This is a genomic window from Sorangium sp. So ce1014 (assembly GCF_051521505.1).
Classification (GTDB): domain Bacteria; phylum Myxococcota_A; class Polyangia; order Polyangiales; family Polyangiaceae; genus Sorangium.
Genome location: NZ_CP150356.1, coordinates 230686 through 286724, shown reverse-complemented (window position 1 = coordinate 286724; position 56039 = coordinate 230686). Strand labels below are relative to the sequence as shown.

Annotated in this window: 54 protein-coding genes; 22 read left to right on the top strand and 32 right to left on the bottom strand. The window is 70.6% G+C overall.

The features are described 5' to 3' along the window. The first annotated feature begins 38 nt into the window (after nucleotides 1–38). From WME75_RS01125 to WME75_RS01105, 5 genes are all read left to right on the top strand, one after another. On the top strand, nucleotides 39–719 hold the full coding sequence (locus tag WME75_RS01125) for a (2Fe-2S)-binding protein (RefSeq protein ID WP_437485531.1): 681 nt from the start codon (nucleotides 39–41) through the stop codon (nucleotides 717–719). A 3-nt stretch (nucleotides 720–722) separates the two neighbouring features. Further along, on the top strand, nucleotides 723–1727 hold the full coding sequence (locus WME75_RS01120; RefSeq protein ID WP_437485529.1) for an FAD binding domain-containing protein: 1005 nt from the start codon (nucleotides 723–725) through the stop codon (nucleotides 1725–1727). Further along, nucleotides 1724–3916, top strand: a complete 2193-nt coding sequence (locus WME75_RS01115) for a xanthine dehydrogenase family protein molybdopterin-binding subunit (protein ID WP_437485527.1) — start codon at nucleotides 1724–1726, stop codon at nucleotides 3914–3916. The genes WME75_RS01120 and WME75_RS01115 overlap by 4 nt, the downstream gene beginning before the upstream one ends. 86 nt (nucleotides 3917–4002) lie before the next feature. Continuing rightward, nucleotides 4003–5187 carry an XdhC family protein gene (locus WME75_RS01110; protein ID WP_437485525.1) on the top strand — a complete coding sequence of 395 codons (1185 nt, stop codon included), beginning with the start codon at nucleotides 4003–4005 and terminating at the stop codon, nucleotides 5185–5187. A 163-nt stretch (nucleotides 5188–5350) separates the two neighbouring features. Continuing rightward, nucleotides 5351–6325, top strand: a complete 975-nt coding sequence (locus WME75_RS01105; RefSeq protein WP_437485524.1) for a hypothetical protein — start codon at nucleotides 5351–5353, stop codon at nucleotides 6323–6325. A 198-nt stretch (nucleotides 6326–6523) separates the two neighbouring features. Here the strand turns inward: WME75_RS01105 and WME75_RS01100 are convergent, their stop codons facing one another. Next, nucleotides 6524–6772, bottom strand: a complete 249-nt coding sequence (locus tag WME75_RS01100) for a hypothetical protein (RefSeq protein ID WP_437485522.1) — start codon at nucleotides 6770–6772, stop codon at nucleotides 6524–6526. 151 nt (nucleotides 6773–6923) lie between these two features. Here WME75_RS01100 and WME75_RS01095 point away from each other — a divergent pair, with 151 nt between their 5' ends. Further along, nucleotides 6924–7259, top strand: a complete 336-nt coding sequence (locus WME75_RS01095) for a hypothetical protein (RefSeq protein WP_437485520.1) — start codon at nucleotides 6924–6926, stop codon at nucleotides 7257–7259. Here WME75_RS01095 and WME75_RS01090 read toward each other — a convergent pair. Further along, nucleotides 7208–7846 carry a peroxiredoxin gene (locus tag WME75_RS01090; RefSeq protein ID WP_437485518.1) on the bottom strand — a complete coding sequence of 213 codons (639 nt, stop codon included), beginning with the start codon at nucleotides 7844–7846 and terminating at the stop codon, nucleotides 7208–7210. The two genes, WME75_RS01095 and WME75_RS01090, sit on opposite strands and share 52 nt — an antisense overlap. A gap of 202 nt (nucleotides 7847–8048) precedes the next feature. Beyond that, complete coding sequence (locus WME75_RS01085) at nucleotides 8049–9392, bottom strand: S41 family peptidase (RefSeq protein WP_437485516.1); 1344 nt, start codon at nucleotides 9390–9392, stop codon at nucleotides 8049–8051. A gap of 320 nt (nucleotides 9393–9712) precedes the next feature. Between WME75_RS01085 and WME75_RS01080 the strand changes: the two genes are divergently transcribed. Both WME75_RS01080 and WME75_RS01075 read left to right on the top strand, forming a co-directional pair. Beyond that, nucleotides 9713–9844 carry a hypothetical protein gene (locus tag WME75_RS01080; RefSeq protein ID WP_437485514.1) on the top strand — a complete coding sequence of 44 codons (132 nt, stop codon included), beginning with the start codon at nucleotides 9713–9715 and terminating at the stop codon, nucleotides 9842–9844. 815 nt (nucleotides 9845–10659) lie between these two features. Continuing rightward, complete coding sequence (locus tag WME75_RS01075) at nucleotides 10660–11631, top strand: SGNH/GDSL hydrolase family protein (RefSeq protein ID WP_437485512.1); 972 nt, start codon at nucleotides 10660–10662, stop codon at nucleotides 11629–11631. A 670-nt stretch (nucleotides 11632–12301) separates the two neighbouring features. Here WME75_RS01075 and WME75_RS01070 read toward each other — a convergent pair. The 12 genes from WME75_RS01070 to WME75_RS01015 all read right to left on the bottom strand — a co-directional run bounded on the left by WME75_RS01070 (nucleotide 12302) and on the right by WME75_RS01015 (nucleotide 20712). After that, the gene (locus WME75_RS01070; RefSeq protein WP_437485511.1) at nucleotides 12302–12865 is read right to left on the bottom strand and encodes a hypothetical protein; all 564 of its coding nucleotides are present in this window, start codon (nucleotides 12863–12865) and stop codon (nucleotides 12302–12304) included. Then, entirely contained in the window at nucleotides 12862–13041 is a 180-nt protein-coding gene (locus WME75_RS01065) for a hypothetical protein (RefSeq protein WP_437485509.1), read from the bottom strand. Before WME75_RS01065 ends, WME75_RS01070 begins: the two co-directional genes overlap by 4 nt. Before the next feature lie 506 nt (nucleotides 13042–13547). Next, entirely contained in the window at nucleotides 13548–13877 is a 330-nt protein-coding gene (locus WME75_RS01060; RefSeq protein WP_437485507.1) for a hypothetical protein, read from the bottom strand. Next, a complete protein-coding gene (locus WME75_RS01055; protein WP_437485505.1) occupies nucleotides 13826–14152 on the bottom strand; it encodes a hypothetical protein in 327 nt (108 codons plus the stop codon). The genes WME75_RS01060 and WME75_RS01055 overlap by 52 nt, the downstream gene beginning before the upstream one ends. A gap of 137 nt (nucleotides 14153–14289) precedes the next feature. After that, a complete protein-coding gene (locus tag WME75_RS01050) occupies nucleotides 14290–14829 on the bottom strand; it encodes a hypothetical protein (RefSeq protein WP_437485503.1) in 540 nt (179 codons plus the stop codon). Next, nucleotides 14826–15605, bottom strand: a complete 780-nt coding sequence (locus WME75_RS01045) for a hypothetical protein (protein ID WP_437485501.1) — start codon at nucleotides 15603–15605, stop codon at nucleotides 14826–14828. Before WME75_RS01045 ends, WME75_RS01050 begins: the two co-directional genes overlap by 4 nt. Further along, nucleotides 15602–16042, bottom strand: a complete 441-nt coding sequence (locus WME75_RS01040; RefSeq protein ID WP_437485499.1) for a hypothetical protein — start codon at nucleotides 16040–16042, stop codon at nucleotides 15602–15604. The genes WME75_RS01045 and WME75_RS01040 overlap by 4 nt, the downstream gene beginning before the upstream one ends. 535 nt (nucleotides 16043–16577) lie before the next feature. Beyond that, on the bottom strand, nucleotides 16578–16721 hold the full coding sequence (locus WME75_RS01035) for a helix-turn-helix domain-containing protein (RefSeq protein ID WP_437485497.1): 144 nt from the start codon (nucleotides 16719–16721) through the stop codon (nucleotides 16578–16580). A 25-nt stretch (nucleotides 16722–16746) separates the two neighbouring features. After that, complete coding sequence (locus WME75_RS01030; protein ID WP_437485495.1) at nucleotides 16747–18021, bottom strand: AAA family ATPase; 1275 nt, start codon at nucleotides 18019–18021, stop codon at nucleotides 16747–16749. Further along, entirely contained in the window at nucleotides 18018–18884 is an 867-nt protein-coding gene (locus WME75_RS01025; RefSeq protein ID WP_437485493.1) for a tetratricopeptide repeat protein, read from the bottom strand. The genes WME75_RS01030 and WME75_RS01025 overlap by 4 nt, the downstream gene beginning before the upstream one ends. After that, nucleotides 18881–19405 (bottom strand): hypothetical protein, encoded by a 525-nt coding sequence (locus tag WME75_RS01020; RefSeq protein WP_437485491.1) that lies wholly within the window; start codon nucleotides 19403–19405, stop codon nucleotides 18881–18883. Before WME75_RS01020 ends, WME75_RS01025 begins: the two co-directional genes overlap by 4 nt. 212 nt (nucleotides 19406–19617) lie before the next feature. Continuing rightward, nucleotides 19618–20712: an AAA family ATPase gene (locus WME75_RS01015; RefSeq protein ID WP_437485489.1), complete on the bottom strand. Its 1095-nt coding sequence runs from the start codon at nucleotides 20710–20712 to the stop codon at nucleotides 19618–19620. Between the two features lie 932 nt (nucleotides 20713–21644). Between WME75_RS01015 and WME75_RS01010 the strand changes: the two genes are divergently transcribed. Then, nucleotides 21645–22064: a hypothetical protein gene (locus WME75_RS01010; protein WP_437485487.1), complete on the top strand. Its 420-nt coding sequence runs from the start codon at nucleotides 21645–21647 to the stop codon at nucleotides 22062–22064. Nucleotides 22065–22073: 9 nt separating this feature from the next. Here WME75_RS01010 and WME75_RS01005 read toward each other — a convergent pair whose 3' ends face one another. The 4 genes from WME75_RS01005 to WME75_RS00990 form a co-directional block, all read right to left on the bottom strand. After that, nucleotides 22074–23054, bottom strand: a complete 981-nt coding sequence (locus tag WME75_RS01005; RefSeq protein WP_437485485.1) for an HTTM domain-containing protein — start codon at nucleotides 23052–23054, stop codon at nucleotides 22074–22076. Nucleotides 23055–23065: 11 nt separating this feature from the next. Beyond that, the gene (locus WME75_RS01000) at nucleotides 23066–23602 is read right to left on the bottom strand and encodes a hypothetical protein (RefSeq protein WP_437485483.1); all 537 of its coding nucleotides are present in this window, start codon (nucleotides 23600–23602) and stop codon (nucleotides 23066–23068) included. A 143-nt stretch (nucleotides 23603–23745) separates the two neighbouring features. Continuing rightward, nucleotides 23746–24051 (bottom strand): hypothetical protein, encoded by a 306-nt coding sequence (locus tag WME75_RS00995; protein WP_437485481.1) that lies wholly within the window; start codon nucleotides 24049–24051, stop codon nucleotides 23746–23748. 677 nt (nucleotides 24052–24728) lie between these two features. Continuing rightward, on the bottom strand, nucleotides 24729–25403 hold the full coding sequence (locus tag WME75_RS00990) for a glutathione S-transferase family protein (protein WP_437485479.1): 675 nt from the start codon (nucleotides 25401–25403) through the stop codon (nucleotides 24729–24731). A 65-nt stretch (nucleotides 25404–25468) separates the two neighbouring features. On the opposite strand from WME75_RS00990, the gene WME75_RS00985 reads away from it, so the two are divergent. Further along, on the top strand, nucleotides 25469–26284 hold the full coding sequence (locus tag WME75_RS00985; RefSeq protein WP_437485477.1) for an AraC family transcriptional regulator: 816 nt from the start codon (nucleotides 25469–25471) through the stop codon (nucleotides 26282–26284). Nucleotides 26285–26294: 10 nt separating this feature from the next. On the opposite strand, the gene WME75_RS00980 is transcribed toward WME75_RS00985, so the two are convergent. The 6 genes from WME75_RS00980 to WME75_RS00955 all read right to left on the bottom strand — a co-directional run bounded on the left by WME75_RS00980 (nucleotide 26295) and on the right by WME75_RS00955 (nucleotide 33489). Beyond that, nucleotides 26295–27854 carry a S28 family serine protease gene (locus tag WME75_RS00980; protein WP_437485475.1) on the bottom strand — a complete coding sequence of 520 codons (1560 nt, stop codon included), beginning with the start codon at nucleotides 27852–27854 and terminating at the stop codon, nucleotides 26295–26297. Between the two features lie 285 nt (nucleotides 27855–28139). Further along, nucleotides 28140–29492: an LLM class flavin-dependent oxidoreductase gene (locus WME75_RS00975; RefSeq protein WP_437485473.1), complete on the bottom strand. Its 1353-nt coding sequence runs from the start codon at nucleotides 29490–29492 to the stop codon at nucleotides 28140–28142. Further along, nucleotides 29489–30277, bottom strand: coding sequence for an ABC transporter ATP-binding protein (locus WME75_RS00970; RefSeq protein ID WP_437485471.1), 789 nt, complete (start codon nucleotides 30275–30277; stop codon nucleotides 29489–29491). Before WME75_RS00970 ends, WME75_RS00975 begins: the two co-directional genes overlap by 4 nt. Next, a complete protein-coding gene (locus tag WME75_RS00965; protein ID WP_437485469.1) occupies nucleotides 30253–31197 on the bottom strand; it encodes an ABC transporter permease in 945 nt (314 codons plus the stop codon). Before WME75_RS00965 ends, WME75_RS00970 begins: the two co-directional genes overlap by 25 nt. Beyond that, nucleotides 31194–32312 (bottom strand): ABC transporter substrate-binding protein, encoded by a 1119-nt coding sequence (locus WME75_RS00960; RefSeq protein ID WP_437485467.1) that lies wholly within the window; start codon nucleotides 32310–32312, stop codon nucleotides 31194–31196. The genes WME75_RS00965 and WME75_RS00960 overlap by 4 nt, the downstream gene beginning before the upstream one ends. Nucleotides 32313–32520: 208 nt before the next feature. Next, on the bottom strand, nucleotides 32521–33489 hold the full coding sequence (locus tag WME75_RS00955; protein ID WP_437485465.1) for a LysR family transcriptional regulator: 969 nt from the start codon (nucleotides 33487–33489) through the stop codon (nucleotides 32521–32523). Between the two features lie 195 nt (nucleotides 33490–33684). Between WME75_RS00955 and WME75_RS00950 the strand changes: the two genes are divergently transcribed. The 4 genes from WME75_RS00950 (at nucleotide 33685) to WME75_RS00935 (ending at nucleotide 38943) form a co-directional block, all read left to right on the top strand. Next, on the top strand, nucleotides 33685–34485 hold the full coding sequence (locus WME75_RS00950; protein ID WP_437485463.1) for a dioxygenase family protein: 801 nt from the start codon (nucleotides 33685–33687) through the stop codon (nucleotides 34483–34485). Between the two features lie 21 nt (nucleotides 34486–34506). Then, on the top strand, nucleotides 34507–35163 hold the full coding sequence (locus WME75_RS00945) for a YceI family protein (RefSeq protein WP_437485461.1): 657 nt from the start codon (nucleotides 34507–34509) through the stop codon (nucleotides 35161–35163). A 198-nt stretch (nucleotides 35164–35361) separates the two neighbouring features. Then, nucleotides 35362–37092, top strand: coding sequence for a glycoside hydrolase family 43 protein (locus WME75_RS00940; RefSeq protein ID WP_437485459.1), 1731 nt, complete (start codon nucleotides 35362–35364; stop codon nucleotides 37090–37092). A 282-nt stretch (nucleotides 37093–37374) separates the two neighbouring features. Then, nucleotides 37375–38943 carry a PAS domain-containing protein gene (locus WME75_RS00935; protein ID WP_437485457.1) on the top strand — a complete coding sequence of 523 codons (1569 nt, stop codon included), beginning with the start codon at nucleotides 37375–37377 and terminating at the stop codon, nucleotides 38941–38943. Nucleotides 38944–39003: 60 nt separating this feature from the next. Here WME75_RS00935 and WME75_RS00930 read toward each other — a convergent pair whose 3' ends face one another. Further along, the gene (locus tag WME75_RS00930) at nucleotides 39004–40356 is read right to left on the bottom strand and encodes a serine hydrolase domain-containing protein (RefSeq protein ID WP_437485455.1); all 1353 of its coding nucleotides are present in this window, start codon (nucleotides 40354–40356) and stop codon (nucleotides 39004–39006) included. Between the two features lie 286 nt (nucleotides 40357–40642). Continuing rightward, nucleotides 40643–41953, bottom strand: coding sequence for a serine hydrolase domain-containing protein (locus tag WME75_RS00925; protein WP_437485453.1), 1311 nt, complete (start codon nucleotides 41951–41953; stop codon nucleotides 40643–40645). 211 nt (nucleotides 41954–42164) lie between these two features. Between WME75_RS00925 and WME75_RS00920 the strand changes: the two genes are divergently transcribed. The 3 genes from WME75_RS00920 (at nucleotide 42165) to WME75_RS00910 (ending at nucleotide 43664) form a co-directional block, all read left to right on the top strand. Continuing rightward, on the top strand, nucleotides 42165–42347 hold the full coding sequence (locus tag WME75_RS00920) for a hypothetical protein (RefSeq protein ID WP_437485451.1): 183 nt from the start codon (nucleotides 42165–42167) through the stop codon (nucleotides 42345–42347). Between the two features lie 279 nt (nucleotides 42348–42626). Further along, nucleotides 42627–43190 carry a hypothetical protein gene (locus tag WME75_RS00915; RefSeq protein WP_437485449.1) on the top strand — a complete coding sequence of 188 codons (564 nt, stop codon included), beginning with the start codon at nucleotides 42627–42629 and terminating at the stop codon, nucleotides 43188–43190. A 78-nt stretch (nucleotides 43191–43268) separates the two neighbouring features. Beyond that, nucleotides 43269–43664: a type II toxin-antitoxin system PemK/MazF family toxin gene (locus WME75_RS00910; protein ID WP_437485447.1), complete on the top strand. Its 396-nt coding sequence runs from the start codon at nucleotides 43269–43271 to the stop codon at nucleotides 43662–43664. A 152-nt stretch (nucleotides 43665–43816) separates the two neighbouring features. Here WME75_RS00910 and WME75_RS00905 read toward each other — a convergent pair whose 3' ends face one another. Together WME75_RS00905 and WME75_RS00900 are read right to left on the bottom strand one after the other, a co-directional pair. Then, entirely contained in the window at nucleotides 43817–44869 is a 1053-nt protein-coding gene (locus WME75_RS00905; protein WP_437485445.1) for a protein-glutamine glutaminase family protein, read from the bottom strand. A gap of 290 nt (nucleotides 44870–45159) precedes the next feature. Then, entirely contained in the window at nucleotides 45160–46002 is an 843-nt protein-coding gene (locus tag WME75_RS00900) for a dienelactone hydrolase family protein (protein WP_437485443.1), read from the bottom strand. A 256-nt stretch (nucleotides 46003–46258) separates the two neighbouring features. Between WME75_RS00900 and WME75_RS00895 the strand changes: the two genes are divergently transcribed. Continuing rightward, a complete protein-coding gene (locus WME75_RS00895; RefSeq protein WP_437485442.1) occupies nucleotides 46259–47587 on the top strand; it encodes an amidohydrolase in 1329 nt (442 codons plus the stop codon). 289 nt (nucleotides 47588–47876) lie between these two features. On the opposite strand, the gene WME75_RS00890 is transcribed toward WME75_RS00895, so the two are convergent. Continuing rightward, the gene (locus WME75_RS00890) at nucleotides 47877–48791 is read right to left on the bottom strand and encodes a hypothetical protein (RefSeq protein WP_437485440.1); all 915 of its coding nucleotides are present in this window, start codon (nucleotides 48789–48791) and stop codon (nucleotides 47877–47879) included. A 684-nt stretch (nucleotides 48792–49475) separates the two neighbouring features. Between WME75_RS00890 and tnpB the strand changes: the two genes are divergently transcribed. Continuing rightward, on the top strand, nucleotides 49476–49706 hold the full coding sequence (gene tnpB, locus WME75_RS00885; protein ID WP_437485438.1) for an IS66 family insertion sequence element accessory protein TnpB: 231 nt from the start codon (nucleotides 49476–49478) through the stop codon (nucleotides 49704–49706). Here the strand turns inward: tnpB and WME75_RS00880 are convergent. After that, a complete protein-coding gene (locus tag WME75_RS00880; RefSeq protein ID WP_437485436.1) occupies nucleotides 49667–50353 on the bottom strand; it encodes a TetR/AcrR family transcriptional regulator in 687 nt (228 codons plus the stop codon). The two genes, tnpB and WME75_RS00880, sit on opposite strands and share 40 nt — an antisense overlap. A gap of 120 nt (nucleotides 50354–50473) precedes the next feature. Here WME75_RS00880 and WME75_RS00875 point away from each other — a divergent pair, with 120 nt between their 5' ends. Together WME75_RS00875 and WME75_RS00870 are read left to right on the top strand one after the other, a co-directional pair. Then, the gene (locus WME75_RS00875; protein WP_437485434.1) at nucleotides 50474–51247 is read left to right on the top strand and encodes an SDR family NAD(P)-dependent oxidoreductase; all 774 of its coding nucleotides are present in this window, start codon (nucleotides 50474–50476) and stop codon (nucleotides 51245–51247) included. A gap of 258 nt (nucleotides 51248–51505) precedes the next feature. Further along, nucleotides 51506–54925 (top strand): AgmX/PglI C-terminal domain-containing protein, encoded by a 3420-nt coding sequence (locus WME75_RS00870; RefSeq protein ID WP_437485432.1) that lies wholly within the window; start codon nucleotides 51506–51508, stop codon nucleotides 54923–54925. Between the two features lie 11 nt (nucleotides 54926–54936). Here WME75_RS00870 and WME75_RS00865 read toward each other — a convergent pair whose 3' ends face one another. Beyond that, nucleotides 54937–55122, bottom strand: coding sequence for a hypothetical protein (locus tag WME75_RS00865; RefSeq protein WP_437485430.1), 186 nt, complete (start codon nucleotides 55120–55122; stop codon nucleotides 54937–54939). Between the two features lie 209 nt (nucleotides 55123–55331). Between WME75_RS00865 and WME75_RS00860 the strand changes: the two genes are divergently transcribed. Continuing rightward, nucleotides 55332–56009 carry a 2-hydroxychromene-2-carboxylate isomerase gene (locus tag WME75_RS00860; RefSeq protein ID WP_437485428.1) on the top strand — a complete coding sequence of 226 codons (678 nt, stop codon included), beginning with the start codon at nucleotides 55332–55334 and terminating at the stop codon, nucleotides 56007–56009. The last annotated feature ends 30 nt before the right edge of the window (nucleotides 56010–56039 follow it).

The window sequence follows — 56039 nt, the reverse complement described above, 5'->3', positions numbered from 1 at the left end:
GGCCGGGGTATCTGGGCGCCTGTCGCGAGGAGATCACCATGCAGGACAAGACGAGTCGACCATCGCCCCTTCGTGGAGGCCGATCGAAGCAGGAGACCGCCGGCGAGCTGAACACCGGCGGCGGGCTGCTGGCGGCCCACCTCCTCACCCGACGTCAGTTCACCGCGGGATCCATCGCGGTGGCCAGCGGGCTGTCGGCGCTCGGGAGCGCCTGCACGGGATGCGACACGCCGGCGAGGAGCGCGGACACATCCGTCCGGCTCCTCGTCAACGGCACGAGGGCCGAGGTCGACATCGACCTGCGCTCGTCTCTGCTGGATGTGCTCCGCGAGCAGCTGCAGTTGACCGGCGCCAAGAAGGGCTGCGACCACGGTCAGTGCGGAGCGTGCACCGTGCACCTCGACGGCCGTCGTGTCGCGTCCTGCCTCACCCCCGCCGTGCAGGCCGACGGCCGGGAGATCACGACGATCGAGGGGCTATCGCCGGAGGGCGGGCCGCTGCATCCCATGCAGCAGGCCTTCATCGATCAGGACGCGCTCCAGTGCGGATATTGCACGCCCGGCCAGATCATGGCGGCGGTGGCCTGTGTCCGCGAGGGCAACGCCGGGTCCGCGGAGCAGATACGAGAGTACATGAGCGGCAACCTGTGTCGATGCGGCGCTTATGCCGGCATCCTCGCTGCGATCCAGCAAGCCGCGCCGGAGATCGGAGGGACCTGAGCCATGCAAAGCTTCACGTACATACGGCCGTCGACGCCGGCGGAGGCGATCGCGGCCATGGCCGGCGGCGGCCCCGGAGCCCGGTTCCTGGCGGGAGGGACCACGCTCTACGATCTCATGAAGCTGGGCGTCGAGGGTCCTCTCAGGGTGATCGACATCACCCGCCTCGACGCGCTCGCGCGCTTCGACACCTCCGGCCCGCACGAGCTCGTCTTCGGGGCGCTGGCCCGGATGAGCGATGTGGCCGCCGATCGCCGGCTGAAGGAGGACTACCCCGCGCTGTCGGAGGCGATGTGGAAGGCCGCCTCGCAGCAGCTGCGCAACATGGCGCGGGTGGGCGGCAATCTGCTGCAGCGGACCCGTTGCGCCTATTTCCGTGGTGGAGAGCCGTTTGCCTGCAACAAGCGGGAGCCCGGCAGCGGATGCGCGGCGCGGGATGGCATGGATCGCGGCAATGCGCTCCTCGGCGCGAGCGACGCCTGCGCCGCGGTGTATCCGGGGGACTGGGCCGTCGCGCTCGTGGCGTTCGACGCGGTGGTGGACACGCTGAGCCCGCGCGGCGAGCGCTCCATTCCCCTGGCGGAGCTGCATCGGGAGCCGGGCTCCACGCCGGAGGTCGAGACGACGCTGGCCCCTGACGAGCTGATCGTACGCATTCGCGTGCCGAGGTCCGAGGCGGGCCGCGGGTCGACCTATCACAAGATACGCGACCGCGAATCCTACGCGTTCGCGCTCACGTCGGCGGCCGTCGCCGTCCGGCTCAGCGCCGGCGTGGTCGCTGAAGCGCGGGTCGCCCTCGGCGGCGTCGCGACCCGGCCCTGGCGGTCGCCGGAGGCCGAGAACGTATTGCTCGGTCAGCCGCTCACCGAGGACGTCGCGCAGAGCGCTGGCCAGGCCGCGTTCGCGGCCGCGAGCCCGGGCGTCCACAACGCCTTCAAGGTCGAGCTGGGGGCGCAAACGATCACGGACGCGTTGATGATCGCACGACAGAGGGCAGAACAGCCATGAGCCATCCGGATATCCCCAGGGTCGACGCGCGCGAGAAGGTGCGCGGCGCGACCCAGTATACCGCCGATCACGCCCTCCCCGGGCTCGCCCACGGGATGCTGGCGGTGGCGACGATCGGCCGCGGTCGCCTCCTGAGCCTCGATACGGACGCCGCCCGCCGCGTCCCTGGCGTGCGGCTGGTCCTGACGCACCTCGACACGGTGGGCCTGCAGTCGGCCGGGTTCCTGCTCGGCGGCGGCTACGGTTTTCAGAGCCTGCAGCCCCTGCTCGGCGCGGCGATCGCCTACCGCGGCCAGCCGATCGCGCTTGTGGTGGCCGATACGCTCGAGGCGGCGAGGGAGGCCGCGGCGCTCGTCCGCGCCACGTATGAGCAGGGCGCCATCAGCGTGACGCTCGACGCGCCGGGCGCGGAGATCCTCGCGCAAGCGGACTCCCCGTTGCCGAAGCCCGCCTTCGCGGATCGGGTCGCCGGCGACGCGGACGGCGCCCTGTCGACGGCCGCGACGCGCGTGGACGCGACGTTTCAAGGCCCTCCCCAGCACCAGAACCCGATGGAGCTCCTGGCCACCGTGGCGGAGTGGTCGCGGGGGGAGCTCACGATCCGCGAATCGACGCAGAACGCCGAGGCGCTCAGGCACGGCCTGGCCAAGGTGTTCGGGCTGGCTCCGGACAGGATCAGGGTGCTCTCGCCCACGGCCGGCGGCGGCTTCGGTCAGAGAAACTCGTTGCAGGCACACACAGCGCTCGTCGCGCTGGCGGCTCGCGAGCTCGGCCGTCCGGTCAAGCTGGTGGTCCCCAGGGCGCAGATCTTCAACAATGCGAGCTTCCGCCCCGCCAGCCGCCATACGGTGCGGCTCGGGGCCGATGCATCGGGGCGCATGGTGGCCGCCGTGCACGAGATTGACCACCAGACCTCGCGCCATGACCTCTTCCCGCTGTCCTACGCGGATCTGACCGCGCGCCTGTACGGCATCGCGAATTTCCGCGGCCGCGAGCGCCTTGTCCGCAACGACATCCAGACGCCGGGCTTCGCGCGCGCCCCGTTCGAGCACATCGCCGCGTGCGCCTTCGAGACCGCCGTCGACGAGCTGGCGTATGCGCTCGGCCGTGATCCGGTCGCGTTCCGCGTCGCCAACGACGCAGCGACAGACCCGCTGACCGGCCGGCCGTTCTCGTCCCGGCACGTCGTGGCGTGCCTCGAGAGGGGCGCCGAGCGGTTTGGCTGGGAGAGGAGAACGCAGGCGCCGGGCTCGATGCGCCTGGCCGACGGCACGCTCGTCGGGTGGGGCGTCGCGCTCGGGGCGTACAAGGCGGCGACCGCGCCGGCCATCGCGATGCTGCGTGTGACCGATGCGGGCGAGATCTTCGTGAGCGTCGGCGGGCACGAGATGGGCCAGGGGATCCGCACGGCCATCGCCTCCACGGTCGCGGTGGATCTCGGCGTTCCGGCCGAGGCGGTGAACATCCTCGTCGGGAACACGGGCAGCGTGCCCCAGCACCTCACCGCGGGCTCGTGGGGGGCCGCCACGGCCCTGCCCGCGGTGCACCAGGCAGCCTTGAACATGCTGCGGGAGCTCGGGCGACTGGCAGGCGACGGACCGGCCCACCGCACCTTCCAGCAGATCCTGCGTGACGCCGGCAGGTCGCACGTCGATGTCGAGGCGCGCCACCATGCGCCCGGCCAGCCCGACGCGATCTTCGACCGTGTCGCCCAGGGGCTCCCCGCGGCCGCCGGCCCGGCCTATCCCGACTTTGTCTCCATGAGCTTTTGCGCCCAGTTCGTCGAGGTGCGGATCGAGCCACGCACCCGGCGGATCCGCGTGCCACGCGTGGTGAGCGTCGTCGACTGTGGCCGGGTCGTCAGCCCCCGCACGGCGCGCAGCCAGGTGCTCGGCGGCGTGGTCTGGGGGATCGGCGCGGCGCTGCGCGAGGTGAGCGAGGTGGACCCCCGGTACGGCGGGTTCGTGAACGCCGACCTCGCGGAGTACGTGATCCCCGTCAACGCGGACATCGGGACGATCGAGGCGGAGTTCATCGACGAGCCGGACCCGCTCATCAACAGCATGGGCGTCAAGGGTCTTGGCGAGGTGGTGATGGTCGGCGTGGCGCCCGCGATCGTCAACGCCATCCATCACGCGACCGGGCGCCGCCTCCGCCACTTGCCGGTCCGGGTCGAGGACGTGCTGTAACCCCGCGGCGATGGCTCGGCGTCGAGGGCGCACGGCGCCACGCGCGAGGTCCGAACGTCGATTCGAATCCATGGGAGAGACCCCCGATGAACGAAGCACAAGCCGTCATCTCGCTGTGGTCGGAGGCCGTTCGCGACGGCAAGGATGCGGTGCTGGCCACGGTGGTGCGCGTGGAGGGCTCGGCCTATCGACGCCCCGGCGCGCGCATGCTGCTCGTCGAGGACGGGCGCCGCGTCGGCTCGGTGAGCGGCGGCTGCCTGGAGGGCGACGTGGCGCGCAAGGCGTGGTGGTTGACCGGCAATGGGAGCCCCGCCCTCGTCCGATACAGCACGCGCGAGGAGGAGGAGGGTGAACGCCCCTATGACCTGGGCTGCGAGGGGGTGATTCACGTGCTGCTCGAGCGGTTGCGCCACGAGGAGGAGCCGGTCGAGCCGATCCATTTCCTTGCCTCGTGCGTGACGCGCCGGCGCGCGGGGGTGCTCGCCACCGTGATCGGCTCGCTCGACCCCTCGCGGGCGCGCGTCGGGGACCGCGTGACCCTCGATGCGGACGGCCACCTCGGCGGCCGGTTGCCCGACGCCGCGCTGGCGCGAAGCATCGCCGCGCGCGCCGCGGACTGCCTGCGGCGAGGAGCCTCCGAACAGGTGGCGTTCGGGGGCGCGCGCGTGCGGGTCGACGTCTTCCTCGAGGTGGTGCGCCCGCCGCGCTCTCTCGTCGTATTCGGCGGCGGCCACGACGCGGTTCCGCTCGTGCGTCTCGCCAAGGAGCTCGGGTGGCACGTGACCGTAGCGGACGCTCGGGCCCATTACGCCCGCCGGGATCGTTTCCCCGTCGCCGACGAGGTGGTGGTCACAGACCGCGCGTCCCCGCTCGCCAACCTCGTTATCGCGCCCGGAACAGCCTGCGTGGTCATGACGCACAGCGTGACGCAGGACCGGGCGCTCCTGCGAGCTCTCTCCACGGTTCCTGTCGCCTATCTTGGCCTGCTGGGACCGCGGCGCCGTGCGGAGCGCCTGCTGGCCGAGAGCGGCGCGCCCACGTTCGCGTGCGCAGGCGGTCTGCACAGCCCCATCGGCCTCGACCTCGGGGGCGAGACGCCGGAGGAGATCGCCCTGGCCATCCTTGCGGAGGCGCAAGCGTGCCTGTCTCGTCGCGAGGGCCGCAGCCTCCGTGACCGTCCCGGCGGATCGATCCACCTGCCCGCGGCGCCCCTCCAGGGAGGTTCCCGCGGTCGAGCCGCGGCGGCGCCGGCGCTGGTGCCTGAGGGGTAGACTTCATGTCCTGCCACACGGCCGCGCCGGAGTTGGGCGGCCGGGGACCACGGAAAGCGCGCCGATGTGCTACGGTCGGCGGCCTGTGCGTGGCCGGGACTCCTTCTCTCTGCTCGCTGCGTTCCTCCTCCACGCGGGAGGCGTCGTCGCTGCTCGCGCGCTCGTGCCGCAGGTCATCGACGAGCGCGCGCGGGCCGGCGCGGGCGAGGAGGTCGAGCCGCTCGTGTCGCTGGACATCGACGTGCTGCCAGACCAGCCCAGGGCGCCGGACGATCTGCCGATCGAGCCGCCCCAGGGCCTCGCGCGGACGAAGAGCACCGACCCCGGCTCTCGTCGCGCCGCGCCGCGAGCGCGCCCGGCGGCGCCGCCCGAGGCGGATTCCGCGCAAGCGTCGAGCGCCGAACCGGCGGCCCGCGAGAGCGCGCCTCCGGACGCGTACGACGCGCCTCCCCTCGCCGCCGCCCCACCTGGCCTCGACGGCGTGCCAGTCTGGACATTGCCAGGTGTCCTGCCCGTGAAGCCACCGGCGAGGTCCATCGCCCCCAGACGCCCCCTCGCCCCCGGGCGCCCCGTCCCGCCGCGCTCCGCTCGGAGCGACGCAGACCAGGGCGGGCGAGCGCCCGTGCCGGTCTTTCCCGCCGCGGGCACGCTCGCCTCGGCCGTCGCGGAGGAGGTGTCGTCCTCCGTCGCGCCGGACGTCGCCGACAGCTCGTTCGAGCTCACCTTGAACGCGAAGGGCCAGCTTGTCTCGGTGCGCTTCCTCGGGGCAAACGCGGGGAACGGCGAGGACTGGCGGCTCATTGCACAGGCGGTGTTGAAGCGCTTCTCCGGGCAGGCGCTGTCGATGAACGGCGATTTCGTGGCCGGGAGCAGGGTCACCGTCCACGTGAGCAGCCGGGTCGTCATGCCCGACGGGACGGGGCATGGGACGCCGGCGCCGATGTGGAAGCATGACGGCGGCAAGCCGATCGTCCGCGAAGACTCGCGGGATGACCGCTTCAGGTCGCCTCATCTCGCGCCGGCGCCTGACGAGAAGAAATTCTCGCTGATGTTTCGGATCGATCAGGCGAACATCGGCGCGCAGCGCCGGAGGGTCGTCAGCACGCGGATCGAGGCCGTGCCTGTCGCGCTGCCATGACGCGCCGGAGAGCGAGCGAGGGCCAGCCGCGCTCGCCGAAGCGCCGAGCGCGGTCGCGAGGCTCCCCTGGATCAGGGTGGAGCGGGGCAGGAGGCGAAGCAGCGAGGACCGGTGACGAGCGAGGCTCGGTCAGCGGGCGGAGCGCCGGTGCAAAGGCCGCCGTGCACCACGAAGCAGGGCAACCAGATGGAACGAGCATCAATGTATTGAATAATCGTCTCTTGCAAAATCGAAGAACAGCATACCCGGCGTCGCGAGGAACGAGTGCCTATCTTGCCCCGTAGCTCGCCGCCAGCTCGCGAGGCTGATGATCGTATCACCGTTGTCCCTGCTGAAGCGGTCCACGACCACGTTGTAATCGCTCTTGAAGCAAGGGTCCTCCGCGCCGCCCGCATAGACCAGGATCGATCCCCTGTCGAGGCGCGGCGTGTAGAGGACGTTGCCCACGATCTTAAACGCGTCTCGCCGCAACGGAGACCATGACGTCGTGGCTGGACGTCAGTCCGTGCGCGACGGCGCCATTCGCCCGCGCCTTTCGTGGGCGCGGAGCCCGGACCGACCGGCAGGTCGCTCCGCGGCGCGTCGCGCGTCCTCGGTCATGCGTTCCAGTGGACGGAGCTCCGCCTTCGCGCTCCAGGAGCGGTCTCACCCGGACCGGAGCGACCTCGGGCTCCGCCTGCGGCTCAGCCTCAACAGAGGGTCGTGCCTCGCCGTGAACCTGAACAAGGGGAGTGACTACTTTGGCAGGACGGTGAACCTGGCCGCGAAGCTCCGGGGGTTCGCGGGGGCCGGGCAGATCCCGTTCCCCGCGTCGTTCCGGGACGACCCGCGGGCGAGGCAGGCGCTGGAGGGCGGGGCTTCACTGAGCCCCGCCGCGCCGCCTCAGCGGTTCGGCTGCGGGGTCAGGCGAAGGTACGGGCGGACGGCGTTGTAGCCCTTGGGGAACTTCTGCTTGAGGACCTCGGGGTCCTGGAGCGAGGGGACGATCACCACCTCATCGCCGTCCTTCCAGTTCGCGGGCGTCGCCACGGAGTGGCTGTCCGTGAGCTGGAGCGAGTCGATGAGGCGCAGGATCTCATCGAAGTTGCGCCCGGTGCTCGCCGGGTACGTGAACGTCGCGCGGATCTTCTTGTTCGGATCGATGAGGAACACCGAGCGGACCGTGAGCGTGTCGCTCGCCTGCGGGTGGATCATCCCGTAAAGGCCCGACACCTTCCGGTCCACGTCGGCGAGGATCGGATAGTTCAGCTTCGTGCGCTGCGTCTCCTCGATATCGACAGACCAGCGCTTGTGCGAGTCGACGTCGTCGACGCTGAGGGCGATGGGCTTGACGCCGCGCTTGTCGAACTCCGCCTTGAGGTGCGCGACCGCGCCGAGCTCGGTCGTGCAGACCGGGGTGAAATCCTTCGGGTGCGAGAACAGGATCACCCACGAGCTCCCGGCCCACTCGTGGAACCGGATCTTCCCGTGCGTGGACTCTTGCTCGAAATCAGGCGCGATGCTTCCGAGTTGCAGGCTCATACAGTGTCCCTCCTTGGCCGCGGCGCTACGTCCGCTATGACGGAGGAATCTCCGCCAAGCCGCTCAACGTGTCAAGCCGGTCGCTGCGGTCTTTTGCGCTGGCGCCTCGCCGGCGGCTGGCCGGCCTGCCGGGCGGCGCCGGCCCGGCAGGCCGCCGGGCTTTGGTTCCACGCGCGGGAAGTCCCGTGAGGACGAGAGGGCCTCAGAGCGCGCCGACCTCGCGCCGGAAGCCGTCCCAGGGGATCTCGCGCGGCGGTGCGGCGCGTCGCTCGCCTGCCTCGCCTGCCTCGCCCGCCTCGCCCGGCTCCGCCGGGGTCGAGCACGCGCCGTGCTCCAGCAGGTGCAGGGCCTCGGCGAGGCACGTCTCGGCCGTGTCGCCGAGCTCGGCGTCGAGCGTCTCGTGGGCGGCGCAGTCGGGGGCGAAGCCTTCGTAGAAATCCCCCTCGTCCTTCGCGTTGAGCACCCGGAACGAGATCGGGTGCAGGCTCTTGTCGCAGTAGGTCCACCCGTGCATGCCGACGGGCTTGCCGTGCGTCGTCGAGCCGACGATCTGGACGTCCATGTAGGCGCGCAGGCTGTTGATCAGCGTCTCGCTCGCCGAGGCCGTCGCGCCGGTGGTGATGACGACAAGCCGGGACAGGGGGAGCGCCGGCTGGTCGAGGTCCTCGAACAAAGCCCGCTTGTCCCAGTCGACGTGCCGGTCGTTATGCGCCATGACGTCGAGCAGCGCGCCGCTCTCCGCAGGCCGGTGGATCAGGCTCGCGAGGTGCCTCTCGACGGCGAGGCGCCCGCCGCCGTTGTAGCGCAGATCGAGGACGAGCTCGTCGATCTCGCTGTCCCTGAACATCGCGAAGGCGGCGTCGAGCTCCTTTGTGGTGGGCTCGATGAAGGTGGTGAGCACGAGGTAACCGACCGTCGCGGCTCCCGCCTTCAGGATCCGCGGGTTCAGCACCGTGGTCATGGGATACACCGCCTTCCGGACAGCGACCGTGAAGACCTCGGCGCCCGCGCGCTCGATCGTCAGCGAGACATCGACGCCCTCCTCGTCGGGGCCCGTCACCTCTGCCCAGAGATCGTCGCTCGCCACCTGCTCGACATCGATCTTGTTGATGGCCAGCACCCTGTCGCCCCGCCGCAGGCCCGCCGCCCCCGCGGGCGAGGCCGGATGGACGAGCGCGAGCCGGAGGTTGCCCTCCAGGTCGAAGCTCCACCGGACGCCGAGCCCGAGGGTCTGCCCCTCCTCGAAATAGGCCTCGTATTCGCTCGTGGGCGCGATGTAGCTCCAGCGGTCTCGCGACGTGTCGACGAGATCCTCGAGCAGCGCCTCGGGCGAGGGGTAAGCCCGGTGGTCCACGTCCGGCACGCGGTCGTACCAGAGATAGGCGTCCTTCATCAGATCGAACAGGAACCGGTTCTGCCCCTCCGTCGAGCAGTCGTCCGCCTTGGGCTCCGACGGGTCATCCGACGCGGTGCAGCCTCCGGTCAAGGCGGCCGCCAGCGCGAGGGTGCATGTGGAGAGGACCGCGACAAGCTTCGAAGCGACCATGCCCCGCAGCACATCACGGAAGGGAAAGGGCGGGCAACGCCGATCGGAGGCGGGGGCGCGGCCCGCCCCGGATTGCGGAGGTTCGTCCCTGGTGCGGCGGAGGGATTTCCGGGCCGGCCGGCTCCCGGCGAGGGGGTCCTCCGCGCGGGGAGCCTACCGTGGACGGGGAGCCAGGGACGAGCTTGGGGAACAAATTTGAGGTGGCGAACCATCGCGATCCGTCGTTTCCATTAGGATTTCGGAAGGGTGTGGCGACGGATCGCCCCCCTCGGGCGGCATGGACCCAACCGGCGAGCCTGGGGCCTGGGGAACTCGCCCCGATGAACCGTTCGCTTCGATCCGCCGTTGTCGCCTCGCTTGCCGAGGCCCTGACCCGCGCGGTCGCGGTCGGCGACGAGGCGGTGGCCCGGGTCGTTCACGAGACGATCGGTCGGCTGCTCGGACTGCCGTGACACGCGAGCGGCTCCGATCCGAAGCGCGCGCACTGACCTTCGGCACACACCCACGATGCCGTCGCCGCTCGACGAGCAGGCGGCCGACAAGCCTACGCTGGAAGCGGAGCGGCGGGCAGCGATCGAGTCTGCCCCCCGGTGACCGCCGCACGAAACGGTGTTCGCGCAACGGCAACGCGCGCCGCGCCTGGTCTGCGCCGGGATGGAGCGCGCCAGATAGCGCTTCGGCGCCGCCGTGACCTCGTACCCACGGCACCTCGGTGTGGGCGACGACGTCCGCGCGACCTTCCGCCGAGATGATCGAGGTCGCGCGGATGGACCTGTCGTCGTTTAACAATGTGACGCTGCAAGTTGCCGAGATACACAGCTAGACGAACTGCTGCCCGACGCCTGGGCGAGCTCGCTGCTCCGAGCGCCGGCGACGCCGACGCGACCTGAACCACGCGCGCTCTGGTCGGCGACACAGGTGGAGGCCACGTCACCGGGCCCTCTTTCAGGACCGCCTGTGCCCGCGCCGAGTCGTGGGCCGACGCCGCCCCCCGCCCAACATCGTCGACCCCGGCGAGAGCCGCGAGGGGCCGTGCCCATGGCGAGGGTCGGGTGGTTACGGTGTAACCGCCGTTCGCGCTCGGGCGCCGCGTGGCCGCGAAGAGCGCCGCCGTCCAGACGCACTTCCCCTCGCGAGAAAATCGTTCAACGACAACGGCCTCTTCGATAAGCTGCGCTTCACAATCGCGGTGGAGCCGCGATCGTGTTATGCGCAGCAGATGCTCGTACACCGCCTAAAATTTTCTTCTTCCGCCGTCCTCGCGTGTGTGGTGCTGCTCGTCGCAGCGTGCAGTGACGGCGCCGACTCGCCTGGCACGACGACGGACGGAACCGCGAGCACGGCCAGCGCCGGGACCACGAGCGGCAGCGGGACAGCGGCCGGCTCGCCCGGCAGTTCCGGCTCGAGCGCGACCAGCGGGGGCGCGGCGAACGCCGGTGCAGGAGGCACCGGCGGCACCGGGGGCGCCGGCGGAGCGGGCTCGGGTGGCATGGGCGGCGGATCCGACGGTGTCGGAGGTACCGCGGGTGACGGAGGTGCCGCAGGGGGCAGCGCCGGCGCGGGCGGCGGCCCGGCATTCCAGCCCTGCCCGGCGAGCGGCTCCTGTAAGATCATGCCCTTCGGCGATTCAATCACGCAGGGTTTCAACGTCGCCGGCGGCTACCGCGCCCCGCTGTTCCACCTCGCGCTCGAAGCGAACCGCGACATCACCTTCGTCGGTTCCGCCAATGATTACAGCGTGCCCATGGTGGACGGAGTGACGTTCCCGAGGAACCACGAGGGTCACGGCGGCTGGACGATCGAGGGCAACAACGGCATCGCGCAGCTCGTGGGCACCAGCATTCCGAATTACAAGCCCAACATCATTACGTTGATGATCGGAACGAACGACATCAACGGTAACATCAACCTTGCGGACGCACCGAATCGCCTGGGCAAGCTGCTCGACTCGATTTTCATGCGTGATCCGAACATCCTCGTGGTGCTCGCGCAGATCGTGCCGTCGAGAACGGACGCCACGAACAACGCCATCAAGGCCTACAACGCGGCCATGCCCGACCTGGTTTCGACGCGCGTCAGCAAGGGGCAGCACATCGTGCTGGTGGACATGTACACAGCGTTCACCAACGACACCAACTACAAGCAGTCCCTCTTCGCCGACAATCTCCACCCGAACCAGGCGGGGTATAACCGCATGGCCGATGTTTGGTTCCAGGCGTTGAGTCCGTACCTCCGCTGAAATCGAAAGGCGAACGCCACCAACGCACGAGCAGATTCGCGGCGCACGCCGTTCGAGCCGAAATTGAGGAGCTCGCGGCGTAACCCCGGCTATTGGTTCGCCCCGGCGCAATCACCTCGCCTGGTATCGAAAACGAATGGCAGCACGACGCGGCTTCCGCTCGGCGAGCCGACCGATGTTCCAGCACGCTGTCCCAACCGAGGGCCACCGCACTGGAAAAGCATCGTTCTGCGCCGCAAGGCGCCCGGTGACGCCGCATAGCGTCTCGCGACGCGCCTCCCGGGCCAGACCAACGCCCGGACGGACACGGCACTCTCGCTGTCGGGGTTCGAGCTGCACGACGTCGCCCGGGCGCGGCCGTTCCGCGGGCGGGCGGCTCCGCGACCGAGCTCGGCGAGGTGTAAACGGCGGCCGCGCCCGCGTGACGAGCACGGCGATCGCGCCGAGCTCGCGCTCTTCGAGCTCGCCCAGGTCGCCCGCCAGCGATGTGACCGCTGCTACCTGGAGGAGATGATCCCCTGGCCCAGGTGCAAGCCGCCCGAGCTCCCTCGCGGCGAGTACCGCCACGGCCCCGCCGCCGCGGAGGGCGCGCCGCCAAGCTCGTCTCGAACTACTCTACGGCGAAGCGCACGAGCTCGGCCACGTGGACCGCGGTCGCCCGGGGGAGTAGTTACGGGTCCACCCAAGTCCACTTGGGCGAGAAGAGGCACATGTAGATCGTCGCCTCGCCCATCCACACCGCATCCATGTCCACATCCGGCACCACCTCGTTCCCGAGCTCCGACGGGATCGGCTCGTAGCCGGGGTACGTGGCCTCGATCTCTTCTGCAACCGCCGCCGGTATCTCGTCGGGCTCGCCCGTATCGTGGATCCCATAATAAGGCCCGAGGAGGCTCACGTGGAAGCTGAGCGAAGCCCTGCTGTTGGGCGAGGGAACGGGCTCCAAGTCCTTGCGGCGATAGATGCGAGCCGAGTACGCCGGCTCGCCCCCGTCCCCGAACAAGCTGAGCGACTCGTCTTGAAGGCCGTATCGGTCCCCCAGTCGGCGGATCATCGCTTTCCACGTCGGGTACTCCGCTCGCCCGCGGTTTGCGGCTTCCACCAGTCGGCGGTGCTCCACCGTGTCCTCGTAGACGGGCTCGCCCGGAGGCACATAGATGCGCTGGATTTTCTGCACGCCCCGCGGATAGAAGCGGTAGATCATGTCGAGCAGCTCGGAGCGAGTTGTCTTCATGGATTCGTTACCGAGGCGCCGAGCCCCTTATACTTCAACTTAAACGCGGCGTCCGTCTGGATGGCGAAGCTTTTGCAAAAGATCCCCGGCGGGAGGTTGTAGTCCATGAGCTGTCCGACCTCCTCCGTGATCTCTTCGCTGAGTTCGGCTGCACGGAGTGGATCGATTTTCCCCATCAACTCAGTCCGGAGCGGCAAGCGCCGCCGCGTCTGCGTCACCCGTTCCCTCACCGACGTGGAGCGCATGCGGCTCCGCGCCGCCCTCCGCAACTTGCGCGGCCTGTACGGCTCGTGGTCCTGCCTCGACGAGAACATGGGCATGCGGGCCCGCACGCTCCGAGCGATCGTCGCGGGCAAGTACGCCGGGTCCCCCGGCACCGCCATGCGCGCCGCACGCGCGGCTGGAACCACCATCGAGAGCCTTCTCGGCCGCCCCGTCGCCGCTGACCGCTGCCCCCACTGCGGGGCCCGTCGGGGGCCCCATGATCTGGCGGGGCCCGCACGTTGGCCCCGCTCGCGTTCTGAACATCGCCGAGATCGCCGCGCAGGAGCCGTTCATCCGCAGCGTCTTGCGCGGCCTCGGCGTGCCCGCCGTCGATGTTGTAGCCGGCCATGGTGATCCGTAGAATTTGTCGATCCGAGCGGCCCGAGCAGATCCGGATGCAGGCTCGTCTCCGGCTCGTTCAGCGCCAGCAGCTGCGAAACCGGTGCGGCTCCACCACCTGCGCCAGCACCGACTCCGAGCCCCAGAGCGAGAAGGGAAAGGTCACGCGGTGGCCGTCCACGTCCCGCGCGAAGGCCGAGCCCGCGGCCCGCTCCAGCATCGGCAGGCGGCGGCGCTTGTCGAGCAGCCAGAGGGTCTCTTCCTTGATGTCCGGGTCCAGCGCGAACGGCCCTGCTGGCGGCGGCGTCAGCCCGCACTGAAGCTCGTAGACGAGCTGATCCAGCCGCACCCGCAGCGTCATCCGCACCGGACCTTTGCTGCGCTGGCCGGCCCAGAGCACCGACGGCATCCCCCCTCCTCGGCCAGCGTGCGCGCAAAGCTCCCGCTCGCCGCGGAGCCGAGCAGCACCATGGTGCGATACAGGTTCGTCTTGCCGACGCCATTCGGCCCGACGACGACATTGACCTGCGCGAGCGGGAGGGTCAGCTCGCGGATCGAGCGATACCCAGCGACGTGGAGCTCCGGACCGTCATCCCGCCCAGGATAGCCCGACGCCGGCCGCTTCGACGCCGGCCGCGGCACTTCTACCTGGAAGAGATGATCCCCTGCCGAGGTGCGAGCCACCCGAGCTCTCCCCCCCCGGCGCGTATCGCCACGGCCACCCCGCCGCGGCGTGGGCGCCGCCGAGCTCGCCTCGAGCGCGTCTCGACGGCGAAGCGCCCGAGCTCGGCCAAGTGGACGGCGGCCGCCCAGGGGAATGGCTACGGATCAACCCAAGTCCACACCTCCGAGAAGAGGCACATGTAGATCGTCGCCTCGCCCATCAACACCACGTTCATCGCCACATCCGGCACCACCTCGTTCCCGATCTCCGGCGGGATTGCCCGGTAGCCGGGGTACGTAGCCTCGATCTCCCGGGCGACCTCGCGCGCCACCGGCTCCTCCTCGGGGATACCGGGGAGATGGATCCCGTAGTATGGCCCGAGCAGGGACACGTGGAAGCTGAGCGCCGTTTCGTCGGTGAGCCAGATGCGGGCCGAGTACGCCGGGTCGGCCCCCCCGGACAACAGGTGGAGCGACTCGTTTTGAAGGCCGTATCGATCCCCCAGCCTGTCGATCATGGCGTTCCACCTTGGGTACTCCGCTCGCCCGCGGTTTGCGGCTTCCACCAGGCGGCGGTGCTCCTCCGTGTCCTTGTAGACGGGCTCGCCCGGAGGCACGTGGATGCGATCGGTGTTATGCACGCCTCGCGGGTAAAAGCGGTAAACGACGTCGAGCAGTTCGGAGTGAGCTATCATCATGGATTTGTCACCCTGGCGCCAAGCCCCTTGTACTTGGATTTGAACGTCGCCCGCGCCTGGTCGATGAACCTACTACAGAATATCCCCTGGGGGAGATCGTAGTCCATGCGGTTCGCGACCTCCTCCGTGATCTCCTCGCTGAGGCTGGCTGCGCGGTCTGCATCGATGGGTCCATACATCTCAGTCCGGAGCGGCATCTCGATGGAAAAATTACAGGACCAGCTCTTGACCGTGTGCGGGACAGTGAGTTTCCTGAAATTCAATTTGACCCTGGCCACCTGCCACCCACCGGCTTTACCCGTGCCTGGGTCATTGACGGTGGTAACAAATGTGAAGTCCGACGGATCGAAGTCTACGTATACCCATGGGGCCATTCCAGGCGGCGGGCACTTCGAGCTACACGCATCGCTACAGCTCAAGAAGGTCGCTCCGTCTCCCGCAATATCGCCGAATCCAGGGCAAGGGTCTTGCGGACTCGTCGGGCTCTCTGTCGGCCGTTCCGAGCTGTCGCTCGGTCTCTCCTCTTCGTCTTCGAGCTCCCACTCGTTGCAGGCGATCTTGCGCTCGTTGCCGTCGTGCGAGCCGTCCGGCGGCTCCGCCCCGAAGTCACCGGATCCGGCGGAGGTGTAGACGGGGCGGGGCTCCGAGCCTGGACCGGCACCTGCACCCGAAGTTCTTTCCCCGACAGGGTAGCAGTCTCCGATCGTCCAGTTGCACGCCGCCAGCGTCCAGGCCGATATGACCACGACCAATAACAGGACTGTTCTCACGTTCATTTAGCACTCCATCGAAGCACAGGACCAGCAACAACGACGACGGACACGTAGCCCGGGAGCACCAGACTGCCCCGACCGACCCAGTCCACATTGACGCTCACCGACACCCCCAGCGGTCCAGCAACGTACGCGTTGGTCTGCGCGTGCCCGCCTACGGCCATGCCAGCGACGCGGCCGCACAAGGTGATGCCGCACGCCGGCACGACATAGAACGCGACCGAGGGCCCCGCGCTGACGTTGCCGTCCTCCCACGCGTACCCGATGTCGGCCGAGGTCTGGTTGTACACCCCGGGCCCGTCCTCCTGGGTCGGGGGTAGGATCGTGCACAGGTCGTGCACCGTGAACAGGATGTCTCGCTGGAGGGGCCACGCTATGCCCGCGTGCGGGCCCACCGCGAGGCGCGGAACTGTACCGGCCTGGAGCCACCCGAGGCTCACACCGGCGCTCAGCTCGTACGCTTCTACGCGCGCCGGGACAACGAGGAGCGGGAGGACAACCCCTGCTGCCCATGAGATCCGCCGTTGTGACGCCCTCACCGTCTCCCCCCGGTTGGAAACCTTCGGCCGCTGCGCGCGATGAGCGCTGAGAACCGCAAGCCACTTTTCTGAGCGTGATGTGGGCGTCAAAGACAAATGTCGCGGTGAAACCAGAATGCATGCGGGTCGGCCCGTCCCGGGCGTGCGCAGGGGCGCACGCGGTTACGCGGCGGGGGTGTTCGCCAACGAGCTGGTCGATGACGGCCGGTCACCAGCGCCCGATACATCCCTCGACCTTCGCGGCTGTTCCGCGCCCCGCCAGGTGACACCGACGACCCCGACCAAGGCCTGCGGGCGTTCACCTCGCCCCCGCAGCCGCTCCCCCGCCTGGCGCCGTCGCCCTCGGGATCAGCTGTCGTCCTCCTCCGAACGGGAGCCAATGCGGGTCGGGGTGCCCTCTAGCCCGGCGCTCAGCCAAGCTGGATACAGCCCCGCTCTAGACGCCGCGCGCGTACTGGCCTGGCGTCGTGCCGACGATGCGCCGGAAGTGCCGGTTGAGCTGGCTCTGGTCGTAGAGGCCGACCTGCGGGGCGATGTCGCGCGGCCTCACGCCGGCGACGAGCATCTCCTTCGCGCGCATGAGCGCCGGCGGGCGGCGCGGGCGCTCAGTCCTTCCAGGCCTTGGCCTCGCGGGACTTCAGGAACAGGGCCACGTCCTTGTACTGCTCGCTCTGGTTGGCGAACTCCACGTAATTCCGGGCGCGCGCCAGCCACTCCAGCGTGGTGGGGCGCTGCGCCGCGAGCACCGCCTCCACGTGCTTCATCGTGAGCGGCGGCTCCGTGCCGGTGTCGAGCGCCTCCTCGATCACCCGGTCGAACGCCTGCTCCACCAGCGCGCGCAGGTCGGCCCCGCTGAAGAGCGGCGTCATCCGCGCGAGCTTCTTCAGATCCAGCCGCTCCGCAGGCCGGCCCGCGAGGGCGATCTCCAGGACGCTGCAGCGCGCCGCCTCGTCGGGGGGCGGGACGAACACAAGGCGATCGAAGCGCCCGGGCCGCTTGAGCGCGTCGTCGACGTCCCAGGGCGCGTTGGTGGCGCCGAGCACGAGCAGCCCCTTGTTCTCCGAACCGATGGAGTCGAGCTCCTGGAGGAGCTGATCCACGAGGGGGCGCCCCGCGCTGCCGTGGTGCTTGCGGCGGGCGAAGGCGAGCGCATCGAGCTCGTCGAGGAACAGCACGCCGGGCGCGTGGGCGCGCGCCTCCTCGAAGGCGTCGTGGAGGTTGCGCTCGCTCACGCCCACGTAGGGGTCGAGGATGTCCTCGATGCGCACATTGAAGAAGGGCAGATCGCACTCGCCCGCGGTCGCGCGCGCCAGCAGCGTCTTGCCGCAGCCGGGCGGGCCATACAGGAGAATGCCCCCTCCCGCCTTGCGCCCGTATTTCGCGTAGAGGTCGGGGCGCTGCAGCGGCAGGATGATGGCGCGGTGCACCGCCTTCTTCACCTCCTCGAGGCCGCCGATCTCCGCGAAGGTGGTCCGCGCCTCCTCGCCGAGCTTTCGTCGGTCCTGCTTGCGCCCCTCGGCGCCCGCCGCGGCGGCGGCGCGGCCGCTCGAGTGCACGAGCCGGAGCACGCCCTTCTGGTCGAGCTTCGCGTCGAGCCGCGCCTGCGTCTCGGGGATCCCCTCCACGAGCCCGGCCTTGCGCGCGGCGTCGAGGCAGCGCGCCGCGGCCTGCAGGCTGCCGGCCTCGATCGAGAGCCTCGCGGCGTCGAGCAGCGACTCGCGCGGCAGCTCGCCCGCGTCGAGCAGCGCCTCGTACTGCCGCGCCGCGTCCGCGGGGCGGCCCGCGCCCTGGAGCATCTCGGCGAGCAGGAGCCGGAGCGGGTGGTTGTCGGGGGCGACCTCGAGCGCCTTTTCCAGCGCGGTGATCCGGTCCGAGCTCATCGCGATAGACCCATCCAGCGCCGCAGGAGCGGCGGCATGATCCAGCTGTAAAGGCAGTAAGCGATGTAGGCGAAGCCGAAGAGGCCCGCGGCGACCCGGTTCCCCGTCGCCCGTAGCCCGTAGAGGACCACCATCGCCGCGATCCACAGCGGGATGGCCCCGAAGCGCCGCATCGGCCAGAGGGGCCTCATCAGCCGATGCGAGGCGAAGCGGGCCTCGCGCGCGGCGCCGGCGAGGTCTTGGTCGCCCGGGTCGAGGCGCGCCGCGGTCCGGAGGTGGCGGCCGGCCTCCTCGACCCGGCCGCCCTCGAGCATGGCCTGGCCGAGCAAGTGGTGGGTGAGCGCGTCGTCGGGATCGGCGGCGAGGCGCGCCTTGCCGTGCCGGGCGAGCTCCTCGTCCTTGCCCTGCAGGTAAGCCACGATCATCCGGGCGCGCGCGACGCCGCCCGCCTCGGGATCGATGCGCGCCGCCTCCTCGACGAGCCGCGCCGCCTTGTCCACCTGGCCCTCCTTGGCGACGAGCAAGGCATAGCGGCAGAGCGCGGGGGCGCTCTCCGGCGCGACGCGCAGGCAGCTCAGAATGGCCCGCTCCGCCGCCGCGGCGTCGCCGAGCTGCGCCTCGCAGTCGCAGAGCAGGTAGAGCAGGTGGGGCGACTCCGGCGCGCGCGCGAGGCCCTCGCGGGCGGCGCGCGCGGCCTCGGCGGCCTGGCCGAGCGCGTGGAGCGCGGCGGCGCGCAGCGCCCAGAGCTCGGGGTCCTCGAGATCGGGATCCGCGATCCGCTCGAGCGTCTCGAGCGCGCGCCGCGGCTTGTCGACGTGGAGGTAGTGGCGCGCCAGCGCGGCGGCCTGCTCGGCGTCGCTCACGGCCGCACTCCGGCGGGGAGCGCGGCGAGCCCCGCGAGCACGGCGAACTGTAGCGCGAAGCCGGCGAGGAGGACGGCGATGCCGGGGATCCAGAGGGAGGCGTGCTTTCCGCCGGCGAACTGGAAGCGCCGGTCGGCGACCTGCTGAAGGCGGCTGTAGGCGAGGTAAAGCAGCACGCCGAGTATCTGGTTGGCGAGCCGGATCCCGCGGCGGAAGCCCGGCGCGTCGGCCGACGCCTGGCCGTACGCGGAGAACTGCGCCCAGCTCCAGAGGGCCAGGATGGCGGCCAGGGCCGCGAGGCCGAGGAGCAGCATTCGCCGCCGCTGCTCGGCCGGCAGCCGCAGGCGCCCGGCGTTGATCATGCCGAGGAGGAACACGGGGACCACGCCGCCGAGCACCCCGATCCAGATCTGGGACTGGAGCCGGAACGGCCGCTTCCCCGGCGCTGCCTGCCCCTCGCCGGCGTCCTGCAGCGTCGGTGTCAGCAGATCATCCGTGGGGCGCTTGCCGGGTCGAGCCACGGGCGCAGTCTACCCCACGCGGCCCGGCGTCCGCTGCCCTTGTCGTTGAACCAGGCGAAGAAACGCTCGATCCAGCGGCGTGCCTGCTCTCCAGTCACGAGCGCCCGACGTCGCCCTCGACCTGCGCGGCCGCGCCAAGCTCACCTCCCCTTCGCTTCCCGTTCGCCTCCCCCGCGCCGGCTCCGCTCGCAAAGCTCACGCGGGGACGGACGTCATTCATCCTCCTCCTCCGCCGCGCCGCGCGCCAGCGCCGTCTCTCCACCTTTCTTGTCAAGCTCGATGAGCCGGCAGGGCGTCGCCTTCCGGATCCGCTCTGCCAGCGGGCGGGAGTGCGTCGTGATCCACAGCTGACTCCGGGATGCCGCGTGCACGAGCAGATCCCCGAGCGGCCCGAGCAGATCCGGATGCAGGCTCGTCTCCGGCTCGTTCAGCGCCAGCAGCTGCGGAGGCCTCGGGCTCAGCAGCGCTGCCAGGAGGCAGAGATAGCGCGCCGTGCCGTCCGAGAACTCGCGGGCGTCGAGCGGCCGCGACATCCCTGGCAACCCGAGCTCGACGCGGAAGCGCCCCTGCGTCGAGGAGACCTCGAGCGACGCGCCAGGGAACGCGCTGGAGACGGCATCCTGCAAGGCGCCCCTGTCGCCGATATCGATGATCGTCGCCAGCGCCGCGGCGAGATCATGGCCATCGGTGCTGAGCACCGGCGTCCGCACCCCGACCTGCTCGACCCGCAACGGCGCGCCGGGGTCGGTGCGGAAGTGGTGATAGAACCGGAAGTTCATCAGCTTTTGCCGCACCGCCGAGAGCAACGGAAACCGGTGCGGCTCCACCACCTGCGCCAGCACCGACTCCGAGCCCCAGAGCGAGAAGGGAAAGGTCACGCGGTGGCCGTCCACGTCCCGCGCGAAGGCCGAGCCCGCGGCCCGCTCCAGCATCGGCAGGCGGCGGCGCTTGTCGAGCAGCCAGAGGGTCTCTTCCTTGATGTCCGGGTCCAGCGCGAACGGCCCTGCTGGCGGCGGCGTCAGCCCGCACTGAAGCTCGTAGACGAGCTGATCCAGCCGCACCCGCAGCGTCATCCGCACCGGACCTTTGCTGCGCTGGCCGGCCCAGAGCACCGATGGCATCCCCCCCTCCTCGGCCAGGGTGCGCGCAAAGCTCCCGCTCGCCGCGGACCCGAGCAGCACCATGGTGCGATAGAGGTTCGTCTTGCCGACGCCGTTCGGCCCGACGATGACATTGACCTGCGCGAGGGGGAGGGTCAGCTCGCGGATCGAGCGATACCCAGCGACGTGGAGCTCCTGGACCGTCATCCCGCCCAGGATAGCCTATCGTGGTCACCCGCCACCCCCGCGCCGCGACCCCAGCGCGACGGCGAGGCGCCCGAGCTCGACCACGTGGACGGCGACGGCCCCGAGCTCGCGCCGCGCCACCAGCACCGGCAGGGGCTTGCCAGCAGGGCGGGGACCTCGACCCCCCGCAGCGGCGATAGCACTGTTCCACTTCTCGAACGCCGCCGTTCCAGCCCGCTGGCTGGCGTCGCCCGCTGTATCACCGCATACTCTGGACGTGATCCTGGCGCGGTCGCCGGGCGGGCCGGATGCGCCTGTCTCCGGACCTCCGGCTGCGGCGGGCCCATCTCGTGGCCCGCCGGTGCAGAGGGCATCACGGCGGATGGAGCCTGGCCTCGATGATCCGCCGCCGTGCTCCGGGCGCGTCCTTCCAGCGCGTGGATCGCGCGCCGGCGCTGCGGCTCGCGAGCGGCGCGCGCCTCGCCGAGCGCTGGGACCCACGAGCGAATCCCAGAGCCCGACTGAAGGCAAGGCCTGTTCTACTGACCGGGTGACTGGGACCAGATTGCCATTTCCATCTCAACCATAGATATCCATGAAGACAACATGCTCGTTTAGAGGTTGACAGCGTTTCCGCTTTTGAGAATGATACCTCCGCGCTGGCCGATGAAGCACGGAGCGGGCTCTCGACTGCGGAGCCCACAGCCCATCTCGCGGCGTGACCAGGATACGCGAGTGAACCCCTGCGCCCGACCACGCGCCTGGCTTGAAACCATAACTCATCATAACAACACATTGGCGAACAAATGAACCACATCTGTCACACGACGTCCATGCGCGCCCTGATCTTCGGCCTCATCGCCGGAGGCGTCTCGCTGAGCGCACCCGCTCAAGCCCAGGCGTTGGAGTACGGGATATACGAAGGAGAAGGTTGCCCCGCAGGGTACACACCGTTGAACGCATCCGACGCCTTCTGGACGTTCTCCTACCGCTGCGATGAGCTCCCCTATTCAGGGGTCTTTCGTATCGCAGACGGTGATTCGATAGGTGGCCCCTGGAACGACTGCCAGCTGCACACGGGCGATACCCGCGTGCTGGAATACACGCTCTGCAAACCCAACTACCAGCTCTTTGACATTGACGGGACGACCTTCGCGGTGGTGCGAGGCGGAGAGCAGTGCCTGGAGGGCTTCGAGCACGTGGATTTCGCGACCGCCTCCGCCTACTCGGCGGAGATATGCATGCACGTCGGGTACTGGGGGATCGCGAGGATCGGTGGAGGGGGCTCCATTGACGGTGTGGGTTACGATTGCAACATCCGCGCGACCGACTCTCGCCAGCTCGGCGATGCCATCTGCGTGGAGAGCGAGTAAGAGCGCCTCTCAAGACCTCAGGTTTTGTTCGGCGCTCCAAGACAGACCCGGTGCGGCCGCCTCGGAGGGCATGGATTCGCGAGGTTCTGCCCGCACCGCGAAGGCAGAGAGGGTGAGCACAGACATGATGGCGCCGAAGACACCGAGCCCCATGAAGGCCGCGATGCCGACGTGGAGCCCCACGGTGGCCGCGACCCAGAGCCGCCGGGTGCGCCGCGGCCAGATCATGACCGGGTAGCCGGTCTCGACGAGCAGCACCATCCAGCCTGCGCCCACCGCGAGCCATGGATAGTGGGCCAGCCAGGTGAAGTCGTACTGGCGATAATCCGGCAGGTTGAGCGTCCGCCAGATGGCATCGCCGTTCCACCATTGCTCGCCGAGCGCCTTTCCCAGCCCGCTCACGAGGTAGACGACGCAGAGGTGTATCTGCACCACGCGCAGGGAGAATCGCGCCATGCTCGTGGGCCCGATGGGCGCGCGGCCGAGCCATCGATCGAGCGACAGCGCCGCGCCCGCCGGCATCCACATGAGGTAGAACAGGAAGATGTTGGCGAACTGGTCTACACCATAATTCGTGCTGTCCGCCGTCATCATCAGCATCAGGTGGGAGGACCAGGCAGCCGCCGCGGCCACCCTCGCGCGCCATCCCGCGAGCAGCGCGACGAGGGCGAGCACATAGAAGGCGCCCACGGCGACGAGGATGGGCACGTCTCCGATCCCGAGCGGGGCGAGACGGTCTATCAGCCAGCTGAGCCGGACAAACCCCGGCCTTCCGAGCGCGTCGACGAGCGGTGTCTGCAGGATCCCCGCTCGCCCGTAGAGATCGAACAGCGCAGGAGCGACCATCGCCGCCTGGATGAGCAGAACGGAGGCGAGCCCGATCCGGAGCACGGCGAGCGGCGCTGCAGACGCAGGCGCGAAGGCGAAGCGCTCGACGGCCGCCCACGCTCGCGCAGGCCAGCGCTCCGTCGCAGCCCGGGGAGCAGCCATCGACCGCGCGTTCACGGCGCCCTCCCGTTGCTCTGCTGCGCGCGCAGGAGCTTCGCGTGATGCACGAATTTCGCTCGGTAATTCAGCGTCCATCCTGTGGTCTTCCCCTCGCGGTATTCCGCCATCGAGGGGAGCTCGAACGTATCGAGCTGGACGACGACGCCATCGGCGCCTGGATGCCTGGCGAGCACCTTGCCGGCCCAGGAAGCCACGAGCGAGCGCCTCACCCTCTCATCCTGCTCCAGCGAGAACATCCCGATGATGTTCCTGACCCGGATATCCGCTTCACGGCTCACCCCCGTCTCCAGGGCATCGGCGGCGATCTCCCCGTCGGCGCCGTTCACCTGAAAGCTCGCGGAGAGCGTCGTCCCGACCCCCGGAGCGAAGAAGGAGTACCCGCTGTCCGCTCCGGAGAGCAGGCCGTAAACCTTCACCGCCCGGCGCGCCCAGCCCTCGTCTCCAATGTGGACGTGCAGCGCGCCCAGACAGACCACCACGAGGTGCGCCGCCGCCGCGGCGAGCAGAAGGATGGCGCGTCTTCGGCCCATGGCTGTTGCATTCATGCAGCTCCCCCCACGGTGCCCGCAGCGCCGGCACCTTGCCCAACCGGACGACCCTTCTTGGCGGCATGGCGCCGCTGGCGGCCGAGCGTCCGCTCGACCTGCCAGCGGCACCATGAACCGTCAGAGCATCAGCGCTGATCCACCGTCAGGCTCACGACCGGAGTCGGGAGCCCTGCCAGCGGAGAAACGTCGGCCCTGAACCCCCAATAGCCGTGATGACCGTGGTGACCATGATGGCCGTGGTGGCCGTGATGGCCGTGGTGACCGTGATGATGCCCGTGCCAGCTGGCGCTCGCCTCCGCCGAGCTGGGCACACTCGTCTCCTCGACGAGCGTAAGGTCCTGAATCGGCGTCGTGCTGGCCGCACGAGCGAGCGGAGCGACAGAAACCACCGCGGTGGTCACCAGAGCGCCAATCATTCTCAGCTGTTTCATTTTCGATTCCTTCCCCTCTACCCGAGCATGCTGACTGTCGCATGCCGGGTGATGCAGGGTGACCTTGCACGCGGCGCGCCGGGCGCGGCTCAAGCGCGATCCACCGGCAAATGCAGCTGTACGAGGGTGAAAACGAGCAGGACACGGCGAAGCGGCTGGGATCGATCGATGGCTCCGGCATCGACGCTGTCGGCAGGCGACTGCGCGAGTACGCGAGGACTTGCTCGAATGCGCAACGGGGACTGAGGCTGCTGAGCCCGCCGGACCGGGATGAAGCCTGTTCCAGCCCCAGAGCCCGGCAGTGCGGTCGCGCAGACTCCCCGGAGGAGCCCGGGGCGTGCCCGGTTCGCTTGATTTTTGAGCGGATTCTCTGGATTCAGCTCAGTATTATCTCGTTATTTGAGATTATTCTCTAGATCTGGCTTCAAATTAGCCAGATTTTAGCGACAATTCTCTGGATTCAGCCAGATTCGTTCCAGAAACGAAGGCTTTTTCTCTGGATTCAGTCGACTTTTATCTGGTTTGTTGGCCAGGATGTCTCGATGCCCCTGATCCCCGCGCCCCCGCCGCCCCGCGCGGCTACAGCGCCGTCGAGCTGGCGCGCGCCGCCGGCGTGAGCACCGGCTCAGGCCTGCTCCGGACCTGTGAGCCGACGTCCGCGGCGGCGCGTCAGCGCGTCAGCTCGCTTGCGCCGCCGCCGCGACCGCCGCTTCGTGCGCCGCGGCGAGCTGCGCGTCGTCCGCCGTGACGCGCGCGAACGACGGCCGGCTGCAGATCCGCGCGACATAGGCCGTGATCTCCGGCAGCTCGGGGATGAGCTTGAACGTCGTCATCCACTGGAGCGCCGTACCCCAGAGGATGTCGGCCGCGGAGAACCGCTCGCCGAGCAGGTAGGGGCCCTTTCGGAGCGCCTCCACGAGCGTGCCGAACATCGTGTCGTAGTCGCTGTAAGGCGACATCCCCGGGGGCGCCGGCTCGCGCTTCATCGCGCGATCGATCATGGCCGGCTCGAAGCACGACCCGTAGTAGACGAGCCAGCGGAGGTAGGGGCCTCGCTGCGGATCGCGGAGGGCCGGGGCCAGGCCCGCCTCCGGGAAGAGGTCGGCGAGGTAGATGAAGATCGCGACCTGCTCGGTGACCAGCGCGCCGTCGTGCGCGATGGCGGGGACCTTCCCGAGCGGGTTCACCGCGAGGTAGGGCGCCTTGCGCTGCTCGCCGGCCTTCATGTTGAGGACGCGCAGCTCGTGCGGCGCGCCGAGCTCGTCGAGAAGGATGCGCGTGCCCGACGCGCGCGTGTTCGGTGAATGATAGAAGATGAGGTTTCCCCGCGCGGTCGTCGTCGAATCAGCCATGTCGTGCCTCCGGGCCGGACCCTACTGCCCGGGCCGGGCCGCGTATTGTAAAAGAGCGCCACGCGATGAGCTCGAGCGTCACCCCCGAAGGCCGCACCCTCGGCATCCTGAACCCCGCGGCGGGGCTCAAGAGCTTCGAGCTGCGCCGCCACGCGCCCGCGTCCGATCTGGCCGCGCTCGTCGACTGGCACTGGGTCGTCCGCTGGTCGCTCCCCGCGCCGTTCGAGCAGGAGATCTTGCCGCACCCCTGCGTCAACCTGGCCATCCAGGTGAACGGGTCGATCGTGAACGGGCTCGGGACGCGGCGCGAGATCTCGCGGCTCGATGGGACGGGGCGCGTCGTGGCCACGAAGTTCAAGCCGGGGGGCTTCTTTCCGTTCGCGAGCTGTCCGATGCGCCGGCTGGTCGATCACGTCGTCCCGCTCGTGGACATCTTCGGTGACGCGGCGAACGCGCTGGAGCGCGACGTGCTCGATCAGCCGGACGACCTCCTCGCGGTCCGCGCGATCGAGGCGCTCCTCCGAGCGCACAGGGCTCCTTCGGATCGGGGGCTCGACGAGGCCATGGCGCTCGCCGCCCGCGCGCAGGGAGATCGCGACATCCACCGCGCCGAGGATCTCGCGCGGGTCGCGGGGGTCTCGGTCCGCACCCTGCACCGGGCGTTCGAGCGGTACATCGGCGTCGGGCCCAAGTGGATCATCCGGCGATCCAGGGTCCAGGAGGCCGCGGAGCGCGTGGCGTCGGGGGCGTCCATCGCGTGGGCGGCGCTGGCGGCCGAGCTCGGGTATCACGATCAGGCGCACTTCATCCGCGACTTCAAGGCACAAGTCGGGTTCACGCCCGCCGCCTACGCGGCGCGCTGCGCTGCTGCGGTGCTCTAGCTGCGGTGCTCTAGTCGCGCGCCACCCAGCGCCGGCCCCGGAGCAGCAGCGCCGCCGGGGCGCGGCCGCTCGGGGTGACGCTCGGCGTGACGCCCGTCCAGGCTTCCAGCGCGCCGAAGGCCACCGCCTGGTCGGCCGGCGCGAGCGCGAGGAGGACGGCGCCGTGGGTCCCTCCCGGCACGATGAGACGGTGGGAGTCGCGGGCGCCCCCGACCTCAAAGGCGGCCGCGGTGTACGGATCGTTTTCACCGTAGATGAACAGGAACCGCTCGCCCTCGGTGGTGAGCCAGCCGGAGACGTCCTGCATCGCCGCGGGATCGAAGAGCGACGTCTTGCCGGGCCCGGGCTCGATGAACGTGGTGGGCGCGTTCGCGCCGGGGTAGAGGAGCAGATCCGCGATGTGCGCCTCCGCGAAGCTCGGATAGCCCAGCTCCGCCGCAGCCTGCCAGTAGTACGGCTCCATGCCGTCGAGGTCGGCGTCGGACCAGAGGCGGGGGGCGTTCGCCTCGTCGAGGAACGCCCAGACCGCGGCGTCGTCCGACGCGGCGGTCGGGACGCGCTCGCAGAAGCTCGCGTCCTTGTATTGCCAGAGGGAGAAGACCGACTCGACAACGGCGACCTCCAGGGCCCTCTCGGCGCCGAGGAGATCGTAGGTGACCTCGAACTTGGCGGCCTCGGCTTCCATGAGGTCGAGCATGGCGGGGCGGCGCAGGAGCACCTCGCGCTGGAAGCCCTGGAGGGCCTCCCGGCACGCGGAATCGCCGCGCTCGGCCACGAAATCGACGTAGCGTGGGTCGGCGGTGCCGGCGCTGTGCGGGGCCACGTACGCCACGGTGCCGTCGACGTCGGCGGGATAGAAGCGGCGATGGTAGACGGAGGTCATGCCGCTCTTGCTCGCGCCGGTGGAGATCCATTTGCCCTCGTAGAGCGGCCGGATCGACGCGATGACGCGGTGAAGGTCCGCGGCGGCCTGCTCGATGGTGAGCAGCGACCAGTCCGCGGGCTCCGGGCGGGAGGGGGTGAAGAAGCGGTGCTCGACGCGGATCTGGTTGGCGGCGAGCAGCTCGGCGGGCTCGTCGAGCCACTGGGAATCCGGGCGGACCTGGTAGCCCTCGGTGACGAGGACCACGGGCGCGGCGGGATCCCGGTGGTGCAAGGTCACGCGCTGCTGGAACCGGAGGCCCTCGGGGTGGTCGTGATCGGCGGGCTGATCGAGCTCCATCACGAAGTAGCGGTATCCCGGTAGGCTCGAGTCCTGCTCGACGGCGGTGAGGCCGTCGATGCCCTGGAGTTGCTCGAGGAGGTCGCGCGAGTCGGCGCCGCCGGTGCCGTCGGAACCGCCAGTGCCGCCGGTGCCGCCGGTGCCGCCGGAACCGCCAGTGCCGCCAGTGCCGCCGGTGCCGCCAGTGCCGCCGGTGCCGCCGGAACCGCCGCCCGCGCCGCCGCCGCCCGTGCCACCGGCACCGCCAGTGGCCTCGGAGGGCTGTTCATTGGCAGCATCATCCCCGCAGGCGGCGGTGGCCAGGGAGAACAGTGTGATGGCGATCCATGTCAGAAAAGGAGTACGCATGTCGCGCGGACGCTACATGAACACGCGCCTGGATCGATCGATTTCGCGCGGAATTCACGGAACGGTGCGCCGCCGGACGTCGCACGATCACGACGACCCCCCGACATGAGCTTTCGCCTTCTACTCCATGAGTCTGTCCACGTGACCTCGGTGAACGCCCCGCGCGAGCTCGCCGAGGACGTCGAGGCGTGGCTCGCCGAGACCGGCGCGACCGCCGCCAGGTAACGGCAGCTCGTCCTCAGGAACGCGTCGAGCGCCGCTGTCGCCGCGCGGCGGGTGCGCCGCTCACTCTGCCGCCTCGACGAGCTCCTGACCGTGGTTGCGGTTCACCGGCCGCGACAGCCCGTAGTTGTCGCGCAGCGTCTTGCCCTCGTATTCGGTCCGGAACAGACCACGACGCTGCAGGATCGGCACCACGTGGTCGACGAACGCCTCGAGCCCCGACGGCAGCACCGGCGGCATGATGTTGAAGCCGTCGGCCGCGCCCTGGTCCCACCAGTGCTGGATCGCGTCCGCCACCTGCTCGGGCGTGCCGGCGAACGTCCGGTGCCCGCGGCCGCCGCCGAGCCGGCCGATGAGCTGGCGCACCGTCAGCCGCTCCCGCCGGGCCAGGGTCACGATCAGCGTGTAACGGCTCTTGGCCCCCTCGATCTGATCCTCGCTCGGGAGATCCCCTGGCAGCTCGGCGTCGAGGTCGAGGTCCTCCGGCTTCACGCGCAGCGTCTGCGCGAGCTGGCGCTTCGCGTACTCCGGCTTGATGAGCCGGTCGAGCTCGGCGTCGAGCGCGTGCGCCTCGGCCTCGGTGGCGCCGATCACGGGCACGATGCCCGGCAGGATCTTGATCGACTCCGGGTCGCGGCCCAGCGCCCGGACGCGCGCCTTCAGATCGGTATAGAACTGCTGCCCGTCCTCCAGCGTCTGCTGCGCCGTGAACACCGCCTCGGCGTACCGCGCCGCCAGCTCCTTGCCGTCCTCCGACGAGCCGGCCTGCACGAGCAGCGGATAGCCCTGCGGCGGGCGCGGCACGTTGAGCGCGCCGCCGACCTTGAAATACCGGCCCGCGTGCTGCGCCGGATAGATCTTCCCGTCGTCGCCCCAGACGCCGTTCTCCTTGTCGCCGAGCAGCGCGCCGTCGTCCCAGCTGTCCCACAGCTTCAGCGACACATCGATGAACTCGGCCGCCCGCGCATACCTGTCGCTGTGCGCCGGCAGCTCGTCCAGGTTGAAGTTGCGCGCCGCGTCCACGCCGGCGGTCGTGACGATGTTCCACCCGGCCCGCCCCCCGCTGAGGTGATCCAGCGACGCGAACCTCCGGGCCAGGTTGAACGGCTCATTGTACGTGGTCGAGGCGGTGGCGATCAGCCCGACGTGCTCGGTCACGCCCGCCAGCGCCGCGAGCAGCACCGTCGGCTCGAGCGTCCCGGCCGGCCTGCGGCCGACGTTGTTCCAGAGCACCGGGCTGTCGGCGAGGAAGAGGGAGTCGAGCTTGCCCCGCTCCGCGACGCGGGCGAGGTGCTTGAAATGCGCGAGGCTCGTGTTCGCGAACGGGTCGCTCTCCGGCAAGCGCCACGAGGCCTCATGGTGGCCTACGCTCATGAGAAACGCGTTGAGATGCAGTCGTCCGGGCCGATGGGTCACGGGGCACTTCCTTCCAGTTCAGAGCTCGAGTCGGTGTCTTCGGTGGAGGCCGCTGCCGTCGCCACGCCCAGCGCGGCCAGCAGCGACTCGCGGTGAGCGAGGAATCGGGGGTCGCGGAGCGGGCGCGGGGCCGGCAGCTCGATCCGCTGCTCCTCGGCGATGCGGCCGTCGACGAGCACGAGCACCCGGTCGGCGAGCGTGATCGCCTCGTCGACGTCGTGGGTGACGAGCAGCACGGCGGGGCGGTGCCGCGCGCACAGCTCGCGCAGGAGATCGTGCATGCGCATCCGGGTCAGCGCGTCGAGCGCGCCGAACGGCTCGTCGGCCAGCACGAGCTCCGGGTCGCGCACGAGCGACCGCGCCAGCGCGACCCGCTGCTGCTCGCCGCCGGACAGCTCGACGGGCCACGCGCGCTCCCGCCCGGCGAGCCCGACCTCGGCGAGCGCGGCCTCGCCGCGCGCCACGGCGTCGGGCAGGTCGAGCCCCAGGATCACGTTGTCGAGCACCCGCGCCCACGGCAGGAGCCGCGTGTCCTGGAACACGACCGCGCGATTTTGCGGCATGTGCAGCTCGCCCGAGCCGGTCACGTCGTAGTCGAGCTCGGCGATCGCCCGCAGCAGGGTGCTCTTGCCCGAGCCGCTGCGGCCGAGCAGCGCGACGAACTCGCCCCGCTGGATCGTGAGGTCGACGTCGTCGAGGACCGTGCGGGCGCCGAAGCGGCGGGTCAGGCCGCGGATCCGCACCGTGGGCTGGGGCGCGGTCAGCCGGCCAGGATACGGCGCCATGACAGGGTCCTTCTCTCGATGAGCCGGACGGCCGCGTCGGAGGCCAGGCCGAACAGGCCATACACGACGAGGCCGAGGAGGATGATCTCGGTCTGACCGTAAGAGCGGGCCAGCGACATCATGTAGCCGATGCCGCTCGTGGCGTTGATCTGCTCGACCACCACGAGCGCGAGCCACGCGCCGGTGACCGCCAGCCGGACGCCCATGAGGAAGCCCGGCAGCGCCCCCGGCAAGGCCACCTTCTGGACGAACTGCCACCTGGAGAGGCGGACCGTCTCGGCCAGCTCCACGTAGCGCGCGTCGATGGTGCGCAGCGCGGCGTGGGTGTGGACGTAGACCGGGATGACGACGCCGAGGGCGATGGTGAGCACCTTCATCTCCTCGCCGATGCCGAACCAGAGGATCAGCAGCGGGATGAGCGCGAGCGTCGGGATGGCGCGCTTGAGCTGCACCGGCCCGTCCACGAGCGCCTCGCCGACGCGGGTCAGCCCGGAGAGCAGGGCCAGGACGGTGCCCAGGCCGACGCCGAGGGCGAGCCCGAGGAAGGCCCGCTGCGCCGACGTGAGCAGGTTGGACAGCAGCCGCCCGTCGGCGATCAGGTCGCTGGCCGTGGTCACCACGGTCCACGGCGCGGACAGCACGCGCGCGTCGAGCACGCCGGTCGCCGAGGCGAGGCCCCAGGCGACGAGCAGCAGCGCCGGGCCGAGCGCCGCGCCGTACGGGATGCGCCGGCCGGGGCCGAGGCGGCGCCGCGCGCGGCGGCGGGCGACAGGGCCGCCTGCCGGGCGCGCGAGCGCGCCGACGAGCGAGCCGCGGATATCTGCGGTCGCGGTGAGATCCGGGCCGCCGGCGACGCGCAGCGAGGCGGCTCGCGTGGCGACGCGCGGCGAGATGGCCCTCGTGGGCAGTGTGGTCGTCATGGAGTGCTCCTGTCGGCCGTCGCCGGCCGGTCGGTCGGTTCGGCGCCCTGGGCGGCGCTGGCCACCTCCGCCCCGATCGTCTGGAATCGGCGGTCGAAGATCGTCGTGGCCTCGAAGCGCTTCTGACCGGAGGCCTCGGCGAGCAGGTCGACGGTCTCCTGGGTCAGCGCGATCGTGTCGGTCCAGTCGCCCGGATACTGCGGCTTGCTCGTGCTCTCGACGAGGAAGCGCCCCTCCGCGGCGGTGAGGCCCTGGTCCTTGACATAATACGCCTCGATCCACGGCTCCGGGTGCGCGTGGGCCCACAGCTGGGCCCTGGCGCGCCACCTGGCGTATTCGAACAGCGCCGCCGCCTTGTGGGCGTCCTGGAGCGCCTCGGTGCGCACGTGAAGGAAGCTGAGGTTGTCGCGGACCCCGTGCGAGATCGACGAGGCGCCGTCGGCGCGGTACTCGTTGAGGTAGCGCAGCAGGGTGACGCCGGACAGCGGCGCGACGTCGACCTGTCGGCCGGCGAGCGCCTCTCTGAACTCGGGGCTGCCGAGCTGGACGAGGGTGACGTCCTGCGGCGACAGCCCGGCCTTCCTCAGCGCGCGCAGGACGAGCGCGCCCTGCGCCTGCCCCGGCGAATAGGCGATCTTCTTTCCGCGGAGGTCCTGGACCGACGCGAGCCGCACGCCCGGCGCCGTCGCCAGCTCGTAGATGGGATTTTCCCGCACCAGCACGGCGATGATCTTGATGTCGACCCCGGTGAAGGTGGCGTGAATGGGCGGCGTGTCGCCGACCGAGCCCGCGTCGAGGACGCCGGCGCGGAACGCCTCGATGGTCTGCGGCCCGCCGCTGATGTTCTGCCAGTCGACGCGGAACGGCAGCCTGTCGATGTCGCCGGAGAGCTGGAGTTGCTTCTGCGCGCTCGGATCACCGATGCTGAGCCGCGTCTCGCGCGGGAACTCGGCCGGGATGGGGGCGTCCAGGGCGAGCCGTGGACCGGCGCTCGCGCCGCGCTCGCGCTTGCACCCGGACAGGGCGAGCAGCGCGGCGGCGAGCACCAGAAGAAAGCCTTTGCTGTCGATGAACGTGCGCAGATGGACCTCGGTACGCGACCTGCGCAGCAACACCCATGCCGCCGTGCGGGTCGCCCTCCGGCGGCGACCGTCCCTGGGCCCGCGCCCACCGCCGCGCGGCGCCCGGCGGCGGATCTGCGGATGCATTGCTTCCCCAGCAACAGTCGGTGGTGATCCGCTGCTCGGACGCGAGCACGGCCCGCGTCCGGGAGGCCGGGAGGCGCGCTCTCCCTCCGGCCTGGAGCGAGGAGGGGCCGGCCCGCTATCGCGCTGTGGCGGAGGCCTCGCGCCGCCCCTGGACGCCGAAGGCGTCGAGCAGGTAGTCGCGGAAGGCGCGGGTCTTCGACGGCAGGAAGCGCGTCCCCGGGTGCACGAGGTAGAGGGGGGCGCCGCCGTCGGTCGCGTGGTCCTCGAGCACGGGGACGAGCCGCTTCGCCTCGAGGTCGCCCCGCACGTTGACCGCGGGGACGAGCGCGATCCCGGCCCCGGCCAGCGCGACCTCGCGGCAGAAAGAGTAATCGGACGCCGCGATCGCCGCGCGCACCCGGAGCTCGGCGCGCTCGCCGCGCGCACCCGGGCGCGGCTGCAGCGCGATCGTCGCGTGCCCGCGCGCGGTCTGGGCGAGGAGCAGCCGATGCCCCGCGAGGTCCTCGGGCGTGCGCACGGGCCCGTGCTTGCGAAGGTAGGCCGGCGCCGCGAACAGCCCGAGCTCGATGTGCTGGAGCCTGTGGGCGATGAGCGACGAGTCCGGGAGGCTCGCTGTCGCGCGCAACGCCACGTCGATCTGGTGGGCGTCGAAGTCGAGGAGGGCCTCCGTGAGGAGCATCTCCAGCGAGATCTCGGGGTAGCGCTCGGCGAAGCCCGCCGAGAGCGGCGCCAGGAGGCTCAGCCCGAGATCGAACGGCGCCGTCACCCGGAGGTGCCCGCTCGGACTGGCGCGCGCCTGCTGCACCGCCGCGTTCGCGTCCTCCAGCAGCTCGAGCGCCCGGCCCACCCGCATCCGGTAGGCGAGGCCGTCCTCGGTCGCCTGCACGAGCCGCGGGCTGCGCCGGAGCAGCTCCACCCCGAGCGCGTGCTCCAGGCGGGTGATGCGGCGGCTGACGCTGCCCTTGGTCTCCCCCAGCGTCCTCGCGGCCGCCGTGATCGACCCGAGATCGACGACCAGGCAAAAGGCCCGCAGATCGAGCAGATCCGCGTCGATGGTTTCCTTTTTGACAACCTGGCGTTTCATTGTGGGGACATTGTACCATTCCTGGAAACGTCCTAGGGTGAGCCCATGGATCGCCGGGCTGCTTTGAGGCTCCTACTTGTCGCGGGCGGGGCCGCGCCCATCGCGGGCGCGTGCCGGTCCTCGACGCCGGGGACATCGAGCTCGGCTTCGACATCGGGCGCCACGTCGACGTCGGGCGCGACCGAGAGAGGTACCATGTCCGAGACCCGGAACCAGGCTCACGCGGGGCGCATGCCGGCCATCTTCCTCGCGCACGGCTCTCCCTTCCTGCTCGACGATCGCGCGTGGGTGGCCGAGCTCGCCGCCTGGGCGCAGGCGATGCCGCGCCCGCGGGCGATCCTCATGCTCTCGGCCCACTGGGTCGACGCGCCGGTCACCCTCGGCGCCACCGAGACCGTGCCCCTCGTGTACGACTTCTATAATTTCCCCGAGAAATACTACCGCGTGACCTACCCCGCGCCGGGCGCCCCCGCGCTCGCGCGGCGCGTCCGGGAGCTGCTCGGCCCCCTCGGGCCGGTCGCGGAGGATCCGCGCCGGGGCCTCGATCACGGGGCCTATGTGCCGCTCGTCGCCATGGTCCCGGACGCGGACATCCCCGTGCTCCAGGTCTCGCTGCCGACCCTTTCTCCAGCCCCGCTCCTCGAGATGGGGCGAGCGCTCGCGCCGCTGCGCGACGAGGGGGTGCTCGTGATCGGCAGCGGTTTCTTGACTCATAATCTGCGCGCGGCAGACTGGCGCGGCGATGCGGTCACGCAGCCCTGGGCCACGGAGTTCGACGCGTGGTGCGCCGAGGTGCTGGCGCGCCGGGACGTCGACGCGCTGCTCGATTACCGCAGGCGCGCGCCGGGGGTGAAGATGGCGCTCCCGACGCACGAGCATTTCGTACCGGTGGTCGCCGCCCTCGGGGCGTCGATCGACGTGAGCGAGCCGGTGGAGTTCCCCATCACGGGGCTCGCCTATGGCACGTTCACGAAGCGTTCTGTGCAGTTTGGCTGACCGACAAGGAGAATGTCTCTCATGATCACGTCCCGTATTGCTCGCCTCGTGCTCCCCGCCGCCCTCGCGCTCTCGCTCGCGGGCTGCGAGGATCCGACGAAGGACAAGCCCAAGGCGACCGTCTCGGCCGCCGCGCCGGCGCAGGCGCAGGCGGCCGCGCCCACCGGCCCCGCCGAGGCGCTGCCCCTCGACGCGGCCGCGTCCACCATCGGCTTCGTCGGCTCGAAGGTCACCGGCAAGCACGAGGGCAAGTTCGAGAAGATCTCGGGCTCGATCACGCTCGCCGGCGGCAAGGCCGAGGGTGGCAAGCTCAGCATCGAGGCCGACACGGCGTCGGTGAAGTCCGACGCGGAGAAGCTCGACGGCCACCTCAAGTCGCCGGACTTCTTCGATGTCGAGAAGTTCCCGAAGGCGACCTTCACCTCGAGCCAGATCAAGGCCGGCGGCGAGAACGGCGCGACGCACACGATCACCGGCGAGCTCGATCTGCACGGGGTGAAGAAGACCATCACCTTCCCCGCCACCATCGCCGAGGGCGCCGACGCGGTGTCGGGCAACGCCGAGTTCGTGATCAACCGGAAGGATTTCGGGATCGTCTATCCGGGCAAGCAGGACGACCTGATCCGCGACGACGTGCTGCTCAAGCTGTCGCTCAAGGCGCCGCGCAAGCAGGGCTGAGCGCCGGCCCGGGACCGGGTGCGCCGCCCGCCCGCGCGCGGGTGGCGCTGGCCGGCTGATTGCAGTTGACACCCGACATGTGAACGTTCACATTTGACCCGGGAGGGCGTCCTTCCGTTTTGTCTTGAGACCGCGCGAGCTCTCGCGATTTCGCTCCGGACCCCGAGCGATCAGGTGAACATGCATTCCTCACGAAAATTGTCGACAGCGGCATGGCGCGGGGGCGCGCTCGTCCTGGCCGGGCTCTTCGCGAGCCCTTCCGCGCTGGCGGATTACCCCATCGCCTCGCACCGCTACCTCGCCGACCCGGCCTCGCTGGTGCACGACGGGCGCCTCTACCTCTACTGCTCGAACGACGACGACAGCGTCAAGGAGGACGGTTCGGACGACGGCTACAAGATGGCTTCGATCGTGGCCGTCTCGAGCAGCGACCTGAAGAACTGGACCGATCACGGGGAAGTGATGCGCATGCCCCGTGACGCCTCCTGGGCGAACCTCTCCTGGGCCCCGGCGCTCACGGAGCGCAACGGCACCATCTACATGTACTTCGGCAATGGCGGGTCGAATATCGGCGTCGCCTCGAGCGCCAGCCCGACCGGACCGTTCAAGGACCCGAGGGGCAGCGCCCTGATCACGTCGAGCACCCCCGGCGCCTCGGGCCCCAACATGTGGCTCTTCGATCCGGGCGTCTTCGTCGACGACGACGGCCAAGCGTACCTCTACTTCGGCGGCAACGGCGAGCAGAACGCGCGCATCATCAGGCTGAACGACGACATGGTGAGCGTCTCGGGCACGGCCATCGGGCTCACGGTCCCGTACTTCTTCGAGGCCTCCTGGATGCACAAGCGCGACGGCGTCTACTATCTGTCGTACTCGACGAACCCCGCCAACGGCATACGGATCGATTACCTCACGAGCAAGAGCCCCACGTCCGGCTTCACGTACGGTGGCACGGTGGGGGTGCAGCCGCCGAAGAACAACGGCGACAACAACCACGCGGCGATCTTCGAGTTTGGCGGCTCCTGGTACCACGCCTACCACAATCGCTCCGTCGCCACCGACGCCGGAGAGCCCACAGGCTACCGCCGGAACCTCGCGCTCGAGTCGCTCACCTACAAAGCCGACGGCTCGATCGTGCCAGTGACCTACACGACGGACGGGCTCAAGCAGGTCGGGCACCTCGACCCGTACGCGCGCGTCGAGGCCGAGACCTTCAACGCACAGAGCGGCATCGAGACCGAGCCCTGCGAGGAGGGCGGGATGGACGTCGCCAGCATCCACGACGGAGACTGGGTGCGTCTCCGTGGGGTCGACTTCGGCGAAGGGGCGGAGAGCTTCAGCGCGCGCGTCGCGAGCGCCGCGGAGGGAGGCAGCATCGAGCTCCACCTGGATGCGCCCGACGGCACGCTCGTGGGTACCTGCGCGGTCGAAGCGACGGGGGGCTGGCAGGCATGGAGTGATACGTCGTGTGGGGTCGACGGCGCCACCGGCGTGCACGATCTTTATCTGGTCTTCACCGGTGGCGAGTCGTACCTCTTCAACGTGAACTCCTGGCAATTCTCGCCCATCGGGGGCGGGGGAGCCGGCGGGGCTGGCACGGTTGGAAGCACCAGCGGCGGTGGCGCCGTCAGCGGCAGCGGCGGTGGCGGTGGCGCCGGCGCCGGCTCCGGCTCCGGCTCCGGCTCCGGCGGAGGGTCCACGGTGGGTACGGGTGGGGCTTCCTCAGGCTCAGCGCCGCCCGCGCAGACGTCTGGGGGGACCTCCGGCGGGGAATCGAGCGACCCAGCCGGCTGTAGCTGCCGCTCGGCGAGCCGCGCTCCGTCCGGGAATGCCCTCGCGCTGACAGCGCTGCTCGCGGCGTCCCTGGGGCTCCGGCGGCGCGACCGGAGGGGGCGTGGCCCGGGAGCGATGAGCTCGAATCTGGGATAAACCGCACGTCGTGCCGCTCGTCGTGGCCCCCACAGACAACCATGTCGGTCGGCGGCGCGCTCCTGCCGACCTCGGCGCCAGCGGAGGTGGTGACGGCGGCGCCGGACGCGACGCCCGCTCCGTCTTTTCGGCGGAGATGCTCGCCAGGGAGTGCAGAAATTCACGAACGGAGCGATGATGCCCTCGGTGTGACCCTCCAGGACAGCGGGCCGCGATCGGCTCACGCGGAAGGCTCACCGGGGTGGGTTCGTGAATACGGCAGCTGAAGACAAAGAAGAGAGGGTGTGGCTCGATCCGCGGTTGCTCGTCGAGACCCTGGACGACCCCGCGCTCGTCATCGACGCGCGCGGCGCCGTCCGGTGCAAGAACGAGCAGCTCGAGCGGCTCCTCGCGGGGCCCGGGGCGCCGATGCTGCCGCTGTCGCCGGAGGGCGATCGCGTGCTCTTGCCGCCGGCGCCCGCGGCCGTCGACCTCGCCTGGCTCCAGGCGCTGCTCTCGGGCGAGAGCGACCGGGGCGAGAGCGACCTCCCGGGCGAGGGCTCCGGCGCGCCGCGCTGGGCGCTCCGCGGGCTCTCCTGCACGATCGGCGGGGGCCGCGGCGCGCTGCTCCGCTTCATCGATCGGGACGAGCGCCGCGCGCGGGAGCACCAGCGCCGCTGCGCGCAGGTGATCGAGACGATGCAGCTCGGCTGCACGTTCCTCTCCCTCGAGATCCCCGCAGATGACCGGTCGCTTCGCTACGTCTACATGAACCCGGCCTCCGCGCGGCTCGCCACCAGGCCCATGGCGGAGATCCTCGGCCGGACCGTGGACGAGAGCGCGCCCAGCCTGCGTCAGTTCGGCATTCCTCAGCGCCTGGCGGAGCTGATCCGCAGCGGCCGCACCGCCGAGGACGAGGTGGTCCTCCCCCCGGAGGCGGGCTCGCGCGTCATCACGACCTGGTCGTTTCCCGTGGGAGATCGGGGCCTCGCCGTGATCTACGACGACATCACCGAGCGCCGGGCGACGGAGGAGTCGCTCGAGCGCACGCGCATCCTCCTCGACGGCATCGTCGAGAACCTCCCGCTCATGCTCTTTGTCAAGGAAGAAGCGGAGCTCCGCTACGTGCGGGTGAACAAGAAGTTCGAGGAGTTTCATGGCCACGCGCGAGAGGACCTGATCGGCAAGCGCATCGCTGACTACTTGCCGCAGGAGGTGGCCGACAAGATCGACGCCGAGAGCCGCGCCGTCCTGGCGGGGGGCGTGCCGGTCGAGATCCCCGAGCTCCGCGTGCCCTCGGCGCGCTTCGGGGAGCGCATCTGCCACTCCCGGTGGATCCCCATGAAGGACTCGAAGGGCAAGGGTCGCTATCTCCTCGGGCTCGGCGAGGACGTCACCGAGCGCAAGAAGATGGAGGACGCCAAGCGCCACGAGGAGATCCTCCTCGAGACCCAGCGGCGGCTGCTCGATCTCATCCAGGAGCTCTCGACGCCGAGCATCCCCATCCACCCGGGCATCCTCGTCGTTCCGCTCGTCGGCCAGATGGATAGCTCCCGCGGCGCTCAGCTCATGGAGTCGCTCGTCGGCGCGATCGAGCGGCACCATGCCGAGTTCGTCATCATCGATATCACCGGCGTCACCTCGGTCGACACCGCGGTGGCGAACCACCTGATCCAGGCCACGCGCGCCGCGGGGCTCCTCGGGGCCGAGTGCAGCGTCGTCGGCGCCTCGCCCAGCATCGCCCGCACCGTGATCGACCTCGGCCTCGATCTCGGCAACCTCACCACGCACCGGGACCTGGAGGCCGGGTTCCGGCACGCGCTGGGACGCAAGGGGTATGTCATCGCGCCGCGCGCGTCTCGAAGGACCTGAGGCGCGGCGCGGTCCGCGCGCTCCCCGCCGCCGGAGAGGCGCAGGAGCGCCCCCGCGGGCTCACTCGCAAAGGGCGGTGTCGACGAGGGCGAGGATGTCGAGGTAGGCCTGATCGGCGGCCTCTTCGCCGTACAGGAAGTACGGCAGCACCGTGACGGCGACGGTGATGGCGCGGCCGTCGTCGGTGACACCGCCGCGGGTATGGTAGCCGGGGATGTCGCCGCCGTGTCCCCAGACGAGGCCGCCGCAGCTGAGCGGGGTGCTGACCACGCCGAGGCCGTACCGGGCGCCGGGCCACATGGCGGCGTCGACGGTGGTGCGCAGCTCCTCGAGCTGCGCCGGCTCGAGGAGCTCGCCGCCGAAGAGGGCGAGATAGAAGCGGTTGAGGTCGCTCGGGCTCCCGATCACCTGTCCTGCGGCCCATCCCCAGGACGTGTCCAGCTCGGTGATGTCCTGCAGCGGTTCGAGGGGCACGTCCGTGTGGTAGCCCTTGAGATGGCACCCTTTCATGCTCTGCTCGCCGACGCCGGGGAGATAGGTGCTGCGCAGCCCGATGCGCTCGATGACCCGCTTCGTGATCTCCTCGTTCAGCGGGCGGCCGGTGACCTTCTCGATGATCAGGCCGGCGAGGACGTAGTTTGTGTTGCTGTACGCCCATTCGGTGCCGGGGGCCTTCCCCGGCTGCGACAGCCCCATGTCGAGCAGAGCGTAGGGATCCAGGTAGGTGTGCTGCACCGGGAAGACGCCGCCGGCGAGGAGCACGTCGTCGTAGTCGGCCAGCCCGCTTGTGTGCTGTAGCAGCTGCCGCACCGTGATCTCGCGGCCGTCGATGCCCTCGCCGCGGACCAGGTCCGGCAGGTACGTCTCGACCGGCGCGTCGAGGTCGACCTTGCCCTCGCCGACGAGCTGCAGGACGACCACGGCGGTGAACGTCTTGCTGTTGCTGCCGATACGCACAAGGCCGTCGACAGGCACCTTCGCCTGGGTCTCCAGATCGCGGACACCGGCGGCGTAGTGACGGAGTTTCCCGTCGACGTCACGGACGGTGGCCAGGACGGCGGGGTACTTGCCGTCGCCCAGGCGATCCACGGCCTGCTGCACGGGGTCGTCCGGGTCGGTGTTGGCGCCGTTCGTGGACTCGTCGGTGCACTCGCCCCACGGGTCGCCGCCGCCGCTGCCGGCGCTGCCGGCGTCGCCGCCGCCGCCGCCGCCGCCGCTGCCGGCGTCCTCGCCGCCGCTGCCGCCATCCCCGCCGCCGCTGCCGGCGTCTTCGCCGCCGCTGCCGCCATCCCCGCCGCCGCTGCCGGCCTCGGTGCTCGCCGGCGCCCCGCCGCCGTCGGAGCAGCCCGCGAGCAGGGCCGAGGAGCCGAGCAGCGAGACAAGGACCATCGAGAGGACGCTTCGCAAGCGCATCGTAGCTGCGCCGGCAACATGCGTTCTCGGAGAAGTGAAGGGAGGGTGCAGGGAATTCATGATCGGCTCCTGGTCGTGTGCGGGCGCCCTCGGGTCACCGCCGCGCGCCGCCGGCTCGCGCCGGCGGGATCACTGCGTCGGTTGGAGAGCTCCGTTCGTGTTCGTGACTCTGTTCCCGGACTCGCGAGGTTCGTTCATGCATCGAGACGATTTTCTCTTCGAAGCGCGGCTGTGGCTGCTGCCAGCACGGCTCTCGTGCCCACCGGCGCGACGGTGCGCCCGGGGCTCACTCGCACAGCGCGGCGTCGACGAGGGCGAGGACGTTCTCGTAGGCGGCGTAAACCTGCTCGATGGTTTGCACGCTGGGCAGGGCGGAGGGCAGCGCCGTGACCGCGACGGTGACGGCGCGGCCGTCCTCGGTGACGCCGCCGCTTGTCTCGTAGCCGAAGATGTCGCCGCCATGGCCCCAGACGAGGCCGCCGCAGCTCAGCGGGCTGCTGCTCAGGCCGAGACCGTACTCGTTGCCGGGCCACATGCTGGAAGCGTCGACGGTGGCGCGCATCTCCTCGAGCTGCGCCGGCTCGAGGAGCTCGCCGCCGAGCAGGGCGGTGAAGAAACGGTTCATGTCGCTCGGGGTGGAGATCATGTTGCCGGAGGCCCCTGCGATCGACGGGTCCAGCTCGGTGACGTCGCGCAGCAGCTCGCCAAGCGGCGCGTGATAGCCCCTTGGATGGCACCCCCGGATGCCCTGCTCGCCTGCGTCGGGCACATAGGTGTGGCGCAGCCCGATGCGCTCGATGACCCGGGTCGTGATCTCCTCGTTCAGCGGGCGGCCGGTGACGTGCTCGACGAGCAAGCCGGCGAGGATGTAGTTTGTGTTGCTGTACGCCCATTCGGTGCCGGGGGTCTTCCCCGGCAGCGTCAGCGCCAGGTCGATCAACGCGCGGGGCTGGACGTAGGTGTGCAGGGCCTTGAAGACGTCTTCGCCCAGGAGCAGCCCGACGAAATCGGGCAGCCCGCTTGTGTGCTGCAGCAGCTGCCGCACGGTGATCTCGCGGCCGTCGATGCCTTCGCCGCGGACGAGATCCGGCAGGTACGTCTCGATCGGCGCGTCGAGGTCGACCTTGCCCTCTCCCACGAGCTGCAGGACGACCACGGCGGTGAAGGGCTTGCTGTTGCTCCCGATGCGCACCTGCCCGTCGACAGGCACCTTCGCCTGGGTCTCCAGATCGGCGACACCGGCGGTGTAGTGACGCGTGCGCCCGTCGAGATCACGGACGGCCACCAGGACGGCGGGGAACTTGTCGTCGCTCGCCAGGCGGTCCGCGCCCTGCTGCAGGGGATCATCGGGGTCGGTGTTGGCCTCGAGCGTGGCGTCACCGGTGCACTCGCCCGACGGGCTGCCTCCGCCACCGCCGCTGCCGGCGTCTTCGCCGCCGCCGCCGCCGCTTTCGTCTCCGCCCGCGCCGCTCTGGGCGCCGCCGCCTCCGGCGCCGCTGCCGGCGTCCGTGCTTGCCGGCGCCCCGCCGCCGTCGGAGCAGCCCGCGAGCAGGGCCGAGGATCCGAGCAGCGCGGAGACGAGGACCGTCGAGAACACGCGTCGGAAGCGCGTCGCTGCTGCGCCGGCGACTGGCATTCTCGGAGAAATGAAGCGATGGTGCAGAAATTTCATGATCGGCTCCTGTCGTGCGCGGGCGTCTCCGGATCGACGCCGCGCGCCGTCGGCTCTCGCCGCCAGGCATCGGCACGTCGATTGGAGAGCACCGCTCGTTATCGGAGCTCTGTTCCCGGACTCGTGAGGATCGTTCATGCCCAGAGACGAGATTCCCTTCAAAGCTCCACCGGCGCCGGGCGGAGCGTCATCGGCGGCGGCGCTCGCAGCCAAGCTGCCGGAGGCCCATGCGCGCGTGGCCGCGCGGCTCGCCGGCCGGCCGGTGGCGACCCGGGTCGACGGCGAGCGCTTCGTGGTCGATGTGGCGGGCGCGCCGTGAGCGCGGGAAGGGGGCGATGAAGATCAGCCGGAGCAACGATCGGATCGCGGCGAGCTGGCGGGACTGGCGGAACGCGTGGCGGCCGCCAGGTCCCGGGGCGCGACGAGGGCCGCGAGATCCGGCAAAAAAGCCGCGGCACGCCGCTCGCAAAGAGTGCCTATCGAAACGCCGCGAGGGCCGACCTCGCGCTGGCCTCGCCGTTGCGGGACAGCGCAAAGGCCCGGACGCGGCGTGACAGCTCGAGCCGGCGCCGCGCGTCGCGCTCGGATGGAGGCACGCATGTTGGTTCATCGCTCTCATCGCTCCCTGTTCCTGCTTCTCCCTGTTCTCGCGCTCGCCTGCTCTGCCGCGCAAGGCGCCGCCCTGCCGCGGCCGGCGAGCACCGCTCCGCGGCAAGACGGTGCGGGGGCTCCGGCCGGCTCGACCGGCGCGAAGCGCTTCGTCGACGCCGGGTCGTACTTCACGAGCGCGGCCGAGATCGACGCCTGGTACGGGCTGCTCCGCGTTCTGGACGACGACTTCGACGCCGTGTGCGGCGACACCTTCTGCGAAGGCGAGTACAGCAACTACGAGCCGCTTCGATTCCGTTGCTCCGTCGAGGAGCACGCCGGGACGATAGGCAGCTGCGTGTGGGTCTTCGCGGCGAGCAACGAGGAGGTCCTCCCTTCCACGGGCGATGTGGAGGTGGACGCCAGGGTCTTCCTCTGCGAGATGCCCGTCGCCCCGGAGACCGCCGTGGTCGACCTCGTGAAGGCGCTCTCGGCGCCGATGGATCGGGCGATCGACGCCGCGCTCCCCGGAACGGACAGATCGCTGTACGACGGCCTCGTCGAGTGCCTCTGATAGCAGCCCGCCGGCATCGGCCGGCAGGCTCATAATTCTTGCAACGCCGCATTCTTCAGGCCAAGTTCACGAGCGCACATGACGGCGAGCGCAGAAGAACCCGCGGACACACCTCCGGTGAAGATCAACCGCGGGGACGTGTTCTGGATAGCGCCAGATGACTCGCGAGGGCCTGCCCCGAGCTACTCCCATCCCCACGTGGTGGTCCAGGACGACCTCTTCAACCACTCGCGCATCACGACCGTGGTCGTGTGCGCGCTGACGTCGAACTTGCACCGGGCGAACGAGCCGGGGAATGTCCTGCTCGACGTGGGCGAAGGGGACCTCCCCAGGCAGAGCGTCGTGGTCGTGTCGCAGATCTCTTCGGTCGACAAGGCCCGCCTGGGGGAACGGATCGGCTCGCTGTCCGACACGCGGGTGGAGCAGATCCTGGCCGGCCTGCGATTCCAGCAGGTGTCGTTCTTCGGGCGGTAGATAGCTCGACCGCAGGCCTGCTTGCTCCGCGAGCACCTCGCCCCGAAGGGCCCGTGTCAGCGCGCTCCAGCCGCGCCTGCGCCCCGGCCGAGCGTCGCGCTCCGGCGACCGCACGTGCGCCGGGCTCCGGCGCACGTGCCTGGTCCTCCGGATCACTCGATCGTCAGGGACAGGGGCGGGCTGGCGTGCGCTCCGTTCGACGCCGTCACCTGGTAGACGCCGAACGGATACTCCTGCTCGATCAGGATCCTGCGCTTGTTGATCTCGGAGATGGGAGCCAGCTCGTCGATACCGTTCCCGGTGATGCGCACGGTCGTCAAGCCCGGGACGAAGTTGTCACCGATCACATAGATGGGATACCAGACGGGCATGTCGGTCCGGTCCGACGCGAACCGCTGGAGGGTCGGCGGGAGGTTCGGATCGGGCGCGGGCTCGGGCGGACAGGTGGTGACCCACGGCGGGCAGTCGCCGAGGGAGCGGTACGGGTCGCGTCCGAGCAACTCCTGAACGCGCCATTCGGAGACCAGCCGGATGCGTATTCCTTCGTAGTCGGACGCCATGCTGGGAAGCGACGGCGCCACGGGCTCGGCCTCGAAGCACCCGTCCCCGAGAGCGTGGTCGCGGCACACCGCCATGTCGACGTCGCCGGCGACGAACCGAGAGAGCCACGCCGCGATCGGCAGAGGCCCAGCCGGATCGATGGCGGGATCGAGGACCATGAGCTGCCCGCCGACCCGGACCACGGGTGCGACGTGGCCGCTCCACGACACCTCTCCGTCCGGCTCGTTCTCGGTCTGCAAGGTCAGATCCCCGGTCACCCTGGCAAACCAGGGCGTCGGATAGTCCCACTGGTGGAGGAAGTAGGCCGCCGCCGGGGCCCGCTCCTCGCAGCCGTTCTCAGGATCGAGCCAGGGAATCCGCCGCGAAAACCCGGGTTGCGCCGGTAAGGCGAGCTCCGGATGCCGCGTGTCACGGATCGCGGCAAATCCATCGCTCAGCTGCGCCTCGGTCCAGCTGGGGACGCAGTCGACCGGCAGATCCTCGAGCGGGCCCTTGAGCTCGTTGTAAGCGTAGGGACCGTCGAGCAGCGGGCAGCTCCCGCTCCCGGCGCTTCCCTGGAGCGGCGCCTCCACATCCGAGCGCTCGAGGTCGAGCTCCGGCTCGGAATCGGGCCCCTCGTCGCCGCCGCACGCCGACGAGGCCATGGCCATTGCCGTGACACAGAATAATTTCGCCAAAGCAAGATACCGCTGTCTCATGAATTTTCTCTCCCAGCGTGCGAGATACGAGCCGTCTCGAGAGACTGGCCCGCATGAAAACCTGACGGTTGGCTGGTGGATGCCGGCAACCTCGGTCGTCCTTCACCCGAATCGCCCCGGCTGCGTCGTTTTCTTGCTGTGCGTGACCACGCGTCACGAGGAGAGCGCCCGTCGTGCTCGAGCCCGCCGACCCGCCCTGGGGCGAGCGCGTCGCCGAGCCCACGTCGTTCAGGCGCTCATGAAGTGGCCAGCAGCTTGTCGCGAAAGAGCTGAAGGACCCGGTCGAGCGCGGCGCGCGTCGGCTCGCCCGGCGCGTCGATCAACGCGCCGGTGAGCACCGAGTGATGCTTCCTGAGGGGCCCTTCGGGGTGCCCGTCGGCTTGCTCCAGCGCCTCGGCGACGAACCCGTCGCCGAGGCGCTCGCGAAGGAACTGGAACCGCTCCGCCGGCACCAGGGGATCGTCCTTGAAGCGGAGCCCCAGCACCCGGAGGCCCTCTCGGTCGCAGCGCTGCGCCACCGCGTCGAGGGTCGCAGGATCGCAGTCGACGGATCGCCGCCGGCTCTTCGTGAGCGGGAACGGGAGCGAGGGCTGCGACATGACAGGCGCCAGCACCCGGGCGTCGGCGGCCATGGCGAGCGCGAACCCGCCGGTGAAGCACATCCCCACGACGCCCACGCCCGGCCCGCCGCAGCGCTCGTGCTCCGACGCGGCGAGGGCCCGGAGCCAGTCGACGACCGGCGAGGAGCGCCCCGCCGCGAAGCAGGTGAACTCCTTGCTGATGCAGGCCTTGGCCATCGTCGAGATGCCGTAGAGCACGCCCGCGAGCCTGGGTCGCACGGGGTCGCGGCCAGCGATCCCGAAGAGGTCGGGCAGCACGGCCGTGCAGCCGAGCGCCACGACCCGGTCGGCGAACCCGAGCACCTGGGGAGAGATCCCCGGCATCTCGGTCAGCACGAGGACCGCGGGGCCCTTCCCTTTTCGATAAACATCGCGCGTCTCCCCATCGTGCGCGATGCGCTCGCGCTGGAAGGTGGCGAGATCGCCCTCGGGCGCCCTGGGTTGGCTCGGTGCGGTCACGGCGTGACTGCATCACAGCACGCGCGCGCGGTAAAGCCCCTCTCCAGCGGCGCTCGGGTGCACAGGATCGCCCCCGCGCGCCCGGAAATCGAGATCGGAGCTCGATGGATCCGGACGCGACGATCGTGGGGCACATCTACGTCCCGGACGCCGCACCCCCGGTGCTCGACGGCATGAGCCCACGGATCAGACCTCGACAGGCTCACGTGGCCGGCGCGGGCCTTGAGCCCTCGCGCAAAGAGTGATTTAAAGCACCATGCCGTCGATCCTGATCAAGGCTGCCGATGTGATCACCCTCAACGACGCGGGCGATGTGCTCCGCGGCGTCGATATCGCGATCGAAGGCGGTGCGATCCTCGCCGTTGGCCAGGCGCCCCCCGGCTTCCTCGCCGGCGAGGTGCTCGACGGCACCGATCTGGTCGCCCTGCCCGGCCTCTGGAACGCGCACACGCACGCGGCCATGACGTTCGTGCGCGGCTTCGGAGATGACCTGCCGCTCGACCGCTGGTTCAATGAGAAGATATGGGTCGCGGAGCGCGCCCTCACCGCAGACGACGTCGAATGGGGCGCCTATCTTGCCGCGGCCGAGATGATCCGGAGCGGCACGGTCGGCTTCGCGGATCACTATTTTCATATGCACCGCGTCGCCGACGTCGTCGAGAAGAGCGGCCTGAAAGCGCTCCTCGCCTGGTGCGTCTTCGGCCTCTCCAGCGAGGTCGGGACGGATCTCTCCGGGGCCGTGGATTTTGCCCGGCGCTTTCAGGGCGCGGCCGGCGGCCGGATCAAGACGTGCCTCGGCCCGCACGCGCCCTATACCTGTCCGCCCGAGTTCCTCAAGAGCGTCGGCGAGACGGCGCGCAAGGAGGGCCTGGGCATCCATATCCACCTCTCCGAGAGCGACGAGCAGGTCGAGGCATCGCGGAAGCGCCACGGGAAGACGCCCCCCGCGCTCCTCGACGCGCTCGGCCTCCTCGACGTCCCCGGCCCGAAGCTCGCCGCCCATTGCATCGCTGTGACCGAGGAGGACACAGCGATCCTCGCCGGCCGCGGCGTGAGCGTCGCGCAGTGCCCCGGCTGCCACATGAAGCTCGGGATGGGGGTGACGCCCGTCCCCTCGCTCCTCGCCCGCGGCGTGAACGTGGCGCTCGGCACCGACGGCCCCGGCTCGAACAACAACCTCGACATGCTCGAGGAGGCGCAGCTCGCGGCCCTGTTGCAGAAGGCGCACCTGCGCGACGCCGAGGCCCTGCCCGGCGACGCCGTGCTCCGCCTGGCCTCGCGGAACGGCGCGCGGGCCCTGGGCTTCGAGGCGAGCGGCGTCATCGCCCCCGGCGCCGCCGCCGACATCATCCTCTTCGATTTCCACCGCCCTCACCTCCGCCCTCGCAACAGCCTCGTCGGCAACATCGTGTACTCGGCGAGATCCAGCGATATTCGCCACTCCATCATCGCGGGCCGGCTCGTCATGAAGGACCGTGAGCTCCTCACGCTCGACGAGGAGCGAATCCTCTGGGAGGCGGAGCGCCGCGCGTTCGCCATGCTGGCCCGCGCCAGGGGCACGGCGCTGCGCGAGTACAACGGATGACGTGCCCCCTTCGGGCCATCTCCGTGTTCACCTGCGTGGCCGGAGCGGAGCGATGGCCATGTCCGGCGCGACTCGGTGTGGCCGCGCGGGCAACACAGCACAGACCTTCTCACGTCCCGCGCCGCGCCTCGCCGAGGCCGTCCCGCGCGACATGATCTGGATACGGGAGCGGCCGTCGTGAAGAAGGCGGCCTGGCTCGCGTCGCGCTGGTGGGGGTCGGACCGGTCACAGCGCCGGCACACCAGAGCGGGCAGCGTCTCCGGAGCGACCCTTGCTTGGCCGGCATCGCTCAGCTCAGGTCGTCGAGCACCTCGGCGAGCGATGCGGCGACAACGGCCCGCTCAAGCCACCGTTCCAGAGTCTCCGGATTTTTCTCGGCCAGGATGCGTTCCCGCGCCACATCCGGCACGGTGATGCCGCGAACCCGGAGCGCCGTCAGCACGGCACGCGCGGCCTCTTCGGCGCGGCCTTCCTTCCGCTCCTCGGCCCGAAGCTTCCGCTCGTACTCCTCAAACCACGCCCGGATCTCTGCGCTCACATCGTCCTCCTTGTCGATCGCCGGCTCCCGTCTTCCGAGCCGGAAGTGTACCAGCAGCGGCTTGGCGACGCTCTTCTCCCAGGCATCGTCCGGCAGCGCCGCCAGATCCGCCAGCGCATCGCGCAGGAGGCGGCCTGAGCCGAGCAGCCGCAGGAGCAGCGTCGCACGCGTCCGGGGCAGCTCGGCAAGCACCACCACGCGCATCATCAGGCCCGGCACGGCGTGGTAGACGCCTGGTTGCACCGGCTCGCAGCGGTAGGCATCGAGCACCGTCTCAGGGCGCCCCGGGCCGATGACGACCAGCGCAGGGAAGTCCACCGCCGACTGCGGCGGCGCGTCGGCGTCCTCGTCCGGTGCGACGGAGCCGGCTGCAGAGCGGGCGCGGCGCTCGAGCTCGTGGTGCCACGTGAGCTGCTTGCGCAGGCACTGGCGGATCTGACGAAGGCTCGGCGTGCGATGAAACGGCTCAAACAGGCTCGGCTCCGCCGAGAGCTCGCCGAGCAGGCCCATGGCGGCGCGCTCGGCCTGCCGTGCTGGATCAGGCACGCTGTAGACATCGATCTTCTGTGTCGCCGCCAGGACCTCTACCTCGGTCTCCGCCGCCGAGACGAGGCTCAGCCCGTCTCGCAGCAAGTTCTTGGAGAACTGGTCGGAGCGATTGTGCATCGGAGTGCGACCCTAATCCATTCTGGCAGCATGGGCCACCATGGATCGATGCGAGGAGACGGATTGAATCAGGCGCGAAAAGCGCCACGAGCCGCGAGCCATGCCGGTAACGACTGAGTGAACAACAAGCACTTACCGGCAGGTGGAGCAAATCGCGTGGGAATCGTTCTCGGTCGCATGAAATTTCCGGTCTCCTGGCGGGATGAGCGCACCATGGCTCCCCGAGCGGTGAAGAGATGCCCGAGTTGGCGGCAATTACCGACGTGGGTTGACGTCGCGCAGGCCCGGCGGCAGGACCGGACCGGTCTCAGCGGCGGAACTCGGAGGAGAAGCGCCCGGCGGGCGTGAGCATGACCTGATCGGCGAGGGGTATGCCGATCAGGTGCGAGACGTGCTCGACGGCGTCGGGTTGGTACTCGACTGCGCAGGCTTGTTGCTGGCCATCGCGAGGGTGAGCGGCGCAGTCATGCCGTTGATGGCGGCCCCTCGCGAGGGTGAGCGCTTCCGGTCGCCGCCGTGATCGTCGAGCCATCCCGCAGCCGAAGCGTAACCGCCCAGGCGAGGGCATCGTGACCATACGGGCGGGCCGATTACGTGTTGCCGTCGAGACGAAGGAGAAGCGATGGGAACAGGTAACCGGCGCCGCGCGGACGCTCACGATGGCGTTGGCCGGGCGCTTACGCCGTGCTGACGCTGCCCCCGTCGGTGCGCATTTACGTCGTGGCCGAGCCTACCGGCCTGCGCAAACGCTTCGATGGACTGTCGGTGCCAGTCGCGCATAGCTTCGAAGCCGACCCGCTGTGCGGGCACCTGTTCGTGTTCAGAATCGGCGAGGCGACCAGGTCCGGATCCTGTTCTGGGAACCCCTGTCATCCTCAACTCGGTTTGCTCTTCCTTTTCCCTCCAGCTTGCTGACGCGGCTCCACCCCATCAGCGCGCTGCCCTGTCCGCGCCGCCCGGCGCACCGGCTCGACCCTGGCCAGCGCTCCGCACGCGAGGTCGGGCAGGGTCGCCTTCATCCACCTGGGGTCCACGGCGCCGGGCGCGGAGAGATAGGAGCGGCAGGCCTGGTGCGCCGGGCCGAGCAGCACGACGTCGACCATCACCTCGGACGAGCGCGCCCCGGAGAAGACGCCGAGCTCCGCCAGGTGCGCCATCACCTCCGCCTTGAGCCGCGCCTTTGTGTCCCGGAGCGCGGCGCGGTGATGCCCGTCCAGCTCCAGCGCGAGCGCCTGGTACATGAAGCGCGCCTCGGCCTCGTGGTCGAACACCCAGGCCAGATGCGCCTCCACCAGCGTCCGCACCGCCGAGCGCGCTGTCCTGGCGGCGAGCACGCGCGCGGTCACGTACCCCAGCAACCGCTCGAAGGTCCGCTCGAGCAGCGCCGACACCAGCGCCGGAAAGTCCTCGAACAGGTGGTACACGCTCGAAGGGCTCGCGCCCGCCTCCTTGCGGACGTCCTCGATGCCGGCGCGCAGCAGGCCCCGCTGCTCGAAGCAGCGGAGCGCCGCGTCCAGCAGCGCCTCCCGGCGGGCCACACCGTTCTGTCGAGCCACGGCCATGGCCCCTCCCCTACCCCAGCCACGCACCGCTGACCAGCCGGCCCAACTGGAGGATTTTTCCAATTTATTTTGGAATTTTATTCCACTTTCTCTACCCTCCAGTTGAAAGCGAGGTGTCGCATGAAGCTGGGGCTGGAGAAGAGAGCTGCGCTGGTGACCGGTGGTTCGCAGGGGATCGGTAAGGAGGTGGCGTTGCAGCTCGCGGCCGAGGGGGCCCGCGTGGCGCTCACCTACCGGAGCGAGCGGGAGAAGGCCGCCCAGGTCGTCCAGGAGATCGAGCGGCGAGGCGGCGAGGCGCTCGCGCTGGAGCTCGACCTCGGGTCGGTCGAGTCGGTCAAGGCGGTGGTCGCGGCCACCCTGGCGCGCTTCGGGCAGCTCGATGTCCTCGTCAACAACGCGGTCCGCTGGAGCGAGCACCTGCCCTGGGAAGCGCCGCGCTTCGAGGACATCCCGCTCGCCGAGTGGCAAGGCACCCTCCACGACAACATCGACGGCGCCTTCGCCGCCATCCAGGCCGCGGTGCCCTCCATGCGCGCCCGCGGCTGGGGCCGGATCGTCAACATCTCCTCGGGCGTGGCGCTCGACGGGGTGGTGGGCGGCGGTCCGTACGCCGCCGCCAAGTCGGCGCTCCACGGGCTCACCTCGGTGCTCGCACGCGAGCTCGGGCCACACGGGATCCTGACCAACGTGGTGGTGCCGGGCTTGACCCTGACCGACAAGGTGAGCGCGCGGGTGTCACCGGAGGTCCTGGCGCAGCGCGGGAAAGCGTATCCCGTCGGGCGGTTGCTGCGGCCGGAGGAGGTCGCGCCCACCATCGTCTTCCTGTGCTCGGCGGTGAACACCGCGGTCACCGGGGAGATCCTCCGCGCGAGCGGTGGCCGGCCGATGGGTTGAGGGCTGAGGCAGCCCCTCAAATCCTTCGAAAAATTCACAGGGAGACGGGGAGGGAAATCTTCAAAATACTCCCTGTCTCCCGCCTCCCTGTTCAGCTGGCGCACGCCGGCAACCGGCGGTGCTCGATGCGCGGGCCGGCGGCGACTCGACCGCGGCTGCGACGGGAACCTCGGGCCCGCCCGGCTGTCGATCCCCCTACCCCACGGCCGGCGGGCCTGCGTTCAGGCGCGGACCGCCGTGCCACGACCGGAGGCCCCCGTGCGAAGCTCCCTGCTCCGCGGCCGCGCTGCGCTCGCCGCGATCGCCGTTCTCGTCCCCGCGCTCTCGAGCTGTGCCGACAGCACGTCACCGCCCGCCGCTCCCAACGCGCTCTCGCGCGGTCCCGAGCCCGCCGCGCCCGCCGTGCCGCCCCTCGTCCTCACCGCGCGCCGCCCCGAGGCCCCGCCGATCCAGCTCACCGCGGCGGACGGCACGGGGCTGCGCCTCGTCGCCCTCACCGGCCGCGCGGTCATCGAGGCGCCGCTCGCGCTCACCGAGCTGCACCTCACGTTCGAGAACCCCGAGGACCGCGTGCTGGAAGGCACCTTCCGCGTCACCCTGCCGCCCGGCGCGAGCCTCGGCCGCCTCGCCATGAGGATCGGCGATCGCTGGCAGGAGGGCGAGGTGGTCGAGCGCCAGCGCGCGCGCGAGGCGTACGAGGACTTCCTCCATCGCAAGCAGGATCCGGCGCTGCTCGAGCAGGCGGCGGGCAACGAGGTGAGCGCGCGGGTCTTCCCCATCCCGGCGCGCGGCGTGAAGGAGATCGTCCTCTCGTACTCCCAGGAGCTCCGCCCGGACGCGCCCTTCACCGTCCCCCTGCGCGGCCTGCCCGTGGTGAGCCGCCTCGACCTCGAGGCCACCGTCGCGGGCGCCGCCGCGCCGGTCCACGCGCTCCACCGGAGAGACGCGGCGCCCGACGCCGACTTCGCGGTGGATCCCGCGCGGCTCGGGTCGACGGAGGCGCGGGGCGGCCTGCGCAGCGGCGAGCTCGTGCTCGCCCGCGTGCGCGCGCCGGTGGAAGCGCGGCCCGATCCGCTCGCCTCCGCCGTGGTCCTCGTGGACACAAGCGCCTCGCGGGCGCTCGGGCTCGACGAGCAGCTCGGCCTGCTCACGGCCGTCGCGCAGGCAACGGCGCGGGCAGGCGGCCCGGGCGCGCCGCTCACCGTCGCCTGCTACGACCAGACCGTCACGCCGATCTTCGACGGCCCGGCCTCGGCGTTCGGCGAGGCGGAGCTCCGGCGCATCCGCGAGCGGCAGGCGCTCGGCGCCTCGGATCTCGGGCGCGCGCTCCGCTGGGCCGGCGAGCGCGCGCGAGCCCGCGGGCAGCGGCGCGTCGTGCTCCTCTCCGACGGCATCGCCACCGCGGGCGAGGTCGCGCCGAGCGCCCTGCGCGGCGCGGCGGCGGCGCTGCGCGACGCGGGCGTCGAGCGGCTCGACGCTGTCGCGCTCGGCGGTATCCGCGACGAGGCCGTCCTCCGGCAGGTCGTCACGGCGGGCCTGCCGCGCGACGGCGCCGTGATCGACGGCGCCCGCGGCATCGCCGAGCTCGATCGGCGCCTCGCCTCGGCTACCCGCTCGGGGATCGCCGTGAATGTCGAGGGCGCGCGCTGGGTCTGGCCCAGCACGCTCGATGGCATGCAGCCGGGCGACGAGGCGCTCGTCTACGCCGAGGTGCCGGCCGAGCTGCCGGTCCGGATCACGGTGGACGGCCGCACCACCGCGCCCGATCTCCGCGGCGTGGAGCGCCCGCTGCTCCAGCGCTCCTGGGCGCGGGCGAAGATCGACGGCCTCCTCGCCCGGGAGACGCCTGGCGGCGACCAGGACGCCCTCCGCAGGCAGATCATCGACCTCTCGATCACGCACCGGGTGCTGAGCCCGTACACCGCGCTGCTCGTGCTGGAGACCGAGGGCGACTACGCGCGCTTCGACATCCCCCGGCGCGGCCTCTCCGACCTCCTGACCGTGGAGGGCGGCCGCGTCGCCGTGCAGAAGCGCTCCTGGCCGCCGGCCCAGAAACCGCAGGGCGCCGCGCCGCCCGCCCGCCTGGCCGCCGCGGCTTCCCTCGGCCAGACCGCGGCCCTGCGCCCGCCCCCCGCGCCGCCTGGATCTCCTCCCGGCGCGCACGCCGAAGAGTCGTTCAGCGCGGGCGGGCTCGGGCTGTCGGGCATCGGCGAGGGCGGCGGCGGCCGCGGCGAGGGCATCGGCCTTGGCTCGGTCGGCACCCTGGGCCACGGGGCCGCCGCGCCCGCGCCGAGCACCGCGCCGGCCGCGGGCGCCGGCCAGGGCCTGGGCAGCGGGCACGGCCGCCTCGGCGGCCACCATCGGGGCGCGGCGCCCTCGGTCCGCATGGGCGCCGTCCAGGTGAGCGGCCGCCTCCCGCCGGAGGTGATCCAGCGCATCGTCCGCCAGAGCTTCGGCCGCTTCCGCCTCTGCTATGAGCGCGGGCTCCAGCGGAACACCGGCTTGCAGGGCCGCGTCGCCGTGCGCTTCACCATCGACCGGAGCGGTGCGGTCGCGAAGGCGGGCGACGGCGGCTCGGATCTGCCCGACGGGGCCGTGGTCTCCTGCGTGGTCCGCGCCTTCCACGCGCTGAGCTTCCCCGCGCCCGAGGGCGGGAGCGTCGACGTGGTGTACCCGATCCTGTTCGCGCCGCCGGACGCCGCGGCCACGCCGGCCGCCCCCGGCGCCGCCGCGCCGCCTTCGGAGCCGCCGGTCGAGCCGTATACCGGCCGCTTCAAGCGGATCCAGGACCACCTCGCCCGGGGCGACGCGCCGGCGGCGGTGCGCGACGCCTCGGCCTGGCGCGCCGAGGCGCCCGGCGACGTGCTCGCCCTCGTCGCGCTCGGCGAGGCGCTCGAGGCCGCGGGCGACGCGCCGGGCGCCGCCCGCGCGTACGGCTCGCTCATCGACCTGTTCCCGGCGCGCGCGGATCTCCGCCGCTTCGCCGGCGGGCGCCTCGAGCGCCTCCCGCCCGGCGCGGGCCTCGATCTGGCGGTCGACACCTACGAGAAGGCGCGCGAGCAGCGCCCCGACCACCCCTCCAGCCACCGCATGCTCGCGTTCGCCCGCCTCAAGCGGGGCGAGCACGCCGCCGCCTTCGACGCGCTCGCGGCGGGCCTCCAGCGCCGCTACCCGCCGGGGCGCTTTGACGGCGTGGAGGGCGTCCTGCGCGAGGACCTCGGCCTCGTCGCCGCGGCGTGGCTCAAGGCGGATCCGGCGCGCCGGGCGGGCGTCCTGGGCCGGCTCGCGAAGGCGGGCGCCGCGCTCGAACGGGCGCCCTCGCTCCGCTTCGTGCTGAGCTGGGAGACCGACGCCAACGACGTCGATTTCCACATCCGGGACGACCGCGGCGGCCACGCTTCCTATGAAAACCCGACGCTGCCGGGCGGCGGGCGCCTCTATGCCGACGTCACCACCGGCTACGGGCCCGAGTGCTTCACCATTCGCGCGCCCCGGGAGCAGCGGGCCGGCCGGTACACCCTGCAGGCGCATTACTATTCGCGCGGCCCGATGGGCTACGGCATGGGCAAGCTGCAGATCGTCGATCACGACGGCAAGGGCGGCCTGAGCTTCGACGAGCGGCCCTTCGTGGTGATGACCGACCGCGCGTTCGTGGATCTCGGCGCCGTCACGCGCTGAAGCTGCCCGAGCTACCGGACAGGCAAAGGAAAATCCGACGTGAAGAGCTTCGTCGAGACGACCCGGTCTTCCGCGGCCGTCGCAGGACAGAGCCAGTTCGCCTTGTCGATGAACCACACCGTCCGATCGCGCCTGCCCTTGTCCAGCAGCGCGGGGACGAGCTTCCGCAGCTCCGCGGCGATCTTGCCAAAGAACACATCGCCCCGTTGTGGGCGAGCGCCGTGCGCACCACCGCGATCGGACCGGCTGGGGCCGCGGCGCCGCCCGCTCGCCACGTTCACCGCGCTCGTCCGTCGCGCTCAACGGCGGATCGCACCCCCCATGGTACGATCCCGGGCGCTGTGCCAGAGGTCCAATCTGCCCCGCGGCGCAGCACGCAGCGCAAGGGGCGCCACGGAGGCTCGCGATGACCGGCCGCGTCGACTTCTACTTCGATTACATCTCAGGCTACGCGTACTTCGCCTGGCTGCGCCTCCAAGAGATCTGCGAGCGCCGCGGCGTGGAGCTGGGGGTGCACCCGGTGCTCTTCGCCGGCCTGCTCGACCACTGGGGCCAGCTCGGGCCCGCCGAGATCCCTCCGAAGCGCGAGTGGGTATACAAGGACGCCTTCCGCCACGCGAAGCTCCACGGCATCGAGCTCTCCTGCCCGAAGTTCCACCCCTTCAACCCGTTGCTCGCCCTGCGGCTGTCGCTGCGCGAGGTCGGCGGCGTAGAGCAGCGCAGGATCGTCTCGACCCTCTTCCGGGCCGGCTGGGGGCAGGGGTTGGACCTCGGCTCGCGCGACGAGCTCGCCGCCGCGCTCGAGCGCGAGGGGCTCGACAGCCGCGCGCTCATCGAGAAGGCGTCGGAGCCGGCCGCCAAGGAGGCGCTCCGGCAAAACACCGAGCGCGCGGTCGCGCGGGGTGTGTTCGGGGTGCCGACGACCTTCGTGGACGATGAGCTCTTCTGGGGGAGCGACCGCATGGACTACATCGAGCTCGCCCTCGACGGGCGCGACCCGCTGGACCACACCCGCGTGCGCGAGGCGCTCGCGCGCCCCAGGCAGGCCGACCGGCGCAAGGTGCGCAGCGGCGACGGCGGCTGACCGCCGCCGGCGCTGCGCGGAGCGCGCAAG

Coding starts and splice junctions, on each gene's coding strand:
- WME75_RS00995 (WP_437485481.1), bottom strand. CDS start 24,051: ATGAAACAGCTGAGAATGATTGGCGCTCTGGTGACCACCGCGGTGGTT.
- WME75_RS00860 (WP_437485428.1), top strand. CDS start 55,332: ATGACCGGCCGCGTCGACTTCTACTTCGATTACATCTCAGGCTACGCG.
- WME75_RS00920 (WP_437485451.1), top strand. CDS start 42,165: ATGCCCAGAGACGAGATTCCCTTCAAAGCTCCACCGGCGCCGGGCGGA.
- WME75_RS01125 (WP_437485531.1), top strand. CDS start 39: ATGCAGGACAAGACGAGTCGACCATCGCCCCTTCGTGGAGGCCGATCG.
- WME75_RS01005 (WP_437485485.1), bottom strand. CDS start 23,054: ATGGCTGCTCCCCGGGCTGCGACGGAGCGCTGGCCTGCGCGAGCGTGG.
- WME75_RS00905 (WP_437485445.1), bottom strand. CDS start 44,869: ATGGCCTCGTCGGCGTGCGGCGGCGACGAGGGGCCCGATTCCGAGCCG.
- WME75_RS01115 (WP_437485527.1), top strand. CDS start 1,724: ATGAGCCATCCGGATATCCCCAGGGTCGACGCGCGCGAGAAGGTGCGC.
- WME75_RS01080 (WP_437485514.1), top strand. CDS start 9,713: ATGAACCGTTCGCTTCGATCCGCCGTTGTCGCCTCGCTTGCCGAGGCC.
- WME75_RS00930 (WP_437485455.1), bottom strand. CDS start 40,356: ATGCGCTTGCGAAGCGTCCTCTCGATGGTCCTTGTCTCGCTGCTCGGC.
- WME75_RS00955 (WP_437485465.1), bottom strand. CDS start 33,489: ATGAAACGCCAGGTTGTCAAAAAGGAAACCATCGACGCGGATCTGCTC.
- WME75_RS01035 (WP_437485497.1), bottom strand. CDS start 16,721: ATGCGCGCGAAGGAGATGCTCGTCGCCGGCGTGAGGCCGCGCGACATC.
- WME75_RS00965 (WP_437485469.1), bottom strand. CDS start 31,197: ATGACGACCACACTGCCCACGAGGGCCATCTCGCCGCGCGTCGCCACG.
- WME75_RS00915 (WP_437485449.1), top strand. CDS start 42,627: ATGTTGGTTCATCGCTCTCATCGCTCCCTGTTCCTGCTTCTCCCTGTT.
- WME75_RS01085 (WP_437485516.1), bottom strand. CDS start 9,392: ATGGTCGCTTCGAAGCTTGTCGCGGTCCTCTCCACATGCACCCTCGCG.
- WME75_RS00875 (WP_437485434.1), top strand. CDS start 50,474: ATGAAGCTGGGGCTGGAGAAGAGAGCTGCGCTGGTGACCGGTGGTTCG.
- WME75_RS01120 (WP_437485529.1), top strand. CDS start 723: ATGCAAAGCTTCACGTACATACGGCCGTCGACGCCGGCGGAGGCGATC.
- WME75_RS01015 (WP_437485489.1), bottom strand. CDS start 20,712: ATGACGGTCCAGGAGCTCCACGTCGCTGGGTATCGCTCGATCCGCGAG.
- WME75_RS01060 (WP_437485507.1), bottom strand. CDS start 13,877: ATGCCGTCGGTGCTCTGGGCCGGCCAGCGCAGCAAAGGTCCGGTGCGG.
- WME75_RS01030 (WP_437485495.1), bottom strand. CDS start 18,021: ATGAGCTCGGACCGGATCACCGCGCTGGAAAAGGCGCTCGAGGTCGCC.
- WME75_RS00970 (WP_437485471.1), bottom strand. CDS start 30,277: ATGGCGCCGTATCCTGGCCGGCTGACCGCGCCCCAGCCCACGGTGCGG.
- WME75_RS00910 (WP_437485447.1), top strand. CDS start 43,269: ATGACGGCGAGCGCAGAAGAACCCGCGGACACACCTCCGGTGAAGATC.
- WME75_RS00945 (WP_437485461.1), top strand. CDS start 34,507: ATGATCACGTCCCGTATTGCTCGCCTCGTGCTCCCCGCCGCCCTCGCG.
- WME75_RS01065 (WP_437485509.1), bottom strand. CDS start 13,041: ATGGGGAAAATCGATCCACTCCGTGCAGCCGAACTCAGCGAAGAGATC.
- WME75_RS01000 (WP_437485483.1), bottom strand. CDS start 23,602: ATGGGCCGAAGACGCGCCATCCTTCTGCTCGCCGCGGCGGCGGCGCAC.
- WME75_RS01095 (WP_437485520.1), top strand. CDS start 6,924: ATGCGTTCCAGTGGACGGAGCTCCGCCTTCGCGCTCCAGGAGCGGTCT.
- WME75_RS01070 (WP_437485511.1), bottom strand. CDS start 12,865: ATGAAGACAACTCGCTCCGAGCTGCTCGACATGATCTACCGCTTCTAT.
- WME75_RS01045 (WP_437485501.1), bottom strand. CDS start 15,605: ATGAACGTGAGAACAGTCCTGTTATTGGTCGTGGTCATATCGGCCTGG.
- WME75_RS01110 (WP_437485525.1), top strand. CDS start 4,003: ATGAACGAAGCACAAGCCGTCATCTCGCTGTGGTCGGAGGCCGTTCGC.
- WME75_RS01050 (WP_437485503.1), bottom strand. CDS start 14,829: ATGATGATAGCTCACTCCGAACTGCTCGACGTCGTTTACCGCTTTTAC.
- WME75_RS00980 (WP_437485475.1), bottom strand. CDS start 27,854: ATGCGTACTCCTTTTCTGACATGGATCGCCATCACACTGTTCTCCCTG.
- WME75_RS00985 (WP_437485477.1), top strand. CDS start 25,469: ATGAGCTCGAGCGTCACCCCCGAAGGCCGCACCCTCGGCATCCTGAAC.
- WME75_RS00880 (WP_437485436.1), bottom strand. CDS start 50,353: ATGGCCGTGGCTCGACAGAACGGTGTGGCCCGCCGGGAGGCGCTGCTG.
- WME75_RS00895 (WP_437485442.1), top strand. CDS start 46,259: ATGCCGTCGATCCTGATCAAGGCTGCCGATGTGATCACCCTCAACGAC.
- WME75_RS00890 (WP_437485440.1), bottom strand. CDS start 48,791: ATGCACAATCGCTCCGACCAGTTCTCCAAGAACTTGCTGCGAGACGGG.
- WME75_RS01090 (WP_437485518.1), bottom strand. CDS start 7,846: ATGAGCCTGCAACTCGGAAGCATCGCGCCTGATTTCGAGCAAGAGTCC.
- WME75_RS00950 (WP_437485463.1), top strand. CDS start 33,685: ATGTCCGAGACCCGGAACCAGGCTCACGCGGGGCGCATGCCGGCCATC.
- WME75_RS00990 (WP_437485479.1), bottom strand. CDS start 25,403: ATGGCTGATTCGACGACGACCGCGCGGGGAAACCTCATCTTCTATCAT.